General features: G+C 74.1%; 53 protein-coding genes (3 of these 53 cut by a window edge). 27 read left to right on the top strand and 26 right to left on the bottom strand.

Annotated features, from left to right (window positions below; translation table 11 throughout):
• Positions 1-3, top strand: partial view of a hypothetical protein gene (locus OOK31_RS08765; protein WP_267011774.1) — the end only. The gene continues 279 nt to the left of window position 1, outside the view; the window shows 3 of its 282 coding nt (coding positions 280-282); its start codon lies beyond the left edge, outside the window; it ends in the stop codon at positions 1-3.
• Here the strand turns inward: OOK31_RS08765 and OOK31_RS08760 are convergent.
• The 4 genes from OOK31_RS08760 to OOK31_RS08745 form a co-directional block, all read right to left on the bottom strand.
• Positions 1-721, bottom strand: partial view of an SDR family NAD(P)-dependent oxidoreductase gene (locus OOK31_RS08760; RefSeq protein WP_267011773.1) — the 5' portion only. Its footprint begins 50 nt before the window's first position; 721 of the gene's 771 nt are visible here — the first part of the coding sequence; its start codon is at positions 719-721; its stop codon lies off the left edge, out of view. The genes OOK31_RS08765 and OOK31_RS08760 overlap by 53 nt on opposite strands.
• A gap of 32 nt (positions 722-753) precedes the next feature.
• Positions 754-1,551 (bottom strand): Fpg/Nei family DNA glycosylase, encoded by a 798-nt coding sequence (locus OOK31_RS08755; RefSeq protein ID WP_267011772.1) that lies wholly within the window; start codon positions 1,549-1,551, stop codon positions 754-756.
• A 164-nt stretch (positions 1,552-1,715) separates the two neighbouring features.
• Positions 1,716-2,414 carry a hypothetical protein gene (locus tag OOK31_RS08750; protein WP_267011771.1) on the bottom strand — a complete coding sequence of 233 codons (699 nt, stop codon included), beginning with the start codon at positions 2,412-2,414 and terminating at the stop codon, positions 1,716-1,718.
• A 182-nt stretch (positions 2,415-2,596) separates the two neighbouring features.
• Positions 2,597-7,192 carry an ATP-dependent helicase gene (locus tag OOK31_RS08745; protein ID WP_267011770.1) on the bottom strand — a complete coding sequence of 1,532 codons (4,596 nt, stop codon included), beginning with the start codon at positions 7,190-7,192 and terminating at the stop codon, positions 2,597-2,599.
• An 80-nt stretch (positions 7,193-7,272) separates the two neighbouring features.
• On the opposite strand from OOK31_RS08745, the gene OOK31_RS08740 reads away from it, so the two are divergent.
• From OOK31_RS08740 to OOK31_RS08730, 3 genes are all read left to right on the top strand, one after another.
• Positions 7,273-8,109: an AraC family transcriptional regulator gene (locus OOK31_RS08740; protein ID WP_267011769.1), complete on the top strand. Its 837-nt coding sequence runs from the start codon at positions 7,273-7,275 to the stop codon at positions 8,107-8,109.
• Between the two features lie 83 nt (positions 8,110-8,192).
• Positions 8,193-8,894, top strand: coding sequence for an AzlC family ABC transporter permease (locus tag OOK31_RS08735; RefSeq protein ID WP_267011768.1), 702 nt, complete (start codon positions 8,193-8,195; stop codon positions 8,892-8,894).
• Entirely contained in the window at positions 8,891-9,199 is a 309-nt protein-coding gene (locus OOK31_RS08730) for an AzlD domain-containing protein (RefSeq protein WP_267011767.1), read from the top strand. The genes OOK31_RS08735 and OOK31_RS08730 overlap by 4 nt, the downstream gene beginning before the upstream one ends.
• Here OOK31_RS08730 and OOK31_RS08725 read toward each other — a convergent pair.
• Positions 9,168-10,151 (bottom strand): hypothetical protein, encoded by a 984-nt coding sequence (locus OOK31_RS08725; protein WP_267011766.1) that lies wholly within the window; start codon positions 10,149-10,151, stop codon positions 9,168-9,170. The two genes, OOK31_RS08730 and OOK31_RS08725, sit on opposite strands and share 32 nt — an antisense overlap.
• Positions 10,152-10,232: 81 nt before the next feature.
• Between OOK31_RS08725 and OOK31_RS08720 the strand changes: the two genes are divergently transcribed.
• Together OOK31_RS08720 and OOK31_RS08715 are read left to right on the top strand one after the other, a co-directional pair.
• Positions 10,233-10,427 carry a DUF3046 domain-containing protein gene (locus OOK31_RS08720; protein ID WP_267011765.1) on the top strand — a complete coding sequence of 65 codons (195 nt, stop codon included), beginning with the start codon at positions 10,233-10,235 and terminating at the stop codon, positions 10,425-10,427.
• 60 nt (positions 10,428-10,487) lie between these two features.
• Entirely contained in the window at positions 10,488-11,849 is a 1,362-nt protein-coding gene (locus OOK31_RS08715; protein WP_323188192.1) for an AI-2E family transporter, read from the top strand.
• Here OOK31_RS08715 and OOK31_RS08710 read toward each other — a convergent pair.
• Positions 11,797-12,558 (bottom strand): Clp protease N-terminal domain-containing protein, encoded by a 762-nt coding sequence (locus OOK31_RS08710; RefSeq protein ID WP_267011764.1) that lies wholly within the window; start codon positions 12,556-12,558, stop codon positions 11,797-11,799. The genes OOK31_RS08715 and OOK31_RS08710 overlap by 53 nt on opposite strands.
• Before the next feature lie 114 nt (positions 12,559-12,672).
• Here OOK31_RS08710 and OOK31_RS08705 point away from each other — a divergent pair, with 114 nt between their 5' ends.
• Positions 12,673-13,227, top strand: a complete 555-nt coding sequence (locus OOK31_RS08705) for an HPP family protein (protein WP_323188191.1) — start codon at positions 12,673-12,675, stop codon at positions 13,225-13,227.
• A gap of 66 nt (positions 13,228-13,293) precedes the next feature.
• Here OOK31_RS08705 and OOK31_RS08700 read toward each other — a convergent pair whose 3' ends face one another.
• Entirely contained in the window at positions 13,294-13,719 is a 426-nt protein-coding gene (locus OOK31_RS08700) for a hypothetical protein (protein WP_267011763.1), read from the bottom strand.
• A 307-nt stretch (positions 13,720-14,026) separates the two neighbouring features.
• Between OOK31_RS08700 and OOK31_RS08695 the strand changes: the two genes are divergently transcribed.
• Positions 14,027-14,929 (top strand): serine protease, encoded by a 903-nt coding sequence (locus tag OOK31_RS08695; protein ID WP_267011762.1) that lies wholly within the window; start codon positions 14,027-14,029, stop codon positions 14,927-14,929.
• 69 nt (positions 14,930-14,998) lie between these two features.
• On the opposite strand, the gene OOK31_RS08690 is transcribed toward OOK31_RS08695, so the two are convergent.
• The gene (locus OOK31_RS08690; protein ID WP_267011761.1) at positions 14,999-15,343 is read right to left on the bottom strand and encodes a hypothetical protein; all 345 of its coding nucleotides are present in this window, start codon (positions 15,341-15,343) and stop codon (positions 14,999-15,001) included.
• Between the two features lie 170 nt (positions 15,344-15,513).
• On the opposite strand from OOK31_RS08690, the gene OOK31_RS08685 reads away from it, so the two are divergent.
• A complete protein-coding gene (locus OOK31_RS08685) occupies positions 15,514-16,353 on the top strand; it encodes a hypothetical protein (RefSeq protein WP_267011760.1) in 840 nt (279 codons plus the stop codon).
• Positions 16,354-16,368: 15 nt separating this feature from the next.
• Here OOK31_RS08685 and OOK31_RS08680 read toward each other — a convergent pair whose 3' ends face one another.
• Together OOK31_RS08680 and OOK31_RS08675 are read right to left on the bottom strand one after the other, a co-directional pair.
• Positions 16,369-16,785 carry a VOC family protein gene (locus OOK31_RS08680; RefSeq protein WP_267011759.1) on the bottom strand — a complete coding sequence of 139 codons (417 nt, stop codon included), beginning with the start codon at positions 16,783-16,785 and terminating at the stop codon, positions 16,369-16,371.
• Positions 16,786-16,970: 185 nt separating this feature from the next.
• Positions 16,971-17,408 (bottom strand): helix-turn-helix transcriptional regulator, encoded by a 438-nt coding sequence (locus tag OOK31_RS08675; RefSeq protein WP_267011758.1) that lies wholly within the window; start codon positions 17,406-17,408, stop codon positions 16,971-16,973.
• A gap of 231 nt (positions 17,409-17,639) precedes the next feature.
• Here OOK31_RS08675 and recA point away from each other — a divergent pair, with 231 nt between their 5' ends.
• From recA to OOK31_RS08660, 3 genes are all read left to right on the top strand, one after another.
• Positions 17,640-18,752: a recombinase RecA gene (gene recA / locus OOK31_RS08670; protein ID WP_267011757.1), complete on the top strand. Its 1,113-nt coding sequence runs from the start codon at positions 17,640-17,642 to the stop codon at positions 18,750-18,752.
• A gap of 3 nt (positions 18,753-18,755) precedes the next feature.
• A complete protein-coding gene (gene recX / locus OOK31_RS08665; protein WP_267011756.1) occupies positions 18,756-19,313 on the top strand; it encodes a recombination regulator RecX in 558 nt (185 codons plus the stop codon).
• A gap of 100 nt (positions 19,314-19,413) precedes the next feature.
• Entirely contained in the window at positions 19,414-21,963 is a 2,550-nt protein-coding gene (locus OOK31_RS08660) for an ABC transporter permease (RefSeq protein ID WP_267011755.1), read from the top strand.
• 244 nt (positions 21,964-22,207) lie between these two features.
• On the opposite strand, the gene OOK31_RS08655 is transcribed toward OOK31_RS08660, so the two are convergent.
• From OOK31_RS08655 to OOK31_RS08625, 8 genes are all read right to left on the bottom strand, one after another.
• Positions 22,208-22,597, bottom strand: coding sequence for a rhodanese-like domain-containing protein (locus tag OOK31_RS08655; protein WP_267011754.1), 390 nt, complete (start codon positions 22,595-22,597; stop codon positions 22,208-22,210).
• On the bottom strand, positions 22,594-23,127 hold the full coding sequence (locus OOK31_RS08650) for a cysteine dioxygenase (protein WP_267011753.1): 534 nt from the start codon (positions 23,125-23,127) through the stop codon (positions 22,594-22,596). The genes OOK31_RS08655 and OOK31_RS08650 overlap by 4 nt, the downstream gene beginning before the upstream one ends.
• Before the next feature lie 75 nt (positions 23,128-23,202).
• The gene (locus OOK31_RS39355; RefSeq protein WP_311318651.1) at positions 23,203-23,289 is read right to left on the bottom strand and encodes a putative leader peptide; all 87 of its coding nucleotides are present in this window, start codon (positions 23,287-23,289) and stop codon (positions 23,203-23,205) included.
• A 32-nt stretch (positions 23,290-23,321) separates the two neighbouring features.
• Positions 23,322-24,917, bottom strand: a complete 1,596-nt coding sequence (locus tag OOK31_RS08645; RefSeq protein ID WP_267011752.1) for an FAD-dependent monooxygenase — start codon at positions 24,915-24,917, stop codon at positions 23,322-23,324.
• A 167-nt stretch (positions 24,918-25,084) separates the two neighbouring features.
• Positions 25,085-25,978, bottom strand: coding sequence for an amino acid ABC transporter permease (locus tag OOK31_RS08640; protein ID WP_267011751.1), 894 nt, complete (start codon positions 25,976-25,978; stop codon positions 25,085-25,087).
• Positions 25,975-26,649, bottom strand: coding sequence for an amino acid ABC transporter permease (locus OOK31_RS08635; protein ID WP_267011750.1), 675 nt, complete (start codon positions 26,647-26,649; stop codon positions 25,975-25,977). Before OOK31_RS08635 ends, OOK31_RS08640 begins: the two co-directional genes overlap by 4 nt.
• A gap of 83 nt (positions 26,650-26,732) precedes the next feature.
• Complete coding sequence (locus tag OOK31_RS08630; protein WP_267011749.1) at positions 26,733-27,590, bottom strand: glutamate ABC transporter substrate-binding protein; 858 nt, start codon at positions 27,588-27,590, stop codon at positions 26,733-26,735.
• Positions 27,591-27,688: 98 nt separating this feature from the next.
• Positions 27,689-28,474 carry an amino acid ABC transporter ATP-binding protein gene (locus tag OOK31_RS08625; RefSeq protein ID WP_323188190.1) on the bottom strand — a complete coding sequence of 262 codons (786 nt, stop codon included), beginning with the start codon at positions 28,472-28,474 and terminating at the stop codon, positions 27,689-27,691.
• 284 nt (positions 28,475-28,758) lie between these two features.
• Here OOK31_RS08625 and OOK31_RS08620 point away from each other — a divergent pair, with 284 nt between their 5' ends.
• On the top strand, positions 28,759-29,475 hold the full coding sequence (locus tag OOK31_RS08620) for a response regulator transcription factor (protein WP_267011748.1): 717 nt from the start codon (positions 28,759-28,761) through the stop codon (positions 29,473-29,475).
• A gap of 12 nt (positions 29,476-29,487) precedes the next feature.
• Positions 29,488-30,900 carry a HAMP domain-containing sensor histidine kinase gene (locus tag OOK31_RS08615; protein WP_267011747.1) on the top strand — a complete coding sequence of 471 codons (1,413 nt, stop codon included), beginning with the start codon at positions 29,488-29,490 and terminating at the stop codon, positions 30,898-30,900.
• A gap of 16 nt (positions 30,901-30,916) precedes the next feature.
• Here the strand turns inward: OOK31_RS08615 and OOK31_RS08610 are convergent, their stop codons facing one another.
• Positions 30,917-33,031, bottom strand: a complete 2,115-nt coding sequence (locus OOK31_RS08610) for an endo-beta-N-acetylglucosaminidase (RefSeq protein ID WP_267011746.1) — start codon at positions 33,029-33,031, stop codon at positions 30,917-30,919.
• Positions 33,032-33,062: 31 nt separating this feature from the next.
• On the bottom strand, positions 33,063-34,322 hold the full coding sequence (locus OOK31_RS08605; RefSeq protein WP_267011745.1) for a glycosyl hydrolase: 1,260 nt from the start codon (positions 34,320-34,322) through the stop codon (positions 33,063-33,065).
• A 221-nt stretch (positions 34,323-34,543) separates the two neighbouring features.
• Between OOK31_RS08605 and OOK31_RS08600 the strand changes: the two genes are divergently transcribed.
• Positions 34,544-35,578 carry a LacI family DNA-binding transcriptional regulator gene (locus OOK31_RS08600; RefSeq protein ID WP_267011744.1) on the top strand — a complete coding sequence of 345 codons (1,035 nt, stop codon included), beginning with the start codon at positions 34,544-34,546 and terminating at the stop codon, positions 35,576-35,578.
• Positions 35,579-35,674: 96 nt separating this feature from the next.
• Complete coding sequence (locus OOK31_RS08595) at positions 35,675-36,613, top strand: ROK family protein (RefSeq protein WP_267011870.1); 939 nt, start codon at positions 35,675-35,677, stop codon at positions 36,611-36,613.
• On the opposite strand, the gene OOK31_RS08590 is transcribed toward OOK31_RS08595, so the two are convergent.
• Positions 36,603-37,598, bottom strand: a complete 996-nt coding sequence (locus OOK31_RS08590) for a TAXI family TRAP transporter solute-binding subunit (protein WP_267011743.1) — start codon at positions 37,596-37,598, stop codon at positions 36,603-36,605. The two genes, OOK31_RS08595 and OOK31_RS08590, sit on opposite strands and share 11 nt — an antisense overlap.
• Positions 37,599-37,734: 136 nt before the next feature.
• Positions 37,735-38,670: a LysR family transcriptional regulator gene (locus OOK31_RS08585; protein ID WP_267011742.1), complete on the bottom strand. Its 936-nt coding sequence runs from the start codon at positions 38,668-38,670 to the stop codon at positions 37,735-37,737.
• A gap of 71 nt (positions 38,671-38,741) precedes the next feature.
• Between OOK31_RS08585 and OOK31_RS08580 the strand changes: the two genes are divergently transcribed.
• The 3 genes from OOK31_RS08580 to OOK31_RS08570 are packed head-to-tail and all read left to right on the top strand — an operon-like array spanning position 38,742 to position 41,660.
• A complete protein-coding gene (locus OOK31_RS08580; RefSeq protein ID WP_267011741.1) occupies positions 38,742-39,392 on the top strand; it encodes a maleylpyruvate isomerase family mycothiol-dependent enzyme in 651 nt (216 codons plus the stop codon).
• Positions 39,389-40,906, top strand: a complete 1,518-nt coding sequence (miaB, locus tag OOK31_RS08575; RefSeq protein ID WP_267011740.1) for a tRNA (N6-isopentenyl adenosine(37)-C2)-methylthiotransferase MiaB — start codon at positions 39,389-39,391, stop codon at positions 40,904-40,906. The genes OOK31_RS08580 and miaB overlap by 4 nt, the downstream gene beginning before the upstream one ends.
• 34 nt (positions 40,907-40,940) lie before the next feature.
• Positions 40,941-41,660, top strand: a complete 720-nt coding sequence (locus OOK31_RS08570; protein ID WP_267011739.1) for a class III extradiol dioxygenase subunit B-like domain-containing protein — start codon at positions 40,941-40,943, stop codon at positions 41,658-41,660.
• Between the two features lie 82 nt (positions 41,661-41,742).
• Here OOK31_RS08570 and OOK31_RS08565 read toward each other — a convergent pair whose 3' ends face one another.
• The gene (locus OOK31_RS08565) at positions 41,743-41,988 is read right to left on the bottom strand and encodes an antitoxin (RefSeq protein WP_267011738.1); all 246 of its coding nucleotides are present in this window, start codon (positions 41,986-41,988) and stop codon (positions 41,743-41,745) included.
• Positions 41,989-42,011: 23 nt separating this feature from the next.
• Positions 42,012-42,236 carry a hypothetical protein gene (locus OOK31_RS08560; protein WP_267011737.1) on the bottom strand — a complete coding sequence of 75 codons (225 nt, stop codon included), beginning with the start codon at positions 42,234-42,236 and terminating at the stop codon, positions 42,012-42,014.
• Between the two features lie 175 nt (positions 42,237-42,411).
• On the opposite strand from OOK31_RS08560, the gene miaA reads away from it, so the two are divergent.
• From miaA to hflX, 6 genes are all read left to right on the top strand, one after another.
• Positions 42,412-43,350, top strand: coding sequence for a tRNA (adenosine(37)-N6)-dimethylallyltransferase MiaA (miaA, locus tag OOK31_RS08555; RefSeq protein ID WP_267011736.1), 939 nt, complete (start codon positions 42,412-42,414; stop codon positions 43,348-43,350).
• A gap of 111 nt (positions 43,351-43,461) precedes the next feature.
• Positions 43,462-44,070, top strand: coding sequence for a hypothetical protein (locus tag OOK31_RS08550; RefSeq protein ID WP_267011735.1), 609 nt, complete (start codon positions 43,462-43,464; stop codon positions 44,068-44,070).
• Between the two features lie 63 nt (positions 44,071-44,133).
• On the top strand, positions 44,134-45,009 hold the full coding sequence (gene dapF / locus OOK31_RS08545; protein WP_267011734.1) for a diaminopimelate epimerase: 876 nt from the start codon (positions 44,134-44,136) through the stop codon (positions 45,007-45,009).
• Positions 45,010-45,149: 140 nt separating this feature from the next.
• Positions 45,150-47,222, top strand: a complete 2,073-nt coding sequence (locus tag OOK31_RS08540) for a bifunctional (p)ppGpp synthetase/guanosine-3',5'-bis(diphosphate) 3'-pyrophosphohydrolase (protein ID WP_267011733.1) — start codon at positions 45,150-45,152, stop codon at positions 47,220-47,222.
• A gap of 199 nt (positions 47,223-47,421) precedes the next feature.
• On the top strand, positions 47,422-48,912 hold the full coding sequence (locus OOK31_RS08535) for a M1 family metallopeptidase (protein WP_267011732.1): 1,491 nt from the start codon (positions 47,422-47,424) through the stop codon (positions 48,910-48,912).
• A 199-nt stretch (positions 48,913-49,111) separates the two neighbouring features.
• On the top strand, positions 49,112-50,617 hold the full coding sequence (gene hflX, locus OOK31_RS08530) for a GTPase HflX (protein WP_267011731.1): 1,506 nt from the start codon (positions 49,112-49,114) through the stop codon (positions 50,615-50,617).
• A gap of 106 nt (positions 50,618-50,723) precedes the next feature.
• Here the strand turns inward: hflX and OOK31_RS08525 are convergent, their stop codons facing one another.
• Positions 50,724-51,899, bottom strand: a complete 1,176-nt coding sequence (locus OOK31_RS08525; protein WP_267011730.1) for a serine protease — start codon at positions 51,897-51,899, stop codon at positions 50,724-50,726.
• A 322-nt stretch (positions 51,900-52,221) separates the two neighbouring features.
• On the opposite strand from OOK31_RS08525, the gene OOK31_RS08520 reads away from it, so the two are divergent.
• Complete coding sequence (locus OOK31_RS08520) at positions 52,222-53,601, top strand: diaminobutyrate--2-oxoglutarate transaminase family protein (protein ID WP_267011729.1); 1,380 nt, start codon at positions 52,222-52,224, stop codon at positions 53,599-53,601.
• Positions 53,602-53,832: 231 nt separating this feature from the next.
• Here the strand turns inward: OOK31_RS08520 and OOK31_RS08515 are convergent, their stop codons facing one another.
• A complete protein-coding gene (locus tag OOK31_RS08515; protein ID WP_267011728.1) occupies positions 53,833-54,105 on the bottom strand; it encodes a hypothetical protein in 273 nt (90 codons plus the stop codon).
• Between the two features lie 679 nt (positions 54,106-54,784).
• On the opposite strand from OOK31_RS08515, the gene OOK31_RS08510 reads away from it, so the two are divergent.
• A protein-coding gene (locus tag OOK31_RS08510) for an IucA/IucC family protein (protein ID WP_267011727.1) crosses the window boundary here: on the top strand, positions 54,785-55,021 show its beginning. It continues 1,773 nt past the right edge of the window; 237 of the gene's 2,010 nt are visible here — the first part of the coding sequence; it begins with the start codon at positions 54,785-54,787; its stop codon lies off the right edge, out of view.

Below are 55,021 nucleotides of genomic sequence, written 5' to 3'. Positions count from 1 at the left end.
TGAAGGACGAGGCGTCGGAAGCCAGGTAGAGGACGGCCTGGGCGATGTCCTCGGGCTCGCCGACCCGGCGCAGCGGCGACATCCGGACCATGGCGGCCTCGGTCCGCTCCTGGACCTCGCGGCCGTGGCGGCCGGTCATGGGGGTACGGATCCATCCCGGGGCGACGGCGTTGACGCGGATGCCGTGCGGGCCGCTCTCGGTGGCGAGGGTCTTCGTCAGCTGGACCACGGCCGCCTTGGCGGCGCTGTAGCAGAGCAGGCCGGGCTGGGCGGCGTCCACGGCCCCCGAGGCCATGGTGATCACCGAGCCGGGACGGCCGGCGGCGATCATCGCGCGGACGGCTTCCTGGCAGGTGCGCAGGACCCCCTTGAAGTTGATGTCCAGGATCCGGTCGAGGTCCTCGTCGGTGGTCTCCAGGACGCTGCTCGTGTGCATGACCCCGGCGACGGCCGCGGCGATGTCCAGCGGGCCCGCGGCGGCGACGGCGGCCCGCAGGGCGGCGCGGTCGGTGACGTCGAGGGGGTGCGCGGTGGCGGCGCCCCCGGCCTTGCCGATCAGGGCGGCGGTCTGCGCGAGGCCCTGCTCGTCGCGGTCCGCGCAGTGCACGGCCGCGCCGGCTTCGGCGAGGAGCAGGGCGGTGGCGCGGCCTATGCCGCTGGCGGCTCCGGTGACGAGCGCGGTGCGGCCGGAGAGGTCGTACGAGGCGGTGGGTGTGGGCATGCCGGGACCGTACGACCGGATCTGACGGGTCGTCAACTAGTCGGGCCGCTCTGGCAGCGGGGGCACCAGTAGGTGGGGCGGCCGTCCTGCGGGGCCTCGCGGACGGGGGCGCCGCAGCGCAGGCAGGGGCGGTGGGCGCGGCCGTAGACGAAGAGCTCCTGGCCGGGGCGGCGGCTGCCGGTGGTGTTGCGGCGCCGGCCCTCGCCGGTGTTCGCGGCCAGGAGGCGGTGGGCGGCGGCCGCCAGGCGCGGGAGCGTGGACGGCGGGTCGGGGAGGGCGCCGACCGGGGTCCAGGGGGTCACCCGGGCCAGGAAGCAGAGCTCGGCCTTGTAGATGTTGCCGATGCCCGCCAGGTTGCGCTGGTCGAGGAGGGCCTCGCCGAGCGGGCGGCCGGGGTCGGCGAGGAGACGGGCGGCGGCCAGGGCGGGGTCCCAGTCGGGGCCGAGCAGGTCCGGGCCCAGATGGCCCACGGCGACGGCCTCGTCGGCGGTGCGCAGGAGTTCCAGTACGGGCAGGCGGTAGCCGACGGCGGTCGCGTCGGCGGTGGCGAGGACGGCCCGGATCTCGTGGGCGGGGCCGCCGCGCCAGGGCTCGCCGGGGGCGAAGACGCGCCAGGCGCCGTCCATGCGCAGGTGGCTGTGGAGGGTGAGGCCGCCTTCGAGGCGGGCCAGCAGGTGCTTGCCGCGCGGGAGCACTTCGAGGGTGGTGCGGCCGGTGAGGTCGGCGGTGGCGAAGCGGGGGACGCGCAGGTCGGCGGTGGTCAGGGGCCGGCCCGCGAGGGCGGTGTGGAGGCGGGCCGCCGCGCGGTGGACGCTGTCTCCTTCGGGCATGCGGCCATTGTCGCTCCGGGCGGGGCCGGGCGGGGCCGGGCGGGGCGGAGTGCGGAAGGGCGGGCTCGGGGGCGGAGCGCGGAGAACCCCCTGCGGCGGCGGGGTGGCCGTCGCAGGGGGTTCTCCGGTCGGTCAGGAGCGGTGGGGGGCCGGGGGGCCGCCCACTACTTCCAGATGAGCTCCTTGTTCTTGTTCAGCGAGTTGTACGGGTCGCCCCAGTACTCGGCGCCGGAGACCTTCGTCTGCGCGGAGGGGGCCAGGGCGATGGCGCAGCTGGTCTGCGTCTTGCCGTTGGTGAAGCCCTTCGGCAGGGACTCGTTCGGGCACTTCTCGAACTTGCCGATGACCGACACGCCCTGGGCCTCGGAGCCGTCCGCGAGCAGGCCCTTGATGTGGCCGACGGAGGTGAACGACAGGTCCGTCGTACCGGTGTTCTGGACCGAGTAGCGGACGTAGTAGGGGATCATCCCCTTGACCTTGTCGCCGAGCTTGAGCGCGTCGAGGTCGGCCGGGTTGCCCTGCTCGATCGCGGTGACGGTGAGGGCGATCTGGCCGCCCTTGGTGCTGCCGTAGCTGAACGGGACCGTCGCGGCCTCGCCGATCTTGAAGACCTGGCCGGACTTCGCGGTGCCGCCGGTGCCGGGGGCGGGGGCGTCGCCGCCGCCCGTGGAGGCGCTGGGCGCGGCCGAGGCGCTCGGCGGGGTGCTGTAGCCGCCGTCGGCGGCGGGGGCCGAGGAGGAGGGCGAAGCGGCGGGGGCGCTCGGCGCGGCCGGGGTCAGCTCTTCGTTGCCGTCCTTGCAGCCGGTGAGGACGACGGTGCCGGCGACCGCCAGGCCGACCGCGGCCAGGGTGCTTCTACGCATGCTGAAGGTGCTCACTTTTCTTATCCCCCATGTCGGAAAACTGTTCGCACGGCGTCGAACGCGACGTGTGCGATCACCTTGATAAAGCATGAATAAGTACTTCGGTGGCCCCAGGGGCGTCTGGCCGCCGTTTCGTGACATGCCCAAGACATACGTAGCCCGGCTGAGACCGCGCGCCGCCCTCACTCGCGCAGCCGCAGCCCCCTCGGAGTGGCATGGAAACCGGCCGCCTCCAGAGCCGTCCCGAACGGCGAGGTCAGGGCGGCGGCGGCATTGATCCGCTCCACCGTCAGGGCCGGCAGGGTGCCCGCGCGGGAGGCCGAGACCAGGGCCGCCGTGGCCGCCGCGAGGCGCGGGTCGGCGGGCTCCGGCCAGGCCAGCAGGGTCTTGCCGCCCCGCTCCAGGTACAGCGTGAGCTCCCCGTCGACCAGCACCACCAGGGAGCCCGCCTTGCGGCCCGGCTTGTGCGTCGCCCCGGCCGGGGGCTCCGGCCAGGGCAGGGCCGCCCCGTACGCGTTCGCCGGATCGGCCGCCGCCAGCACCACGGCCGCCAGCGGCGGCGGGGTCCGCTCGGCCGCGCGCAGCCGGTCCACCGCCCCGTCCATCGCGAACTGGGCCGCGCCCAGGCCCTCCACCACGTAGCCCCGCCGGGCCTGCCCGCTGTCCTCGAACGCGGACAGGATCCGGTAGACCGCGCTGAAGCCGCCCTCGACCCCCTCCGCCGCCACCGCCCCCCGGGTGACCACGCCGTGGCGGTCCAGCAGGGTCCGGGCCAGGGCGTGCGCCCGGTGCGTCGGATCGGGGGCCCGCCCCGGCAGCAGGGACCAGCGGCCGGAGACCGTGGGCGGGCCCGTACGGGAGACCGTGGCCGAGAGGCTGCCGTACCGGCCGCGCGGGACCGTACGCCGGGCGCGGTGCGCGGTGGCGCCCGCCGTACGGCCCGAGCCCAGCAGGGAACGCAGCGGGGCCAGGGTGTCGTTCGTCAGCCGGCCCGACCAGGCCAGGTCCCACACCGCCGAGGACAGCTCCAGGTCCGTGGCCTCCGGGTGGCGGGCGCGGACCGACTCCGTCAGCTGGCGGAAGAACAGGCCGTACCCGCCGGAGAGGGCATCGAGGACCGCCTGGTGCAGGGGGGACAGCTCCAGCGGGTGCGGCGCCGGGAGCAGCAGGGGCGCCGCCTCCGCCAGGTAGAGGGAGATCCAGCCGTCCTTGCCCGGCAGGGCCCCCGCGCCCGCCCACACCACCTCGCCGGTGGTGGTCAGCTCGTCCAGCAGGGTCGGGGAGTACCCCGCCACCCGGGAGGGCAGGATCAGCCGCTCCAGCGCCGAGGCCGGGACCGGAGCCCCCTGGAGCTGCTCCACCGCCCGGGCCAGGCCGTCAATCCCGCGCAGGCCGCCGCCCAGGTGCTGCCACTGCGGCAGGAAGGTGGCGAGCGAGGCCGGCGGAACCGGCTCCAGCTCCTGGCGCAGGGCCGCCAGGGAGCGGCGCCGCAGCCTGCGCAGCACCCCGGCGTCGCACCACTCCTGGCCGATGCCCGCCGGATGGAACTCGCCCTGGACCACCCGGCCCGCCGCCGCGAGCCGGTGCAGGGCGCCCTCCGTCACCGCCGCGCCCAGGCCGAAGCGGGCGGCCGCGGCGGTGGTGGTGAACGGCCCGTGGGTGCGCGCGTACCGGGCCAGCAGATCCCCGAGGGGATCCTTGACCGGCTCGGTGAAGGCCTCCGGGACCCCGACCGGCAGGGCCGTGCCCAGGGCGTCCCGCAGCCGGCCCGCGTCCTCGACCGCCGCCCAGTGCTCGGCGCCGCCGATCCGGACCCGGACCGCGCGCCGGGCCGCCGCCAGCGCGGGCGCCCAGTCCGGCTCCGCGCCCCGCCCGGCCAGCTCGGCGTCCGTCAGCGGGCCCAGCAGGCGCAGCAGGTCGGCCACCGACTCGGCGTCCTTGGCCCGGCGGTCCTCCGTCAGCCACTGGAGCTCCCGCTCCAGCTCCTCCAGCACCTCGGCGTCGAGCAGTTCGCGCAGCTCCGCCTGGCCCAGCAGCTCCGCCAGCAGCCGCGAGTCCAGCGACAGCGCGGCCGCCCGCCGCTCGGCCAGCGGCGAGTCGCCCTCGTAGAGGAACTGGGCCACGTACCCGAAGAGGAGGGAACGGGCGAAGGGGGAGGGCTCGGGGGTGGTGACCTCGACCATGCGGACCCGGCGGGCCTCGACGTCCCCCATCAACTCGGTCAGGCCGGGCACGTCGAAGACGTCCTGGAGGCACTCCCGTACGGCTTCCAGCACGATCGGGAACGAACCGAACTCCGAGGCCACCTGGAGCAGTTGCGAGGCCCGCTGGCGCTGCTGCCACAGCGGGGTGCGCTTGCCGGGACTGCGGCGCGGCAGCAGCAGCGCGCGGGCCGCGCACTCGCGGAACCGGGACGCGAACAGGGCCGAGCCGCCCACCTGGTCGGTGACGAGCTGCCCGATCTCGCCTTGGTCGAAGGTGACGTCGGCCGCGCCCAGCGGGGCCTGCCCGTCGTCGAACTCGAAGGAGGCGGCGGCGGTGTGCGCCGGGTCGTGGTCGAGGAGGTCCATGCCGAGCAGATCGGCGTCGGGCAGGCGTAGCACGATGCCGTCATCGGCATGCATGACCTGCGCGTCCATCCCGTACCGCTCGGCCAGGCGGGCACCGAGGGCCAGCGCCCAGGGGGCGTGCACCTGGGCGCCGAAGGGGGAGTGGACCACCACCCGCCAGTCGCCCAGCTCGTCACGGAAGCGCTCCACGACGATGGTCCGGTCGTCCGGTACGTGCCCGCAGGCCTCGCGCTGCTCGGCGAGGTACGCCAGTACGTTCTCCGCGGCCCAGGCGTCCAGGCCGGCCGCCAGCAGCCGCAGCCGGGCGTCCTCGGCGGTGAGCCCGCCCAGCTCGCGCAGGAACGCCCCGACGGCACGGCCCAGTTCGAGGGGGCGGCCCAGCTGGTCGCCCTTCCAGAACGGCAGCCGGCCCGGCACCCCCGGCGCCGGGGTGACCAGGACCCGGTCGCGGGTGATGTCCTCGATCCGCCAGGAGCTGGTGCCCAGGGTGAACACGTCGCCCACGCGGGACTCGTAGACCATCTCCTCGTCCAGCTCGCCGACCCGGCCCCCGCCCTTCTTCGGGTCGGAGCCGGCGAGGAAGACACCGAACAGCCCCCGGTCGGGGATGGTGCCGCCGGAGGTGACGGCCAGGCGCTGGGCGCCCGGCCGGCCCGTGACCGTCCCCGCGACCCGGTCCCACACCACCCGGGGTCTCAGCTCGGCGAACGCGTCCGAGGGATAGCGGCCCGCCAGCATGTCCAGCACCGCCGTGAACGCCGACTCGGGCAGCGCCGCGAAGGGCGCCGCCCGCCGCACCAGCGCGAGCAGGTCGTCCAGCTGCCAGGTGTCCATCGCCGTCATCGCGACCAGCTGCTGGGCGAGCACGTCCAGGGGATTGGAGGGGATCCGCAGGGACTCGATCGAACCGGTGCGCATCCGCTCGGTGACCACCGCGGCCTGCACCAGGTCCCCCCGGTACTTGGGGAAGACCACCCCGGTGGAGACCGCGCCCACCTGGTGCCCGGCGCGGCCCACCCGCTGGAGCCCGGAGGCCACCGACGGCGGGGACTCCACCTGCACCACCAGGTCCACGGCGCCCATGTCGATGCCCAGTTCCAGACTGGAGGTGGCGACCACGGCGGGCAACCGGCCCGCCTTCAGGTCCTCCTCGACCTGCGCCCGCTGCTCCTTGGACACCGAGCCGTGGTGCGCGCGGGCCAGCAGCGGCGGCGCGCCGTGCGCGGCGCCCGACTGGGCCATGATCTCGGCCGGGGGAGAGCCCTGCGACAGCGGCTCCCCGACGGCGCGCTCGTAGGCGATCTCGTTCAGCCGGTTGCACAGGCGCTCCGCGAGGCGGCGGGAGTTGGCGAACACGATCGTCGAGCGGTGGGCCTGGACCAGATCCGCGATCCGCTCCTCCACATGCGGCCAGATCGACGGCTTGTCGCCGCCCTCCCGGCCCTCGGTGGCGGGGGAGCCGCCCAACTCGCCCATGTCCTCGACCGGGACGACCACCGACAGGTCGAACTCCTTGGCCGACGGCGGCTGCACGATCTCGACCTTGCCGCGCGGGGCCAGGTAGCGGGCCACCTCCTCCACCGGCCGGACCGTCGCCGACAGACCGATCCGGCGGGCCGGGCGCGGCAGCAGCTCGTCCAGCCGCTCCAGCGACAGGGCCAGATGGGCGCCCCGCTTGGTCCCGGCCACCGCGTGCACCTCGTCCAGGATCACCGTCTCGACCCCCGACAGCGCATCGCGCGCCGCCGAGGTCAGCATCAGGAACAGCGACTCCGGGGTGGTGATCAGGATGTCCGGCGGTCTCTTCGCCAGCGCCCGGCGCTCGGCGGGCGGGGTGTCGCCCGAGCGGATCCCGACCCGGATGTCCGGCTCGGGCAGCCCCAGCCGGGCCGACTCCTGCCGGATCCCCGTCAACGGGCTGCGCAGGTTGCGCTCCACGTCGACCGCGAGGGCCTTCAGCGGCGACACGTACAGCACCCGGCAGCGCTTGCCGGCCTCGGCGGGCGGCGGGGTCGAGGCGAGCCGGTCGAGGGCGGCGAGGAAGGCCGCCAGGGTCTTGCCGGAGCCGGTGGGCGCCACGACCAGGACGTCGGACCCCTCCCCGATCGCCCGCCAGGCCCCCTCCTGGGCGGCCGTGGGCGTGAGGAAGGCCCCCGTGAACCAGGAGCGGGTCGCGGGGGAGAACGAGTCGAGCGCATCGCCTGCCATGCCCCCATCGTGCACCCGGCCACTGACAACGGTCCGGACCTGGGGAAACGCCGCAGTGGGACGGGGCGCAGAATGGGGAGATGGGGACGGACGAGGGGCGCCGGGAGTGGGCACGGCACTGGCAGTACCAGGAGCTACCGGGACTGGACCTGCTGCGCGCCCACTACGTACGCCACACCTTCCCGCGCCACGCGCACGACGGGTACGTCATCGCGGCCGTCACCGGCGGCGTCGAGGAGATCGGCCTGCCCGGCGGGACGGTACGGGCCGGCCCGGGCAGCGTCGTCCTGATCAACCCCGAGGTGGCGCACACCGCGCGCGCAGGGGTCCCCGAGGGCTGGGCCTACGCCACGCTCTACCCCTCCCGCGCCCTGATCACCGAGGTCGCCGCCGAGACGGGCACGCTGCGCGGCACCCCCGGCTTCACCGCCGACATGGTCGCCGACGCGGAGGGCTCCCGGGCCATCACCGAGGTCCACCGGGCCGCCGAGGCCGGGAACGCGCTGGCCGCCGACACCCTGCTGCGGAGCGTGGTGGCCAGGATGCTCGTCCGGCACGCGGGCCCGCTGCCCGCCCGTACGCCGCGCCGCGCGGGCGCCGCCGACGCGGAACGCGCCCGGGCCGTCCTGGAGGAGCGGATGGCCGAGCCGCCCTCGCTGGAGCAGCTCGCGGCGGAGCTCGGCACCAGCCCCTTCGCCCTGCTGCGGGCCTTCCGGGAGCGGTACGGGATGCCGCCGCACACCTGGCTCACCGACGCCCGGGTCCGCCGGGCGCGCCGGCTGCTGGACGCGGGGACCCCGCCGGCCGAGGCGGCCGTCACCGTCGGCTTCACCGACCAGCCGCACCTGAACCGGCACTTCACCCGCATCGTCGGCGTCCCCCCGGGCGCGTACCGGCGGGAGCGGGCGGGGGGCTAGGGCCTGAGCAGGTCCGGCGTGCAAGAACGTACAAGACCCGCCCGGCCCGTCCTGCGTACGTTCGGGGGGTGGGAGAACATCAGATGGTGATACAGGAGACCCCCGAGAGGGTCTCCGAGGGGCGGCCGCGTGCCGCCGTCGTCCGGGACGCGCTCGGGGTGGGGGTGGCCGTCGGGCTGTCCGGGTTCGCCTTCGGGGTGACCGCCGCCGGGGCCGGGATCAGCACGCTGCAGGCGTGTGTGCTGAGCCTGCTCGTCTTCACCGGCGCCTCGCAGTTCGCGCTGGTCGGAGCACTCGCGGCGGGCGGGAACCCGTTCACCGCCGCCGCCGGGGCCTTCTTCCTCGGCACCCGCAACGCCTTCTACGGCCTGCGGCTGTCCCAGCTGCTCGCGCTGCCCCGCGCGGTGCGCCCCCTGGCCGCGCACTGGGTCATCGACGAGACCACCGCCGTGGCGCTGGCCCAGCCCGACCGCAGGTCCGCCCGGCTCGGCTTCACCGTCACCGGACTCACCCTGTACGTGCTGTGGAACCTCACCACCCTGCTGGGCGCGCTCGGCGCCGAAGCCATCGGGGACACCTCCGCCTGGGGGCTGGACGCCGCCGGGCCCGCCGTCTTCCTGGCCCTGCTCGCGCCGATGCTGAAGACCGCCACCGAGCGGGCCGTCGCCGCCCTCGCGCTCGTCCTCGGCCTGGGCTTCCTGCCGGTGCTGCCCGCAGGGGTGCCCGTACTGATCGCCGCGCTCGCCGCGCCCGCCGTGCTGTGGATGAAGGGACGCCGCTCGTGAACGTCTGGATCGCCATCGGGCTCACCGTCGTCGGCTGCTACGCCGTCAAGCTCGCCGGACTGCTCGTGCCCGCCGGGGCCCTGGAGCGGCCCGCCGTCCGCAAGCTCTCCGCCCTGCTCCCGGTCGCGCTGCTCGCCGCGCTCACCGCCCAGCAGACCTTCAGCACCGGCCACGAACTGGTCCTCGACGCCCGGGCCGCCGGACTCGCGGCCGCCGGCGTGGCGCTGCTGCTGCGGGCTCCGTTCCTGCTGGTGGTCGCGGCCGCGGTGGTGGTCACCGCGGGCGTACGGGCCCTGGGGGGCTGACCGGACCGGCAGGACCGGCCAGGTCGGCGGGGCCCGCCGCGCCCAGCGGCCGCCCGTACGCGCGCAGCGTCAGCAGGGCCTCCACGGTGACGATCGGCCGCCGCTCCAGCGAGCTGCCCGGCGCCCAGGCCCGGCGGCGCACCGGCCAGCCGCCGTCCGGCTGCTGCTCGGCCGCGAGGAGGTCGAGCGAACGGCCCATCTCCTCGTCCGTGAACCAGCCCCGGGCCAGCGACTCCGGCCGCCGCGCGTAGTCGTGCGGGAACAGCAGCTCGCCCGGCGCGTAGCCGGGGGAGGCCGGGTACTCCTCGCGCCGCCCCGGGTCGAGCACCGCCAGGCGCCGCTCGCGCACCAGCCGGCCCAGCCGGTCCGCGGCCGCCGCCGCGCGGGGCCGGTCGGGGGCGCCGTCGAGGAAGGCCACCGCGCTCTGGACCTCGTACGGGTGCGAGTGGCGCAGCGTCTCGACCCGCTCCCAGCAGAAGTCCGTGGCCCGGAACAGCCACGCGTGCCAGATCCGGTTGCGGTGCAGCACCCCGACGACCGGGCCCGTGGTCAGCAGCTCGCCCGGCGGATCGTCGAGCACCGGGTGGTAGGGGGCCGACGGGTAGTCGCGCGGGGCCGGGCGGACCAGCGGCAGCGCGCCGTCGGGGGTGGAGATCCCGGTCAGGTGGCGGCACAGCCGCTCGACGCGCTGCCCGCCGCAGCGGCCGAGGCCGTCGAGGATCCGCAGGGCGTGCGCGGTGTGCAGGGGCTGGCTCAGCGGGCCGCGCAGATCCGGGTCGAGGGCGTGGCCGTAGCCGCCGTCGCCGCCCAGGTACGCGCCGAGGGCCGCGTCCACCGGGTCGGCGTCCCCGCCGAGGAAGTGGAACGCGAACCGCCGCTGTTCCAGGACCCGGGCCGTGAGCCAGATGAACTGCTCGGCGCGGGCCAGCGGGGAAGCTTCGTCTCCAGGCATGCGAGAAACCGTAGGGGCCGGGGAGCCGCGGAGGGGGGACGAACGGGGCCGGTGCACTCTCCGGGGCGGGATACTGGAGGCATGCGGTTGACGATTTTCTGGGAGCGGATGGCGGAGCACTTCGGTGCCGGCTACGCGGAGTCCTTCGCCCGGGACCACGTGATGACGGAACTCGGGGGGCGCACCGTCCACCAGGCGCTCGACGCGGGCTGGGAGACCAAGGACGTGTGGCGCGCGGTGTGTTCGGCGATGGACGTGCCGGCCTCCCTGCGCTGACCGCGCCGGGGGCCGCCGTCGCTTCGTGGTTCGGGTGGCGGGTGGGACAGACTGGGGCGCGTGGCAGCGACAGACGAGACGACCCGCCCGCGCGACGAGGCCCCGGGAGGTCACCGGAGCCCGGCGGAGCCGCAGGCCCGGCGGGGTCCCGGCCCCCAGCGAGGTCCCGGCGCCCAGGCGGGCCCGGAGGCCGGGGCGGGCGCCGAGGCCCCGCGGGGCGTGGGTGTGGGGGAAGCGGAGTCCGGGGCGGGGCCCTGGCCCACCGACCCCGCCGGGCCGGGCGGTCCCGCCGGACGGGCACCCGGGCAGGCCGGGCCGGAGGCGCGGATGCCGCGCTGGCTGCCGCGCGCGGTGATCCTCGTACTGGCCCTCGTGGCCTGCTTCCAGCTCGGCAGCTGGGCCTTCCACCAGCTGATCGGGCTGCTCCTCAACATCCTGATCGCCTTCTTCCTCGCGCTCGCCGTCGAACCGGCCGTCACCAGGATGGCGGCCCGCGGAATGCGCCGCGGGCTCGCCACCTTCCTGGTGTTCCTCGGGGTGTTCGTCGCGGTGGCCGGCTTCCTCGCGCTGCTCGGTTCGATGCTGGCCGGGCAGATCGTCGACATCGTGGCGAGCTTCCCGCGCTACCTCGACTCGGTGATCGGCTCGATCAACGCGACCTTCCACACCGAGCTGTCCCGGCTGGAGATCCAGGACAGCCTGCTGCACTCCGACTGGCTCCAGAAGTACGTGCAGAACAGCGCGAGCGGGGTGCTCGACGTGTCCGCCACCGTGCTCGGCGGACTGTTCAAGCTGCTGACGATCGGCCTGTTCTCCTTCTACTTCGCCGCCGACGGGCCCCGGCTGCGCCGCGCGCTGTGCTCCGTACTGCCGCCGGCCAAGCAGGCGGAGGTGCTGCGGGCCTGGGAGATCGCCGTCGCCAAGACGGGCGGCTACCTGTACTCGCGCGGGCTGATGGCGCTGATCTCCGGGATCGCGCACTACATCCTCTTCGTGATCCTCGATGTGCCGTACGCGCCCGCGCTCGCGGTGTGGGTGGGGCTGGTCTCCCAGTTCATCCCCACCATCGGCACCTACCTGGCGGGCGCGCTGCCCATCCTGATCGCCTTCACGGTCAATCCCTGGTACGCGCTGTACGTGCTCGGATTCGTGGTGGTCTACCAGCAGTTCGAGAACTACGTGCTGCAGCCCAAGCTGACCTCGAAGACCGTGGACATCCATCCGGCGGTGGCCTTCGGCTCGGTCGTCGCGGGCACCGCCCTGCTGGGCGCGGTCGGGGCGCTGATCGCGATCCCGGCCGTCGCCACACTGCAGGCCTTCCTCGGCGCCTACGTCAGGCGCTACGAGCTGACGCGGGACGCGGCCGCCTCTACTGCGCCGTCCCGTCCGTGGAGCCGAGTACGGCTGCCAAGGCGTCGCTGACCGTCGACTCGACGGCGGCCTTGTCCACGCCCAGGCCGCTGAGCGGGCCCGTGCCGTTCTCCAGTTCCAGGAGCGCGAGCAGGATGTGTTCGGTGCCGACGTAGCCGTGGCCCAGGCGCAGTGCCTCGCGGAAGGTGAGCTCCAGGGCCTTCTTCGCGGAGGCGTCGAAGGGGATCAGGTCGGGGACCTCCGCCTCGGCCGGGGGCAGGGCGGCGGCCGCGGCGGCGCGTACGGCGTCCAGCGCGGCGCCCTGCGCGGTGAGGGCGAGGCCGGCGAGGCCGTCGGCCTCGGCCGTCAGGCCCAGGACGAGGTGCTCGGTGCGGATCTCGGTGTTGCCGGCGGCGCGGGCCTCGTTCTGCGCGGCCATGACGACGTTGCGGGCGCGGGGGGTGAAGCGGCCGAAGCCCTCGTTCGGGTCGAGGCCGGGGTCGCCCTCCTTGTCGGCCTTGGGGACGAAGCGCTTCTGGGCGGCCTGCCGGGTGACGCCCATGCTGCGGCCGATGTCGGTCCAGGAGGCGCCGGAGCGGCGGGCCTGGTCGACGAAGTGGCCGATGAGGTGGTCGGCGACGTCACCGAGGTGCTCGGCGGCGACGACGGCGTCGCTGAGCTGTTCCAGGGTGTCGCTGTGGACGTTCTTGATGGCCTCGATCAGGTCGTCGAGGCGTACCGGATTGGTCATGCGAACGGGTTCCACGGAAGGGTTCGTCATGAGTGCAACCCTAGGTTGACGGTCGGGAGGGTGTCAACCGTCGGTTGTCAGTCCGGGGGTGCTCCTGGTTCGCGTATAGGTCCGGGATGTGGGGGCTGCGTACACCTGACGGTCATGAGTGTCGATACGACTGCCGGCCGGACGGCCGTGGACCCGGGCCGCGCCGCCCTGCGCGCCTTCGCGGGGCGGGCCCCGGCTCCCGCCTCCCCCGCCCGGGCCACCGCCCTGCACAGCGGCGGCGTCGCGGCGGCCGCGCTGCTGGCGCTCGTGGGCATCGGCGCGCTGCTGCGCGAGCCGGTGCTGATCCCGCCGATCGCGGCGAGCGCGGCGATCGTCTACGGGGTGCCCGCGCTGCCGTTGGCCCAGCCGCGCAGCGTCGTCGCGGGGCACCTGCTGTGCGCGGCGGTCGGCTATCTGGGGCTGGCCCTGCTGGGGGACGCGCCGTGGGTGGCCGCGCTGGCGGCGGGCGTGGCGGTGGGGGTCATGACCCTGGCCCGGACCCCGCACTCGCCGGCGGCGGCGACCACGGTGGTGGTGGTGCTCCAGGCGCCGGATCCGGTGCGGTTCGTGCCGCTGCTGGCCGGGGCGGCGGTGCTGCTGGTGCTGGCCGGGATGGCCGCGTCACGGGCGCGGCGGGGGGCCGTGCGGTACCCCGTGTACTGGTGGTGACCCGCCGGGGGAGCGGGGGGACCGGGGACGTGACCCCCCGCGCCGCCCGGCGGTCCGTCCGCGCCGTCAGGCGGCGGGCTGGCCCTGGCCGGTCAGCAGGCCGAGCAGCTGGTCCATCTCGTTGCGCCAGATGCGGTGCACGTTCATCCGGGTCGGCTTGGCCTGGCCCGGCAGCTGCATGTGGAACGAGCTCCAGATGGCGTTGCGCTTGATCTCGCTGATGGTGCCGACCGCCTCGGCGGGCGATATCGCGAACACGATCTCCTGCGGGCGGTTGCTCATGCGGCTCGCCTTGTGGAGCGCCACGGCCTGCTCGGTGACGGTGACGAAGTAGTAGGTGAGGAACGCCTGGCCGATGAGGCCGAGGGCGCTCATCAGCCACACGCTGGGGCCCGCGACGGCCTGGATCGTGACGAGGGGCCGGTCGCCGGGGTTGGCCTCGGCGAGGGCGGTCGCCACCTGCTGCTGGATCGTGGCCTTCTTGACGGCCATGGGTCCTCCTGAGCGGAATTGAGCGCTCCCCGTGGTCGGGGGCACCGCAGAGTACCGGCCGCCGGAGGGGGGTCCCGAGTCAGCCCGGAGGCGTGGGTCATGCGCCCCGGAATGCTGCATTCCGACCGCCTCGTGGGGTGTTGGGGCGGTTGTGGGCGGATGGATCCGGTGTTCCCGGCGCCCGCCCCTCCCGCTCCCTCCTTCCTCAACTGCCAAGGCCCTCTTGTGAGTTGCTCCCCCTCAACCAACAATGCGCATGACAACCGAAGGATCTTCGGTCGCATCGTCACCAGAGGGGAACCCCCACATGAAGAAGCCTCTCGCCGGTCTCCTGCTCTCCTTGCTCCTGACAGGAGCGGCGGCAGCGCCGGCCGTGGCCGCCACCCCCCAGGACGCGGACACGGCAACCGCCCGGGCCGCGGACCGGGCAACCGCCCAGGCTGCGGACCGGGCAACCGCCCAGGCCGCACCGGCCGTAGCGGTCACCTACGCGGGCACGGTCGCGCTCAGCAACTGTTCCGGCTCCGTCGTCCGCACGCCGAACTCCCAGCCGAACGACCCCGCGCTGGTCCTCTCCAACGGCCACTGCCTGGAGACCGGATTCCCGGCTGCCGGCGAGGTCCTCGTCAACCGGCCGTCCAGCCGCTCGTTCTCCCTGCTCAACGCCGCCGGCTCCAAGGTCGCGACGCTGCGCGCCAGCAAGATCGCGTACGGGACGATGACGGACACGGACGTCTCGCTCTACCAGCTGACCAAGACCTACGCGCAGATCCAGAGCCAGTACGCCATCGCCGCGCTCACCCTCAACGACGCCCGCCCGGTGCAGGGTTCGTCGATCAAGGTGGTGTCCGGGTACTGGAAGCGGACCTACAGCTGCAACGTCGACGGGTTCGCGTACCGCCTCAAGGAGGGGGCCTGGACCTGGAAGGACTCGGTCCGCTACACCTCGTCCTGCAACACCATCGGCGGCACCTCGGGCTCGCCGGTGATCGACACGACGACCGGCAAGGTCGTCGCGGTCAACAACACGGGCAACGAGGACGGGCAGCGCTGCACGGACAACAACCCGTGCGAGGTGGACGAGAGCGGCAACGTGACGGTCCGCCAGGGCATCAACTACGCGCAGGAGACGTACACCCTCGTCCCCTGCATCGGCCCCGGGAACCAGATCGACCTGAACCGCGCCGGCTGCGTCCTGCCGAAGCCGTAGAGCCCCGGGCTCACGTACGACTGCCCGCTGCCGCCCGGCCCCCGACGGGGCCGGGCGGCAGCGGGGGTCTCAGCACTCGCGCAGACCGGGGGCCGGGTCCTGGCCCGTGTTGACGTCCACGGCCGGGACGTTGCCCCAGGCGCCGTTGTCGAGCTGGGTCCAGTACCAGATGTCGTTCTGGCCCTGGTGCGGGTCGCCGTGGCCCCAGCACTGGAACCAGCTGTAGGTGGTGGTGAGGGTGCCGCGGGTCGCCGACCGGTAGGAGCGGTCCGCGTACCCCTTGGCGCCGGCCTTGTTGCCGCAGTGGAGCCGGCCGTCGGAGAGCACCCCGCAGGCGGCGGCCTGGGCGGTGGCGGTGGGTGCGGACAGTGCCAGCAGCGCGGTGGCGGCGAGAGCGCCCAGGGCTGCGGTCATACGTCGAGTATTCATGATCCACTCAACGGCCCGGGCCGCACCGGGGTCACGCCGGACGGGCCGCCGGATTGCCGGACCCCGGCAGCCGGGCAGGGGTGCGACCTTGCCGGAAACCGGTCTGCCGGGGAACCGGCCCTGCGTGGCTCAATGCTCCGGAAGGGGGTGCGGCGATGGACGCGCGGGCGGGGGAGACGGGGCCGGACCGGTCGTCCGGCCGGTCCGCGACGGGGTGGCCGTGGGCGGTGGCCTGGGCGCTGCTCGGACTGGCGCTGCTGACGCTCGCGGCGGCGCCCGCCCTGACCGTCCCCGGGCTGGTCGCCGAAGAGCGGGCCTACCTCGACGCCCGGCCGTGCGACAGCGGGGCGGCGCGGGCCGGGCCGCGCGACACCGCCGACTGCCTGCGCACGACCCGCGCGACCGTCCTCTCCGCCGAGCGCGTCAGGAGCGGCAAGGCGACGGTGCTGCGGGTACGGCTGGCGGCCCCCGCCCCCGCCCCGGCGGCCGCCCGGCGGATCGACCTCGACGCGCAGGGCCCACTGGCGGACCTCGTCGGGGCGGGGGACCGGCTGGAGGTCACCACCTGGCGCGACGTCCAGGTCTCCGTCAGCCGCGACGGGATCCGCGAGACGCTCCCCGGGCAGCCGGACGAGGGCGCCGCCATGTCCGCCGCGCTCGCCCTGGCCGTCGGCTGGCCGGCCGCTCTCGCCTTCGTCGCCGCGTACGGCAGCGCCCGGCGGGGCCGCCGCCGCGCGGCCGGGCTGCCCTGCCCGCCCCGGGTGCCCTTCGGCGCGGCGAAGCTGGTGGGTGTGGTGGTCGTGCCGCTCGCCGCGGGCTTCCTGGCGCAACGCCTCTGGGACGGCTGGACGGCTGTGGTGATGACGGTGGCCGTCTGGGCCCTCGTGGCGGTCCCGGCCACGATCGCCGCCCTGCGCTGGGACCGGGACCCGCCGCGCACGTCCCCGCGGCCGCGGGGAGAGCCGCCGCCCCCGCCGGAGGCCCGGTCGGGCTGACGGCCGCGGGGAGGGTCAGCGCGTACGGGGCTGGTTGAAGCGGAGCATGTTCCCCGACGGGTCGCGGAAGGCGCAGTCGCGGACCCCGTAGGGCTGGTCGACCGGCTCCTGGAGGACCTCGCCGCCCGCGTCCCGGATCCGCTCGAAGGCGGCGTCGACGTCGTCGGTGCTGAAGATGACCCCGCGCAGCATGCCCTTGGCCAGCAGTTCCGCCGCCGCCTGCCGGTCGGCCGCCGAGGCGTTGGGATCGGCGAGCGGCGGTTCGAGGACGATCTCCACGTCCGGCTGGGAGGGCGAGCCGACGGTCACCCAGCGCATCCCCTCGAAGCCGACGTCGTTGCGGACCTCCATGCCCAGGACGTCGCGGTAGAACGCGAGCGCCTTGTCGTGGTCGTCGACGGCGATGAAGCACTGCGAGAGCTTGATGTCCATGCCTTCGAGGCTAGGGCCTGTCGTCAAACTCGCGTCGTCGCCCGGAGGGCGGCCCCGCGGCGTCTGGTGCGTGCTCTCGGCGTGCCGGGCGGAAGTCCGCGTACTGGACGTACTTGGGCTTTCGCCCGGTGCGGCGAGAGCGCGTGCCAGGCGTCGCGGGGCAGACGGGAGTTTGACGACAGGCCCTAGGACGCCCCGGCGTGATCCGCTTCTTCGGTCCTGGCCTGCTTCCCGTTCTTGAGCGGCCGCGTGTGGATCTTGGCCACGCACGCCGGGATCGCGGCGCCCGCCTCGTGGCCGCGGGACCGGTAGGCGCTCGGGGTCTCGCCGACCAGCTCGGTGAAACGCGAGCTGAACGACCCGAGCGAGGTGCACCCGACCGCGAAGCAGACCTCCGTCACGCTCAGGTCGCCCCGCCGCAGCAGCGCCTTCGCCCGCTCGACGCGCCGGGTCATCAGGTACCCGTAGGGCGTCTCGCCGTAGGCGGCGCGGAAGCTGCGGGAGAAGTGCCCGGGGGACATGAGGGCGACCTTGGCCAGCGCCGTGACGTCCAGCGGCTCCGCGTAGTCGCGGTCCATCGCGTCCCGTGCACGGCGCAGCCTGACGAGGTCCTCGAGGGTCATGCCGACAGCATCCCACGGGTCCGCCGCAGACGGAGCGGGCTTGGACACGGCCTCTGCGACGGGCTCGGCGCAGGGTGGTGGAGGGGTGGGCGTGGCGCGCTTGACAGGGAAATCGAACATCCATTCTGATTGGTTATCCACAGCCGAACCGGGCGTGGGAGCGCATTGTCAGTGGCAGGCGTTAGCGTCAATGGCGTGAAGCGATCGACTCAAGCAAACCGGGTGGAACCCATGGCAGGCACCGACCGCGAGAAGGCTCTCGACGCCGCGCTCGCACAGATTGAACGGCAATTCGGCAAGGGTGCGGTCATGCGCCTCGGCGACAAGCCGAACGACCCCATCGAGGTCATCCCCACCGGGTCGACCGCGCTGGACATCGCCCTCGGCGTCGGCGGGCTGCCCCGCGGCCGCGTCATCGAGGTGTACGGCCCGGAGTCCTCCGGTAAGACGACCCTGACCCTGCACGCCGTGGCCAACGCGCAGAAGGCCGGCGGCACCGTCGCCTTCGTGGACGCCGAGCACGCGCTCGACCCCGAGTACGCCAAGGCCCTCGGCGTCGACACCGACAACCTCATCCTGTCCCAGCCGGACACCGGCGAGCAGGCGCTCGAGATCGTCGACATGCTGGTGCGCTCCGGCGCGCTCGACCTGATCGTCATCGACTCCGTCGCGGCGCTCGTGCCGCGCGCGGAGATCGAGGGTGAGATGGGCGACTCGCACGTGGGTCTCCAGGCCCGCCTGATGAGCCAGGCGCTCCGGAAGATCACGGGTGCGCTGAACCAGTCCAAGACCACCGCGATCTTCATCAACCAGCTCCGCGAGAAGATCGGTGTGATGTTCGGCTCGCCGGAGACCACCACCGGTGGCCGCGCGCTGAAGTTCTACGCCTCCGTGCGCCTGGACATCCGCCGCATCGAGACCCTCAAGGACGGCACGGACGCGGTCGGCAACCGCACCCGCGTCAAGGTCGTCAAGAACAAGGTCGCGCCGCCCTTCAAGCAGGCCGAGTTCGACATCCTCTACGGCCAGGGCATCAGCCGCGAGGGCGGTCTGATCGACATGGGCGTGGAGCACGGCTTCGTGCGCAAGGCCGGCGCCTGGTACACGTACGAGGGCGACCAGCTCGGCCAGGGCAAGGAGAACGCCCGCAACTTCCTGAAGGACAACCCCGACCTCGCCAACGAGATCGAGCGGAAGATCAAGGAGAAGCTGGGCGTGGGTGTCCGCAAGGACGCCGCCGCCACGGCCGAGGCCGCGGCCGCCGCTCCGGCCGATGCCGCAGCCGTGCCCGCCCCCGCGTCGAAGGCCAAGACGACGGCCAAGGCCGCCGTGGCCAAGAGCTGACCCGTGCGGGAGCAGGAAAGGGGCGGTGAGCGCGGCGGCCGGGAGGGCCGCCAGGAGCTGCCGCCCCAGAGTCCCGAGGAGCAGGCGCGGGCGATCTGCCTGCGCCTGCTCACCGGGATGCCGCGTACCCGGCGGCAGCTCGCGGACGCCCTCGCCAAGCGGGGCATCCCCGAGGAGGTGTCGCAGGAGGTCCTCTCCCGGTACGAGGAGGTGGGCCTGATCGACGACGCCGCCTTCGCCGGGGCCTGGGTCGAGTCCCGGCACCGTGGGCGGGGGCTGGCCCGCCGGGCCCTCGCGCAGGAGCTGCGGACCAAGGGGGTCCACACCACCCTCGTGCAGGAGGCCCTGGAACAGCTGGACTCCGAGCAGGAGGAGCAGACGGCCCGGGAGCTCGTGGAGCGCAAGCTCCGGGCCACCCGGGGCCTGGAGCGGGACAAGCGGATCCGCCGCCTCGCCGGGATGCTCGCCCGCAAGGGGTACCCGGAGGGCATGGCCCTGCGGGTGGTGCGGCGCGCCCTGGAGGCGGAGGGCGAGGACGCCGAGGACCTCGGCTTCGGATAGTCCGGGGGCCGGTCGGCGGCCGGGGGTGGGGTTAGCCCCCGGGCGGGGACGCCGGGGCGCTCCAATGTCAGGCGCCGGGCCCGGCGGCAGAGTTGTTCCCATGATGCTGCGTTACGCCCTTCAGACCGTCAGGGACCGCAAGGCCGGTTTCCTCGGAGCCTTCGTCGCACTCCTGTGCGCGGCGGCCCTGATCACCGCCTGCGGCACGCTCCTGGAAACCGGACTCCGCGGGAAGATCGCCACCGAGCGCTACGCGGCCACGCCGGTCGTCGTCTCCGCCGACCAGAACGTCCACGCGACGACGGTCAAGGAGAAGAAGGGCAAGACCAAGACGAAGCACAAGGCCAAGCCCGTCGCCGAGCGGGCCTGGCTCCCGGCCACGGCCGTGGACACCGTCAAGGCCGTCCCCGGCGCCGGACGGGTGGTGCCCGAACTCACCTTCCAGGCCGTGCCGATGGCCAAGGGGGCGGCCGGCGGCACACCCTCGTACGGGCACGCCTGGACCTCCGCCGTACTCACCCCCTTCGCGCTCGCCGAGGGCCGCGAGCCCCGCGGCGGCGACGAGGTGGTCATCGACAGCGCGCTGGCCGCCCGCAGCGGACTGGGCGCCGGAGCCCGGCTGGCCGTCCAGGCCACCGGCGAGCCGAAGACGTACACGGTGAGCGGCGTGGCCCACCCCGCGCACGGAGACCTCGCCCACCAGAACTCCCTCTTCTTCAGCGACGCCGAGGCCGCGCGGCTCGCCGCCCGCGCCGGGCAGGTCGCCGCCGTCGGGGTGCTGCCCGCGCCCGGAGCGGACCCCGCGCAGCTGGCCGGGCGGATCGCACAGGCCCTGAAGGACAGCGGGAGCACGGCTCAGGTCAGCACCGGGGACGCGCGCGGGCCGGTCGAGTTCCTCGACGCCGCCGGAGCCCGCATCAAACTGGTCTCCATGGGCGGCGCCATGGGCGGCACCTCGCTGCTCGTCGCGGTCCTCGTCGTCGTCGGCACCTTCGCCCTCTCCGTCCAGCAGCGCCACCGCGAACTGGCCCTGCTGCGCGCCATCGCCTGCACCCCGCGACAGCTGCGGCGGCTGATCGGCCGCGAGGCCCTGCTCGTCGGCCTGGCCGCCGGAGCCACCGGAGCCCTCGCCGGACTGCCGCTCGCCGCCTGGCTGCACGGCCGGTTCGTCGACTCCGGGATCGTCCCCGTCACCCTGGAGCGCACCGCCGGGATCTTCCCGATGTTCGCCGCCGTCGGCGCGAGCCTGCTCGGCGCCTGGGCCGCGGCGCGGATCACCGGGCGGCGCGTCGCCCGGATCCGCCCCGCCGAAGCACTGGCCGAAGCGGCCGTGGACCGCGGACGCCCCGCCTGGATCCGGACCGTCGCCGGACTGCTCCTGCTGGCCGGCGGGGCGGTGCTGGTCGTCGTACTCGGCTCCCTGCGCACCGAACCGGCGTCCACCCCGGTGACCTTCCTCGCCGTGGTGGTCCTGGCCGGCGCGGTCTCCCTGCTCGGCCCGCTGCTGGTGCGGGCGGCCGCCGCACTGCTCGCCGGCCCGCTGAAGCTGACCGGCGCCGGCGGCCACCTGGCCACCGCGAACCTGCGCGGCAACGCCACCCGGATGGCCTCCGCCGTCACCCCGCTCGCCCTGCTCATCGGCATGACCTGCACCGTGCTGTTCGTCACCCCGACCCTCGGCGACGCCGCCCGGACCCAGGCCCGCGAAGGGATCCGGGCCCCGTGGGTGCTCGCCGCCCAGGGCCCCGGGGTGAGCGCGGAGGCCGCCGACCGGATCCGCCGCACCCCCGGGGTCACGGCCGCCACCGAGATCGTGCACACCTCGGTACGGGCCGGCCTGACCAAGTACGCCGCGCAGGGCGTGACCCCGGCCGGACTGACCCGGACCTGGGACCCCCGGGTGACCGGCGGCACCCTGGACGGCTTCGGCGAGGGCAGCGCCGCGGTCAGCGAACTGGCCGCCGACCAGCTGGGACTGAAGCCGGGCAGCCCGCTGAAGCTGACGCTGGGCGACGGGACGCCGGTGACGCTGACCGTGTCCGCCGTGTACGCGCGGGGGCTGGGCTTCGGGGACCTGACGCTGCCCCACGGGCTGCTCGCGGCGCACATGGACAACCCCCTCGCCCGCAGCGTGCTCGTGGCGGCGGAGCCGGGCACCGGGCGCGAGCAGCTGACCGCCGCGGTGCGGGGGTTCCCGGGGGTGGCGGTGCTGTCCGCGGCCGACGCCGACGAGGCGCGGGCCGAACGGCAGGCGGCCGGAGCCGAGATCAACCTCCTCGCCATGGGCCTGGTCCTCGCCTTCACCGCCATCGCGGTGGTCAACACCCTGGCGATGTCCACCGCCGAGCGGATCCGGGAGTTCGCGATGCTGCGCCTCGCCGGGGCGAAGCGGCGGCAGGTGCTGCGGATGATCCGCACGGAGACCCTCGCGGTCCTGCTGATCGGGACGGTGCTGGGCTCGGGGATCTCGCTGGCCGTACTGACCGCGTTCAGCGTGGGCATGACCGGCTCGGCGGCGCCGGCGGTGCTGCCGCTGGTGTACGCGGTGGTGGTCGGCGTGGCCGGACTGCTGGCCCTGGCCGCGACGGGCCTGCCGGGCCGGATCGCCCTGCGGGTCCGCCCGGTGGACGTGGCTACGTCCAAGGCGTAGGCCGTCTCTTTCGGATCTTGCCGGTTGAGCCCGCGTCGTCCGGTGCCGTGCCTCGGCGTGCTGCCGGGGCTCCCGCGTACTGGACGTACTCGGGTGCCGCGGCAGTGCGGCGAGGTGCGGTGCCGGGCGGCGCGGGTCAGGCAAGATCCGAAAGAGACGGCCTGGCCCCCGACGGGGGGTGATCCGGGGCGGCGCCCCGGCCCGCAGGGGCCGGGGCGCCGCCCCGTTCCGCGCGAGCGGTGCGTCAGGAAGGAGCCACCGGGAGGCCCGCCGACTTCCAGGCCTGGAAGCCGCCCGTGAGGTCGGTCGCGCGGTGCAGGCCCAGCGCGTGGAGGGAGGCCGCCGCCAGGCTGGAGGCGTAGCCCTCGTTGCAGATCACCACCACCCGCAGGTCGTGGCCGGTGGCCTCGGGCAGGCGGTGGGAGCCCTGCGGATCGAGGCGCCACTCCAGCTCGTTGCGCTCGACGACCACCGCGCCCGGGATCAGCCCGTCCCGCTCGCGCAGCGCCTGGTAGCGGATGTCCACCAGCAGGGCCCCGGCCAGCGAGGCCTCGTACGCGGCCTGCGGCTCGACGCGGGCGTAGCCCGAACGGATCTTCTCCAGCAGCGCGTCGATGCCGACGGGCGCGCTCACTGCCAGTCCGCCGGGCGCTCGACGTGCTCCAGCCGCAGCACCGGACCGCTGCGGCTGTACCGGCGGATCAGCGGCAGCGGCGGGTAGTAGGCGTGGACGGAGACGGCGTGTTCGGTGGTGGACTCGTTCAGCACCTCGTGCACGTGGTGCTCGCCGAAGGCCCGCCCGGTGCCCGCGCCCAGGGCGCGCGTACGGTCCACGTCGGCGGAGAGTTCCAGCGACTGCCAGCCCTCGGAGGGCAGGCGTACGGCCAGGGAGTGTTCGGTGAGCCGGCCCCGCGCGGTGGCGAACGCGCCCCGCGACTCGGCGTGGTCGTGCCAGCCGGTGCCGGTGCCCGGAGGCCAGCCGATCAGCCAGGCCTCACTGCCGCCGGGACCGTCGAGCCGGATCCAGGTCCGGCCCTCGGGGTCGAGCGGCAGCGAGGCCACGGTCTCGGGGTCGGCGGCGGTGCGCAGGGCGAAGGAGAGCAGCTCGGCAGCGGTCGGGGCCGCGGAGCGGGCAGGGGCGTGCGTCGGTGAGGGCGCAGACATGGGATGACCGTCCTGGGGAGTTCGCGAAGGTGCGCGCGGGCCCGGAAGGGCGCGGGGCGCGCGGAGAAGGGCGAATCAGCAGGAAGGGCGACACACGCAGCCCGCGTAGCGGAGCAGGTCCATATGGACCCTCCGCCACAGGCGTACGTCGTTGCCGGTCATGTCCGCGAGTGAACCACGAGTCCCCTGGAGCGTCAATCGATCACCGGTGCGGGCGCCGGTGGAGTGTCCGCCCGCGCCACGGCCGGGGTGTCGGCCGGCGCGCCCGCGCGGACGGCGTCCGCCGCCTCGTACAGCTCCGCCGGACGCACCCCCGCGAAGGTGGCCGCCAGGTGCCCGTCGGGCCGTACGAGGAGCACCGTGTGGGCCGGGGCCCCCGGGTAGTCGTCGGCGACGAGCAGTTCGGCCCGCACCGGCAGCGCGCTCACCGCCGCCGCGAGCCGGGGCATCAGGCCGGCGCCGAGCCAGTGCCGCCGGTCCCAGACCCCGGTGCCGGGGGCGACCAGCAGCACCAGTAGCCGGCCGCGGCCCAGCAGGTCGCGCAGCGGGACGGTGGTCCCGTCGGGCGCGGTCACGGGGACGTTCGCCACGGGCCCGCCCGGCTCCGTCGCCGTCGGGACCTCCCGTACGGCCACCGGCGGGGCGTACACCGGCTCGGCGCCCAGCGGGCCCCGCCCCAGGTGGCCGTCGGTGAGCAGGGCCTCGGCGGAGCGCGCCGCGCCGGGCAGCAGGGTGCGCAGGCCGCCCCCGCCGCGCAGTGCGGGCATGGCCTGGTCGGCGGCGCGCAGCCGGGCGGCGACGGCGGTGCGCCGCTCGGCCTCGTAGCTGTCGAGGAGGGCTTCGGAGGCGCCCTGCTTCCAGTCCAGGGCGAGCTTCCAGGCGAGGTTCTCGGCGTCGCGCATCCCCTCCTCGACCCCCTGGGTGCCGAGCGCGCCGAGCAGGTGGGCGGCGTCCCCGGCGAGGAAGGCGCGGCCGTCGCGCCAGCGCCGGGCGAGGCGGTGGTGGAGGGTGTGCACCCCGGTGTCGATGAGTTCGTACGGCGGGGTCGCGCCCCCGCACCAGCCGGCGAGGGTGTCGCGGATGAGGGTCACCAGCGCGTCGGGGGTGACGAGTTCCCCGCGCGCGGGGAGCAGCCAGTCCAGGCGCCACACCCCGTCGGGCAGCGGCCGGGCGGTGACCTCCTCGGGCCCCGAGGGCGGGTTGCGGTGCAGCAGGGCTTCGCCGGGCCAGGGGAGTTCGGCGCGCAGCGCGGCCACGGCGTGGCGTTCGACGGCGGTGCGGCCGGGGAAGGGGATGCCGAGGAGCTTGCGCACGGTGGAGCGGGCCCCGTCGCAGCCGACGAGGTGGCTCCCGCGCCACCAGGTGGTCGCCGAGCCCCGGGTGCGGGCGGTGACCCCGGTGCCGTCCTGCTCCAAGGCGTGCAGCTTGCAGTCGGTGACCAGCTGGACGAGGGGGTGCGTGACGGCGGCGTCGCGCAGTCCGCGCGTGAGGGCGTGCTGGGGGAGGTGCAGGGGGGCGGGGCGGTCCTCGAAGGTGATCCTGCCGGACTCCTGGCGGCGCCGCATGGTGCGCCAGGCGGCGAAGTGCGCTCCCTCGTCGCCCAGGGTCGTACAGCCCAGCCGGTGCGCCATGGCGGCGGTGTCGGAGTGCAGGACGACGGAACGGGCGGGCCGGGGTTCCTCCTTGCCGGGCCCTTCGTCGAGGAGGACCGAGGGCACGCCGTGGCCGGCCAGGGCGAGGGACAGGGACAGCCCGACGGGCCCCGCGCCGACGACGATCACCGGGTCCATGGCGCGGCTCCCGATGTCCGGTATGTGATCACAGAACGTATGCAACCCACTGGAGGTGCCTGCGTCAAGTGACACCGGTCGGCGGACGCGGTGCGGCGGGACGCCGTGTGGTGCGGCGGAAGAGTTCCGCCGCACCACAGGTGTCACGCCAGTGTACTGACCAGGTGTCAGGGGGCTTCGCCGACACCGGCGGCGCCGCCCGCGTCGACTTCGGCCACGTCACCGGCGACGACCGCGCCGGTGCCCTTCTTGGACTTCCGCAGCCGGGCCTCCAGCCAGGAGGCGAAGGTGGTGAGGGTGAAGTTCACCGCGATGTAGATCAGCGCGATCACGACGAGGGTCGCGATGGTGTTGCTGTAGTTCGCCGAGATCAGCCGGTTCATCGACAGCAGTTCGGCGAGGCCGAGCAGGGCGCCGCCGAGCGCGGTGTCCTTGAGGATCACCACGAGCTGGCTGACCAGGGCCGGCAGCATCGCCGTGACGGCCTGCGGGATCAGCACGTAGAACATGGTCTGGCCCTTGCGCATGCCGATCGCCTTGGCCGCGTCGGTCTGACCGCGGGGCAGGGACAGTACACCCGCCCGGACGATCTCGGCGATGACGGCCGCGTTGTAGAGGACCAGGCCCGTGACCACGGCGTAGAGCGGCCGGACGTCCGAGGAGACGTCGGTGAACTGCCTGTACAGCTGGTTGCCGAACAGCATCAGCATCAGCACCGGGATGGCGCGGAAGAACTCCACGAACGCGCCGACCGGCCCCCGCACCCAGGCGTGGTCGGACAGTCGGCCGATGCCCAGCAGGGCGCCCAGCGGGAGGGCGATCACCATGGCGATCACGCCGGCCTTGAGGGTCTCCAGCAGGCCTGGGATCAGGAACGTGGTCCAGATCTGGCTGTCGGTGATGAACGGGGTCCACTTGTTGGCGTCGAGCTGGTTCTTCTCGGCCATGAGGGACAGCACCCACCACAGGGCGAGCCCGAACAGCACGACGAAGATCCCGCTGTAGATCCAGTTGCGCGCCTTGGCCTTGGGGCCAGGGGCGTCGTACAGCACGGAGGTCATCGCTTCACCGCCACTCGCTTGGCCACCCAGCCCAGCAGCAGCCCGGTGGGCAGGGTCAGCAGACAGAAACCGAGGGCGAAGATCCCGAAGACGGCGAAGAGCGCGTCCGCTTCGTTCTCGATCATTTCCTTCATCAGCAGGGCCGCCTCGGCCACGCCGATGGCCGCCGCCACCGTGGTGTTCTTGGTGAGCGCGATCAGGACGTTCGTGAGCGGCGCGATGACCGCCCGGAAGGACTGGGGGAGCACGATCAGGGTGAGTACCTGGAAGAAGCTGAGCCCCAGCGCGCGGGCCGCCTCGGCCTGGCCGACGGGCACGGTGTTGATACCGGAGCGCAGAGCCTCGCAGACGAAGGTTCCGGTGTAGGCGATCAGTCCGAGGACCGCGAGTCGGAAGCCGGCCTCCTTGGACGTGTCACCGCCCAGGCTGATGTTGAGGGTCTGGTAGAGGCCCAGCGAGCAGCCGAGGATCAGCACGGTCAGCGGGATGTTGCGTACCAGGTTGACGTACGCGGTACCGAAGCCCCGCAGCAGCGGGACCGGGCTGACCCGCATCCCGGTCAGGACGGTGCCCCAGACCAGGGACCCCACCGCGGAGTAGAGGGTGAGCTGAACCGTCACCCAGAAGGCTCCGAGCAGGTCGTACTGCCCGGCATCAAGAAAATCGAACACGTTGCCCTGCGCTCTCCCCAGGATGGCCGGTGAGGCGCGCCGCCGCCCACGCCGGGCGGTCGGCGACGCTCCTCACCGGGAAATCAGCTGCCTTCGGTGATCTGCGGGGCAGGCTCGTTCTTGTAGTCGGCCGGGCCGAGGTTCTTCTTCACGGCCGCTTCCCACGAACCGTCCGAGACCATCTTCCTGAGCGCGGCGTTGATCTTGGTCTGGAGCTCCTTGTCGCCCTTCTTCAGACCGATGCCGTAGTTCTCGTTGCTCATGTTCAGGCCGACGAGCTTGAACTTGCCCTTGTTCTTCTCCTGCGCCGCGTAGCCCGCCAGGATCGAGTTGTCCGTGGTCAGGGCGTCGACAGCCTTGTTCTCCAGGCCGGTGAGGCAGTCGGAGTAGCCCGGGTACTCCTGGAGGTCGGCCTCGGGGGCCAGGTCCTTCTTGATGTTCTGCGCGGAGGTCGAGCCGGTGACCGAGCAGAGCTTCTTCTTGTTGAGGTCCTCGACCTTGGTGATGCTGGAGTCGTCCGCGCGGACCAGCAGGTCCTGGTGGGCCAGGAAGTACGGGCCGGCGAAGTCGACCTTCGCCTTGCGCTTGTCGTTGATCGAGTACGTCGCGACGATGAACTTCACGTCGCCGTTCGAGATCAGGTTCTCGCGCTCGGCGCTGACCGCCTGCTTGAACTCGATCTGGTCCGGCTGGTAGCCGAGCTCCTTGGCCACGTAGGTGGCGACGTCGACGTCGAAGCCGGTGAACTTGCCGTCGGGGGTCTTCAGGCCCAGACCCGGCTGGTCGAACTTGATGCCGATGACGACCTTGTCCTTGGCGCCGCCGGACGGGCCGCCGTCGCTGGAGCCCGTGCTCGTGTCGCTGCCGCCGCCACAGGCGGTCGCGGTCATGGCGAGGACGACGGCGGCGGCCACGGCCGCACCGGCCTTGAAAAGCTTCATGGTGAACTTCCCTCGGGTGAGACGTTGTTGAACGACGAGCGGGGCACGTCGCGCGCGACGGCGTGCTCTGTCGACCGGATCACTACCAGACGAGAGCCTCAGTGGTGCAGGATCTTCGACAGGAAGTCCTTGGCGCGGTCGCTGCGCGGATTGCTGAAGAACTGCTCCGGCGTGGCCTGTTCGACGATCTTTCCGTCCGCCATGAAGACGACCCGGTTGGCCGCAGAGCGGGCGAAGCCCATCTCGTGCGTGACCACGACCATGGTCATGCCCTCGGCCGCGAGCTGCTGCATGACCTCCAGCACCTCGTTGATCATCTCCGGGTCCAGCGCCGAGGTGGGCTCGTCGAAGAGCATCACCTTCGGGTCCATCGCCAGCGCCCGGGCGATCGCCACGCGCTGCTGCTGGCCGCCGGACAGCTGCGCCGGGTACTTGTCGGCCTGCGAGCCCACACCCACCCGGTCCAGCAGCGACTTCGCCTTCTCCAGAGCGCTCGCCTGGTCCGTCTTGCGGACCTTGAGCTGCCCCAGCATCACGTTCTGCAGCACCGTCTTGTGCGCGAACAGATTGAACGACTGGAAGACCATCCCCACGTCGGCACGCAGCCGGGCGAGTTCCTTGCCCTCGGCCGGCAGCGGCTTCCCGTCGAGGGTGATGGTCCCCGAGTCGATCGTCTCCAGCCGGTTGATCGTCCGGCACAGCGTGGACTTGCCCGATCCCGAAGGACCGATCACCACGACGACCTCACCGCGGGCAATGCTCAGATCGATGTCCTGAAGCACGTGCAGCGCGCCGAAGTGCTTGTTGACGTTGCTCAGTACGACCAGGCCGTCCGCGGCACCGGCCGCGTCCTGCACGTCCTTGGTCACTGATACTCCGCTCATCGGCTTCTTGCTCCGTCCTCCGTCGGTTGGGAGGACAGTAGTGACGAGGCGCGCACACCGTCATCACATCTGAGGGAGAATTGAGCATAACGATCCGGCCTCGCCCGGATACGCTCCGTACCCGCTGTCCGCTGGTGCACGATGTACGCGTACCGGGTGCATAACGGAAGACTCGCCGGGCCGGAACCCCCTTGACGTGGCACTCTCCATGGGCGTGGATGCATGGTGACCCGTGGTGGGTCATGCTTCCGTACCGGACGCCGCGAACAGGAAAGGGGGACGCCGTGAGGCTGCTGCTCGTCGAGGACGATGACCACGTCGCCGCCGCGCTGTCCGCGATCCTCGCCCGGCACGGATTCCGGGTCACCCACGCCCGCAACGGCGAGGAGGCCCTCCAGGCGCTGCTGACGGCCGGCGCACCGGCCAACGCCTCTCCCTACGGGGTGATCCTCCTCGATCTCGGCCTGCCCGACCAGGACGGCTACGAGGTCTGCGGCAAGATCCGCAAGCGCACCGCCACGCCCGTCATCATGGTGACGGCGCGCGCCGACGTCCGCTCGCGCATCCACGGCCTGAACATGGGCGCCGACGACTACGTGGTCAAGCCCTACGACACCGGCGAACTCCTCGCCCGCATCCACGCAGTGGCCCGGCGCACCGGAGCCTCCGAGGAAGCCGCCGCCACCGGCACCGGATCCCCGGCCCTGGTCCGGCTCGGCCCCGTCAGCATCGAACTGCCCACCCGCCGCGTCAGCGTGAACGGCGCCGACGTCCCGCTCACCCGCAAGGAGTTCGACCTGCTGGCCCTGCTCGCGCAGCGCCCCGGCGTCGTCTTCCGCCGCGAGCAGATCATCAGCGAGGTGTGGCGCACCAGCTGGGAAGGCACCGGCCGCACCCTGGAGGTCCACGTGGCCTCGCTGCGGTCCAAGCTGGGCATGCCCGCCCTCATCGAGACCGTCCGCGGGGTGGGCTACCGGCTCGTCACCCCGGCCGCGCCCTAGCGGGCACCCGCCGTGCGCGCCCGCCTGCTCCCCCTCCTCGTCGTCCTGATGGCGGGGGTCCTCCTCGCGCTCGGCTTCCCGCTCGCCGCCAGCCTCGCCGCCGCCCAGCAGCAGCGGGTCGTGGTCGACCGGATCGACGACAGCGCCCGCTTCGCCGCCCTCGCCCAGTTCGTCATCGACGCCGAGGGCTCCGGCTCCACCGGCGCCGACGAACGCCGCTCGACCCTCCAGCTCGAACTCGCCCGCTACCAGGGCCTGTACGGGATCCGCGTCGGCGTCTTCTACCGCGACGACAACGCCATGGCCCGGGCCCCCGGCTGGTGGGAACTCCCGGAGTCGACCGAGGCCCGCAAGGCCTTCGAGGAGGCCCTCGCCGGCCGCCGCAGCCACGACCCCGGCCAGGTGTGGCCCTGGCAGACCAACGGCAAGCTCCTCGTCGTCTCCCCGGTCGTCCTCGACGGCGACGTCGTCGCCGTCGTCGCGACCGAATCGCCCACCGAGCAGATGCGCTCCAGGATCCTGCGCGGCTGGGCGGTCATCGCCGCCGGGCTGGCCGCCGCCATGCTGGCCGCCTTCGGCGCCGCCCTGCGCCTCACGAGCTGGGTGCTCAAGCCCGTACAGACCCTCGACGCCGCCGCCCACGGCATCGCCACCGGACGGATGAACTCCCGCGTCGCGGCCGGCGGCGGGCCCCCGGAACTCCAACGCCTGGCCCGCTCGTTCAACGAGATGGCCGACAACGTCGAAGAGGTACTGGAGCAGCAGCGGGCGTTCGTCGCGGACGCCTCCCACCAGCTGCGCAACCCGCTCGCCGCGCTGCTCCTGCGCATCGAGCTCCTCGCCCTCGAACTCCCCGAGGGCAACGAGGAGATCGCCTCCGTGCGCACCGAGGGCAAACGCCTCGCCCAGGTCCTCGACGACCTGCTGGACCTGGCGCTGGCCGAGCACGCCTCCGCCGAGATCAGCCTCACCGACATCGGAGCGCTGGCCGCCGAGCGGGTGGCCGCCTGGCGGCCGTACGCCGAGGAGAAGGGCGTACGGCTCACCGGGACGGGCCGGGCCGCCGTCACCGGCTGGGCGGACCCCATCGCCCTGTCCAGCGCCCTGGACGCCGTCATCGACAACGCCCTGAAGTTCACCCCTGCGGGTGAGGAGGTCGAGGTCTCGGTGTCGGCGGCCGGGCGCAGCGCGCTCGTCGTCATCGCCGACCGGGGCCCCGGCCTGACCGACGAGGAACTCCTGCGCGTCGGCGACCGTTTCTGGCGCAGCGGACGCCACCAGAACATCAAGGGCTCCGGGCTCGGCCTGTCCATCTCCCGCGCCCTGCTCACCGCGGGCGGCGGCTCCCTGTCCTACGAGGCGAACCCGCCGCACGGGCTGCGCGTGACGGTGGCCGTCCCGCGCACCGACCCGCACACGCCGTAGACCGGGTCCCCGCGCCCTACCAGGGCAGCTCGGTGCGGGCCGGTGCGGAAGCGGCGTACGCCTCGTCCACCGCCCGCAGCTCGAAGACGGCCGCGCGTTCCCCGGCGGCGCGGGTGACGGAGGGCAGGTGGAGCGCCGTGCCGCAGGTGCCGCCCAGGAAGCGGCGGGCGCCGTCGGGGAGGCGGCGGTGCAGCTCGTAGTGCCGGACCGGCCCGGCCGCCCGGTGCCACGACAGGCGCACCTCGGCGCTCCCGCCCCGCCGGGCCGAGGTATCCACCCGCAGGTGGGAGGGCGGGGCCGGGTGCCGGCCGGCGGCGGTGTCGCGTACCGACAGGGCCCCGAGCCGCCAGGACACCGGGGTCTTCCCGCGCGCCGTGATCCGTACGGCGAGGGCGTACGCGGTCCTCCCGGCCAGTGCCGTGAGGGGGATCCGGGAGGTCCGCCAGCCCGGGCCGCCGCCCCGGGTCCCCGCGGGCAGCCAGGTGTAGGGGAGCGGCGCGCCCGGGGCGGCTGCCTCGCGCGTCGCCACCCCGAACTCCACCGAGACCGGGGCGCCGCCCGCGTCCGTCCGGTGGACCAGCTCGGCGACCGTCGTGCGGGTCAGCTCCAGCCGCGTCGCGTGCAGCCCGACGGCGGCGGGCGCGGTCAGGGCTCCGGTCAGCAGCAGGCTGGAGCCGCCGCGCCAGGCGTCCGCGAAGTCCAGGACCACCTCCGGGCGCGGCCCGGCGCTGTCCACGACCCAGCGGCGGCCGGGGAGGCGGTCCTGGAGGCCGAGGTGGTTCCAGGGCGTGTCGGAGGTGACCTCACCGCCCTCGTACCAGCGCAGTCCGTGCCCGGTGTTGAAGGAGCAGGCGAAGGGCGGGCCGGTGACCGTGGAGCGGTCGGCCACGGCGGTGGCGGGGGCCCGCCAGCCGGTGTCGCCGGTGTCGGGTGCGGGTCTGGCCGGGTCGAGGGAATCGCCCGTCCAGAAGCGGTCGTCGGCGCGGTGGAAGGCGCCGGGGGAGCGGTCGGCGAGGTGGTTCCTGGTCCACTCCGGCCGGTAGAGGCCGAGGCTGACGACGTGCTCCCGGTCACGGGGCAGGATCGCGTCCCAGCTGACCGTGGAGTCCCAGCCGCGGGACTCCACGTCCACCGCTGCCCACAGCTCGTGCCGGGAGCGCCCCAGCGCCTCGGCGCGCGCCCCCGAGGCGGCCAGCCGCTCCGGGGTCCAGCGGAAGTCCACGAACATGCTGTCCGCGACCTTCCCGGCCCGGTCCTCGAAGAACTCCTGGTTCAGTGCGTTGAGTTCCCCCTGCCAGCCCACCCGGCCGGTGCTGTTCATGGCGTCGTACCAGGTGACGCGCAGCCCGTGCGCCTCGCCGGCCGTCCGCAGGGCCCGCAGGAACTGCCGCATCCGGGTCGCGAGCGCGCTGTCGCCGCCGTCGGTCTCGGCGTTGACGAACCAGCCGTCGAAGCCGTACGTCCGCGCCACCCGGACCAGCTGCTGCGCGACCGGGAAGCGGCCGAGGGCGTCCCGCTGCACCAGGTCCCGGGTCCAGCGCAGGTCACCCCCGTAGGCGACGGGCGGCAGGAAGACGTTGCCCAGCACGCGCACGCCGTTGCGGTGCGCGGCGTCGACCACGGGCGCGTTCGGGGCGAGGACGAGGCCCTCACCCGCCGAGCCGCCCCAGAACACCAGCTCGTCGAGGTACGCCCAGTGCGTGAGCGCGTAGAAGTCGGCGGTCGCCGAACCCTGCGCGGGATTGCGGGCGGTGGGCCCGAAGGAGACCAGCGAGGAGATCCGGGCCTGGCCCGCGCGGGCGCCCCGGTTCGCCGGCACCGGCGTGAAACGCGGCGCCAGCGGCACGCTCGCGGTGTTGTGGGCCAGGTCCGGATCCGACTCCGGGGACCACTCCTTGAGGGAGCGCCACACGATCCCCGGGCCCGGCTCCCCCTGCGGGAGGGAGTCCGGGAACCAGTAGGAGGCGTACGGGGCCAGGCCCGGCGGGGAATCGGCCGCCGCGGCCGCCCCCGTGGACCCGAGGAGAGCCGCGGCTCCGGCGGCCGCTGCGGCCAGCACCGCGCGCCGGGGCGGCCCGGGTAAGGACGTACGGGGTGATCCGGTGCCTTCGTCGGGCGTCGTCTCGGGCATGCGCGGGCTCCTCGCGAAGGGGGACGGGCGGTCAGATGACGTCGTGCACGCGCAGCACCTCGGTGATGCCCCGCGCGGACAGGTGGGCCCGGTCCCCGGCCAGCTCCTCCAGGACCACCGCCGGGCGCACCCCCCGGGCCGTCAGCGCGGCCCAGGCCTCGAAGAACGCACCGCCGGGGGCGCACGCCGACCGCCCCGGGGCGTGCTCCGCCCCGCCGACGTCCACGGCCAGCGCGGTGGACCGTACGGCCGGCCGGTGCTCCCGGCCCCGCCAGGCGGCCGCGATCCGGGCCAGGGCGGCGCCGGCGGGCTTGACGCGGCGGTCGTTGGTCAGCAGGCCGAGCCCGTACTCCAGCTCGGGGAAGTCCGCGAGCTCGCGGGACACGTCGTGCGAGCACCACCAGGTCACCCCCCACAGGTCCGGGCAGTCCAGGGCGTTCGCCACGGTGGCCCCGGTGAACTCCGCCGCGTGCTCGGGCCCGATCAGCGGCGCCGGCGCCCCGACCTCCTGGAGCCAGACCGGGCGGCGCGGGTCCCGGGCCCAGGCCTTGGACAGCTCGATCAGGTACGCGGCGTGGTGCTCGGTCGCCGTCCCGGTGCGGCCGTGGCGCTGCGCCGTGCCGTTGAACACCCACGAGTGCACGGCGGTGGCCGCGCCCAGCCGGGCCGCCTGCGCGGGCGTGAAGGGGTGGCCGTCCTGGTACCAGGCGGCGTCGTACTCGGCGTGCAGGTGGAACCGCCCCGGCGCGCCCTCCTCGCAGGCGGCGAGCATCCGCTCCAGCCAGCGGGCCGCCGCCCCCGGGGTGATCCGGTCGGGGTCGGGGTGCGGGGGGCCGGAGAACTGGTTGATCTCGTTGCCGACGGTCATGCCCAGGAAGGCGGGCCGGTCGGCGAGCGCGGCGGCGAGGGTGCGCAGGTACTCCGCCTGCGCGGCGACCACGTCCGCGTCGTCGAAGATGCCGCGCCGGTGCCAGGTCGCGGTCCAGGAGGGGAGGAAGTCGAAGCTCGACAGGTGGCCCTGGAGCCCGTCCACGGCCACGTCGAGCCCGCGCTCGGCGGCCGCGTCGGCGAGCGCGACGAGCTGCTCGACGGCGCGCGGCCGGATCAGGGTCCGGTTCGGCTGGAAGACCGGCCACAGCGGGAACACCCGTACGTGGTCCAGGCCCAGCGCGGCGACCGAGTCGAGGTCGGCCCTGACCTCGTCGAGGTCGAAGTCCAGCCAGTGGTGGAACCAGCCCCGCGTCGGGGTGTAGTTCACGCCGAAGCGGAGGGTGCGGGGGGTCTGGCGCATGAAAGGTCCCGGAGTTCGGGGGAATTCACCGGACGCCCATAACCTGCCGTCCGCCGGACCGGTAAGTCAACAGGGCCACTTATGCGCTTCAGTCCGCTGGACGCAGGGCTTCAAGCCACTCCCGCTGCTCGAACTAATGCGGTTTAGTTCTCCTTGTCCCGGAGCTGACCGAACGGAATAGGACAGTGAAATCCCGGGCGTCACCGAGGGATGAGGCAGGCATGGCCCGCAGACCCACCATCAAGGACATCGCCCGCCGGGCGGGGGTGTCGGAGAGCGCCGTCTCCTTCGCGCTCAACGGCCGGCCGGGGGTCTCGGACGACACCCGCGCCCGGATCCGCCGCGTCGCCGAGGAGCTCGGCTGGCAGCCCAACAGCGCGGCCCGCGCCCTGTCCGGGGAACGCTCCGGCGCGGTCGGCCTGGTTCTGGCCCGCCCCGCGCACACCCTCGGCGTCGAATCCTTCTTCCTCCAGCTGGTCTCCGGCATCCAGGAGGTGCTCTCGGCGGACCGGACCGCGCTCCTGTTCCAGGTGGTGGAGGACATCGACGCCGAATGCGCCGTGTACCGCAGGTGGTGGGCCGAACGGCGCGTGGACGGCGTCCTCGTCGTGGACGCCCGTACGAGCGACCCGCGCCCGGAGCTCCTGGCCCGCCTCGGCCTCCCGGCGGTGATGATCGGAGGCCACGCGGCCCCGGCCGGTGCGGTCTCCTCCGTCCGGGCCGACGACGCGCGGGCCATGGCCGAGGTGCTGGCGTACCTCCACGGGCTCGGGCACCGCCGGATCACCCACATCGCCGGGCTGCCCGGCTTCGCCCACACCGCCCGCCGCGTCGCCTCGCTGCGCGCCGAGGCCGGGCGGCTCGGGCTGCCCGCCGGGCAGGTGCGCTCCGTGCCGACCGACTACTCCGACGCCGAAGGGGCCGCCGCCACCCGCCGGGTGCTCGCCGAGCCGGAGCCGCCCACGGCCCTCGTCTACGACAACGACGTGATGGCGGTGGCCGGCAGCGCGGTCGCGGCCGAGCTCGGCATCCCGGTGCCCGGCCGGCTCTCCGTCGTGGCCTGGGACGATTCGGCGCTGTGCCGGGTCACCCACCCCCGGCTCACCGCCCTGGTCCGCGACACCGCCGGATTCGGCCGGCTGGCGGCGGAGGAACTCCTCGCGGTGATCGCCGGAGCCCCGCCCCGCGACCGCGAGAGCGAGCAGCCCCGGCTGGAACCCCGCGAGAGTACGGCCCCGCCCCCGGCCGCATACTGAAATCCGACCCCTTCCAGGAGCCCCACCGTGACCACTCCCACCTCAGCTGCCTTCCCCGCGCCGCGCACGGGCGCCGCCGCGGCCACCGGTCCGACCGTGGCGATCGACATCGGCGGCACGAAGATCGCGGGCGCGCTGGTCCACCCCGACGGCACCATGACGGCCGCCACCCGCCGCCCCACCCCGCGCGGGACGGACGCCGAGGGGGTCATGGCGGCGGTCGCAGAGGTGGTCGCGGACCTGTCGCGGGCCCCGCTGTGGGGCCAGGCCGTCCGCTGCGGCATCGGCAGCGCCGGGCCCGTGGACACCTCGCTCGGCACGGTCAGCCCCGTCAACATCGCCGCCTGGCGCGGGTTCCCCGTTCAGGCCCGGGTCGCCGAGGAGCTGAGCGCCCGCGGGGCCCGGATCCCGACCGTCCTGGCGGGCGACGGCGTGGCCATGACAGCGGCCGAACACTGGCTGGGCGCAGCCCGGGGCCACGCGAACGCCCTGTGCATGGTGGTCTCCACCGGCGTCGGCGGCGGCCTGATCCTGAACAACCAGCTCCACCCCGGCCCCACCGGCAACGCCGGCCACATCGGCCACATCAGCGTCGCCTTCGACGGCGAGCCCTGCGCCTGCGGCGGTCACGGCTGCGTCGAATCCCTCGCCTCGGGCACCGCCATCGCCCGCTGGGCCCTCGCCCAGGGCTGGACCGGCCCCGACCCCACGGCGGCGGGCGTCGCCGCCTCCGCCCGCGCGGGGGACCCCGTCGCGCTGGCCGCCTTCGACCGCGCGGGCCGCGCCCTGGCCGCGGCCATCGCGGCCACCGCCACCCTCGTGGAGACCGACATCGCGGTCGTCGGGGGCGGGGTCGCCGCCTCCGGGGACACCCTCTTCGCACCGATCCGGCGGCACCTGGCCTCGTACGCCACCCTGTCCTTCGTCAAGGATCTCCAGGTGGTCCCGGCCACCCTCGGCACCCATGCCGGGCTGATCGGCGCGGCCGCTGCCGCGATGATGCTGCTGCCCGCCGGACCGGCCGCTACGGCTTGACCGAGCGGTAGTACCGCCGGGCCCCCTCGTGCAGGTCCAGCGGATCCGTGTAGATCGCCGTCCGCAGGTCCACCAGCTGCGCGGCGTGCACCGCGTGCCCGATCCGGTCCCGGCTGAGGATCACCGTCCGGGTGAACTGCTCCGTCAGCTCCGCCCCGCTGTCCTCCCGGGTGACGAGGAGGTTCGGCACGGCGATCGTGGCCACCGCGGAGGTGTTGCGGGCCCGGGCGTACGCGTCCTGCGGCATCACTGCCGCGCGGTAGTAGCGGGCCGGGGCCCCGCTCGCCTGGAGCTGGTCCAGCAGGTCGCCGAGCTGCACGAGCCGGATGTCGAAACGCTCCGACAGCTCGCGCACCGCGCTCGTCGGGAGCCCGCCGGACCAGAAGAAGGCGTCGATGCGGCCCGCCTCCAGCTCCGCGGGCATCGTGTCGATGCCGATCGCGACCGGGGTGATGTCCCGCTTGGGATTCAGCTTCGCCGCCGTCAGCAGCCGCTCCGAGACCAGCCGTACGCCGGAGCCGTCCTGGCCGACGGCGACCCGCTTGCCGCGCAGGTCACGGGCCGACTGCACCGGCGATCCGGCGGGCACCACCAGCTGCACGTAGTCGTCGTAGAGGCGCGCGCAGCCGCGCAGCCGCTCCGCGCCGGGCTTGCCGTCGGCCCGGTACTGGGCGACCGCGTCCGCCGTCGCCACCGTGAAGTCGGCCTCCCCGGCGGCCACCCGCTGGAGGTTCTGCCGGGATCCCTCACTGGTCTCCAGCCGGACCTTGACCCCGGGCATGTCCTGCGCGAGGGCCTCCTCCAGCAGCTGGCCGTAGCGGTGGTAGACGCCGGTACGGACCCCCGTGCTGAAGGTGAGGTCACCCGTGAGCTCTGGCTCCCCGAAGGGCCGCAGCCACCACACCAGCCCCGCGAGCACCGCAAGCACCGCGACCAGACCCTGGAGGGCGCGGCGCCGGGAGATACGGGGAGGTACGCGGAACATGCGGGCGATCCTGCCACCCGCCCGCCGTCCTGTCACGAAACCCCTGCCCCGGGGGCTCCGTACACGACGCGCTGCGTACACGACGCGCTCCGGACACAGCGGGACCCGGCAGACTCCGCTCCGCCCGTAGGGTCGGTCACACGCCGGCCACGGTGTCGAGGAAGCGGGCCAGCAGGCGGCGGGCCGCGGGGCCCGAGGGGCCGTCCGTGCGCCAGGCCAGGGCCACCCGCCCGCGCAGCTCCGGCCCGGTGATCCGCAGCGTCCGCAGCGCCTCCCCGCCCGTAGCCTCCCCCGCGGCCTCCCCCGTCTCCGCGCCCGAGGGGAACACCGCCACGCCCAGGCCCCGGGCCGCCAGCCGGGCCAGTACCGCCGGGGTCGCCGCCTCGAAGTCCACCCGGGGCGTGAAGCCGAGCTCCGCGCAGGCCCGCTCCAGCACCCCGCGCACCCCCGTCCCGTGCGGCAGGGCGATCAGGGGCCGGTCGCGGAGCGCGCCCAGCGGGATCGTCGCGCGCACGGCCTCCCGTACGAGCGGATGGCCGGGCCGCACCGCCGCCACCAGGGGCGCGTCGAGCAGCACCCGGGTGGAGACCCCCGCCGGGGGCTCCTCCCCGCCCAGCCCGACCAGGGCCAGGTCCAGCCGGCCGTCCCGCACCGCCGCCAGCATGCGCTCCGAGGTGTCCTCGGCCAGCGCGATCTCCACCCGGGGGTGCGCGTCGTGGAAGTCCCCGAGCAGCGTCACCACGTCGAAGCCCTCCGACCGGGCCGCCGCCGCACCCGGGATCAGCCCCAGTGCCACCCGGCCCCGCAGCAGCCCGGAGAACTCGTCGGCCGTCCGCCGGATCCCCTCCACCGCCGCCAGCGCGGCCCGCGCGTACGGGAGCACCGCCTCGCCCGCCTCCGTCGGCGTGACCCGCCTCCCGGACCGGTCGAGGAGCCGCTGCCCGAGCTCCCGCTCCAGCTGCGCGACCTGCGCGCTCACCCCCGGCTGGGACACGTGCAGCCGCGCCCCGGCCCGCGTGAAGCCGCCCTCCTCCACCACCGCCACGAAGTACCGCAGCTGCGTCAGTTCCATAACGGTGGATTCTAGATCGTAGAAGGAATCACTCTTGGACTTATGGCAGGCCCGGCCCCGACCCTGGACCCATGAGCCGGACGCCGACCACCGACACCGCCCGGGCCACCGCCGCCGAACGCCGCGAGCTGGCCGACCTACTCGACGCCCTCGCCCCCGCGCAGTGGGACGCCCCCTCGCTCTGCGCGGGCTGGACCGTCCGCGAGGTCGCCGCGCACATGTCCCTGGGCTTCCGCACCTCCCTGCCCGGCTTCGCCGCCGAGCTGCTCAAGGCCCGCGGCAGCCTGCACCGGATGACCGACCGCACCGCCCGCCGCGACGCCGCCGCCTTCACCCCGGCCGAGCTCGCCGCCCTGCTCCGCGACCACGCCCACCACCCCTGGAAGCCCCCGGCCGCCGGCCCCACCGCCGGCCTCGCGCACGACGTCGTCCACGGCCTCGACATCACCGTCGCCCTCGGCCACCCCCGCCGCGTCCCCGAGGACCGGCTGCGCCCCCTCCTGGCGGCCGCCGTCGAACCGTCCGGCCTGCGCTTCTTCCGGGTCGACCTGAGCGGTATCCGCCTCGTCGCGGACGGCCTCGACTGGTCCCACGGCAGCGGCAGCCCCGTCCACGGCCCGGCCCAGGACCTGCTGCTCGTGCTGTGCGGCCGCCGCCTCCCGGCGGGCAGGCTGCACGGGGGGCCGGAGGGCTCCCGGGTACCGCCTACCCTTGTTGCATGACCAGCAGCAGCGACCGGAGCCCGGCAGTGGACCTTAAGGGAACTTACGAGGTGCGCACCTACGGGTGCCAGATGAACGTGCACGACTCCGAGCGACTCTCCGGTCTGCTGGAGGACGCGGGCTACGTCCGCGCCCCCGAAGGTTCCGACGGGGACGCCGACGTCGTCGTCTTCAACACCTGCGCGGTACGCGAGAACGCCGACAACAAGCTGTACGGCAACCTCGGCCGCCTCGCCCCCATGAAGACGAAGCGCCCCGGCATGCAGATCGCCGTCGGCGGCTGCCTCGCCCAGAAGGACCGCGACACCATCACCAAGCGCGCTCCCTGGGTCGACGTCGTCTTCGGCACGCACAACATCGGCAAGCTGCCCGTCCTGCTGGAGCGCGCCCGCGTCCAGGAGGAGGCGCAGGTCGAGATCGCCGAGTCGCTGGAGGCCTTCCCCTCCACCCTCCCGACCCGCCGCGAGTCCGCGTACGCCGCCTGGGTCTCGATCTCCGTCGGCTGCAACAACACCTGCACCTTCTGCATCGTCCCGGCGCTGCGCGGCAAGGAGGAGGACCGCCGTCCCGGCGACATCCTCGCCGAGGTCGAGGCGCTGGTCGCCGAGGGCGTCTCCGAGATCACCCTGCTCGGGCAGAACGTCAACGCCTACGGCTCCGACCTGGGCGACCGCGAGGCCTTCAGCAAGCTGCTGCGCGCCTGCGGGCAGATCGAGGGCCTGGAGCGGGTCCGCTTCACCTCCCCGCACCCGCGCGACTTCACCGACGACGTGATCGCGGCCATGGCCGAGACCCCGAACGTGATGCCGCAGCTGCACATGCCGCTCCAGTCCGGTTCCGACCCGATCCTCAAGGCGATGCGCCGGTCCTACCGGCAGGAGCGTTTCCTCGGGATCATCGAGAAGGTCCGCGCCGCGATCCCGCACGCCGCGATCTCCACCGACATCATCGTGGGCTTCCCCGGTGAGACGGAGGAGGACTTCCAGCAGACGATGCACACCGTCCGCGAGGCCCGCTTCGCGAACGCCTTCACCTTCCAGTACTCCAAGCGCCCCGGCACCCCGGCCGCCGACATGGACGGCCAGATCCCCAAGGAGGTCGTCCAGGACCGCTACATGCGCCTGGTCGCCCTCCAGGAGGAGATCTCCTGGGAGGAGAACAAGAAGCAGGTCGGCCGCACCCTGGAGGTCATGGTCGCCGAGGGCGAGGGCCGCAAGGACGGCGCCACCGACCGCCTCTCGGGCCGCGCCCCCGACAACCGCCTGGTGCACTTCACCAAGCCCGCCGAGGACGTCCGCCCCGGCGACGTGGTCACCGTCGAGATCACCTACGCCGCCCCGCACCACCTCCTCGCCGAGGGCCCGACCCAGGCGGTACGCCGCACCCGCGCCGGCGACGCGTGGGAGAAGCGCAACGCCGCCCCGGCCCAGCCGGCGGGCGTCATGCTCGGCATCCCCACCCTCGGCGTCCCGGCCCCGCTGCCCGTCACCACCTCGGGCTGCGCGATCGGCTGACCACCGGCCACCGGGGGCGGCTAGGCTGCGGATCATGCTCGTAGCCGCCGCCGTCTGTCCCGCGCCGCCGCTCCTCGTGCCGGAGGTCGCCGCGGGCGCCGCCGCCGAACTGGACGACGCCCGTACCGCCTGCTCCGACGCGCTCGCCGTGCTCGCCGCCTCCCGGCCCGACCTGCTGGTCGTGGTCGGGGCCGCCGACGCCGGCCACCTCGGGCCCTACCCCCCGGGCTCCCGCGGCACCTTCCGCGGCTTCGGAGTGGACGGGGGCCCCGGCTCCGGCGTACAGCTCGGGGAAGGCGAGGAGGGGGCCCGGCTGCTGCCGCCCTCCCTCGCCGTGGGCGCCTGGCTGCTGCGCCGCGCCCGCTGGGGCTCCGCCCCCGTCGAGGGGTTCGGGGTCGCCGCTCCGCTGGAGACGGCCGCCTGCCTGGACGCCGGGCGCGGCCTCGCCGCCCGGGAGGCGCGCGTCGCCCTGCTCGTCATGGGTGACGGCAGCGCCTGCCGGACCCTGAAGGCCCCCGGCTACCTCGACGAGCGCGCCGCCGCCTTCGACGCCGCCGCCGGACGGGCCCTGGGCGCCGCCGACACCGCGGCGCTCGCCGGGATCGACCCCGCGCTCGCCGCCGAACTCCAGGCGGCCGGGCGCGCGCCCTGGCAGGTCCTCGCGGGCGCCGCCGAGGACGCCGGCCTGGACGGCCGGCTGCTGTACGAGGACGCCCCGTACGGGGTCGGCTACTTCGTGGCCGCCTGGTCCTGAGCGGACCGCCGGGCGGGGACCGCCGCCGGACACGGCGAAGGGGCGCGGGACCGGTCGGTCCCGCGCCCCTTCCGGTACCGCGTCAGGGGGCCGCCGGCGGCGTCGGCCCGCCGGGAGTGTCCTTGTGCGCGATCTTGCCCAGGGCGTCCTTCGCCTTGCCCGTCCCGCTCGTGATCCGGTCGCTGTACTTGCCGTGGGTCTTGGAGTCCACGGCCTTGGCGACCTTGTCGAGGCTCTCGCCGATCTTGCCCTCGTGCTGCTGAGCGAGGTCACCGACCTTGTCCTTGGCCGGAGCGAGCTTGGCCTTCAGATTGTCCAGCAGGCCCATGGGTCACCTTCCAGTGGCGGTGGCTACGTGCGGGCGCCCTCGCCGGTCTCGCTGTCCGCGGCCGCCTCGGCCGACTGCTGCTTCGGGATCTCCACACCCTCGGCCGCCGCCGCCTCGGACGTCCCCTCGCCGGCCTCCTCGGCCGGTTCGGTCTCCGCCGTCAGCGTCTCCGCCGCCTCGGCCTCGGCGGCGACCGCCTCGGTCGCTACCTCGTCCTTGCGGCGAAAAAACCGGTCAAAAACGCCCATGTCTACTCCCATAACGTTACTCGTGCGGGTGAAGTTCCGCCGTGGCCGGACCGGCCTCCACCAGGTGCGCGCCAGGCGCACGCCGGGCCGGAACCTCTTCAGGGCAACGACCCCCGCCGCACCCCGTCACGTAACCCGATCGGGTACACGCCGTTCGGTTTGCGAGACTGTGTCGGTGAGGAATGCAGCCCCCGCCCCGCGGGTCATCGCCGTCGTCGGTCCCACCGCGGCCGGAAAGTCCGATCTGGGTGTCGCCCTGGCCCGTCACTTCGACGGCGAGGTCGTCAACGCGGACTCCATGCAGCTGTACCGGGGGATGGACATCGGCACCGCCAAACTGACGGTGGAGGAGCGCGGCGGCGTCCCGCACCACCTCCTCGACATCTGGGACGTCACCGAGACCGCCAGCGTCGCCGAGTACCAGCGGCTCGCCCGCGTCGAGATCGACAAGCTGCTCGCCGAGGGCCGCACCCCCGTCCTCGTCGGCGGATCCGGCCTCTACGTCCGTGGCGCCCTCGACGCCATGGAGTTCCCCGGCACCGACCCCGAGGTCCGGGCCCGGCTGGAGGAGGAGGCCACCCTGCGCGGCCCCGGCGCCCTGCACGCCCGCCTCGCCGCCGCCGACCCGGCCGCCGCCGCCGCGATCCTGCCCAGCAACGGCCGCCGCATCGTCCGGGCCCTGGAGGTCATCGAGATCACCGGGCGCCCCTACACCGCCAACCTGCCCGGCCACGAGTCCGTCTACGACACCGTCCAGATCGGCGTCGACGTCGCCCGGCCCGAACTCGACGAGCGGATCGCGCTGCGCGTGGACCGCATGTGGGAGGACGGGCTGGTCGACGAGGTGCGCGCCCTGGAGGCCCAGGGCCTGCGCGACGGAATCACCGCCTCCAGGGCCCTCGGCTACCAGCAGGTGCTGGCCGCCCTCGCGGGGGAGTGCACCGAGGAGGAGGCCCGGACCGAGACCGTCCGCGCCACCAAGCGGTTCGCCCGCCGCCAGGACTCGTGGTTCCGCCGGGACCCCCGCGTGCACTGGCTCAGCGGGGCCGCCGCGGACCGCGGGGAACTCCCCGGACTGGCGCGCTCGTTGGTCGAACGAGCGGTCACAGCCTGATCACGTGATGGCATCGGGACGCCCCGTGCGCCCGTCGCGGGGCCAAGGCCGTGCCATCATCAAACTTCTGAACAGCGGCGTACGAAGTCCGAGTGGGGAGGGCGCGTGGCTATGGAGGCCGGCCCTCGGGACACCGGGCGGGACGACACCAGGCAGGAAGCGGACCCGAAGCTTCACAGCGGGCCCGGTGAGCCGGGCGTGCCCGTCGAAGCCCAGCCGCCCGGCACCGGTGAGGCCCGGGGCACGGGCCCCGGCCCCGGCGCCGGTACGGGCGCGCCCGCGCCCGCCGCCGCCGACGGGCTCGGGCTGCCCGCCGACCCCGCCCGGCTGAGCCCCGACGGCCCCGACGCGTCCGACACCGGCGCGGAGGACGTCTCCGGCCCCGAGTTCGAGGTCGAGCTCCGCCCGCAGCGCCGCCTGCGCATCTGGCAGATCGCCCCCATCGTGATGCTGGCCGCCGCCGGGTCCCTGATGTTCGCGTTCCCCCTCGCCTTCGAGTTCGGCGACGGCGGAGCCGTGGTCGCCATGCTCGGCTTCCTCATCAGCTCCTGCGCGGGCGGCTGGGGCATGATGGCCGCGCGCCGCGTCGGCTACACGTGGCCCGGGCTCCCGCCGCGCGGCAGCGGCCGCCGGCCCGACTGGCGGATGGCCGCGCTGTACGCGCTCGTCGCGCTGGCCGTCGTAGCACTCGCCGTGTACCGGGTGGCCCGGCTCCGCTGACGGAGTCGGCAGCGCGCCGATCCCCGCCGGTCAGGGCCGGTGCCGGCTCGGTACCATGGCACGGTGACGCACACCACCCTCCCCTTCCTCAAGGGTCACGGCACCGAGAACGACTTCGTGATCGTCCCGGATCCGGACAACGCCGTCGAGCTGCCCGCGAGCGCCGTCGCCGCACTGTGCGACCGCCGGGCCGGCATCGGCGCCGACGGTGTGCTGCACGTGGTCCGCTCCGCCGCCCACCCCGAAGCCGCCCACATGGCCGCCGAGGCCGAGTGGTTCATGGACTACCGCAACAGCGACGGCTCCGTCGCCGAGATGTGCGGCAACGGCGTACGCGTCTTCGCCCGCTACCTCCAGCACGCCGGCCACGTCGAGCCAGGCGACCTGGCCGTCGCCACCCGCGGCGGCGTCAAGCGGGTCCACCTCGACAAGACGGGCGACGTCACCGTCTCCATGGGCCGCGCCCTGCTCCCCGAGGGCGAGGTCACCGTCTCCGTCGGCGAGCACACCTGGCCCGCGCGGAACGTGAACATGGGCAACCCGCACGCCGTCGCCTTCGTCGAGAGCCTCGACCAGGCCGGCAACCTGTACAGCCCTCCGCCCTTCAGCCCGGCCTCCGCCTACCCCACCGGGGTCAACGTCGAATTCGTCGTCGACCGGGGCCCCCGGCACGTCGCCATGCGCGTCCACGAGCGCGGCTCCGGCGAGACCCGCTCCTGCGGCACCGGCGCCTGCGCCGTCGCCGTGGCAGCCATCCGGCGCGACGGCGCCGACCCCGCGCTCACCGGCGCACCCGTCTCGTACACCGTCGACCTCCCCGGCGGCACGCTCGTCATCACCGAGCACCCCGACGGCCGGGTCGACATGACCGGACCGGCCGTGATCGTGGCCTCCGGCGAGTTCGAAGCCGCCTGGCTCACCGAAACGGCTTTCGCCTGAAGATTCCCTCTCATGGGTGATCCGTTTCACGCTGAGCGAGAGGTGGACTGCGCCACGTGGTGGGGTCGGTAACATCAGGCACCGGCCCTGAGGGCTCACCCCATGCCCGCCACCGCCGGTCGAAGCCGCCGGAGGTGCCCATGAGTGCAGAGGCCACGAACCCCGAAGCACATGCCGAAGTGCGTCCTGAGCTGCGCAGACGGGGCCGGACCCGGCTCGATCTGCGCCGCCTCGGCCGGGCGGCCCTGCTAGGGCCGACGTCCCGCGACCGACTCCCGGACGCCATCGGACACGTAGCAGAAGCGCATCGCGCCCACCATCCGGACGCCGACCTGTCCATCCTGCGGCGGGCCTACCTGCTCGCGGAGACCTCGCACCGCGGCCAGATGCGCAAGAGCGGCGAGCCGTACATCACCCACCCGCTCGCCGTCACCCTGATCCTCGCCGAACTCGGCGCCGAGACCACCACCCTGACGGCCTCGCTCCTCCACGACACCGTCGAGGACACCGACGTGACCCTCGATCAGGTCGGCGAGGAGTTCGGCGACGAGGTCCGCTTCATCGTCGACGGCGTCACCAAGGTCGAGAAGATCGACTACGGCGCCGCCGCCGAACCGGAAACCTTCCGCAAGATGCTCGTCGCCACCGGCAACGACGTCCGCGTCATGTCCATCAAGCTCGCCGACCGCCTCCACAACATGCGCACCCTCGGCGTGATGCGCCCCGAAAAACAGGCCCGCATCGCCAAGGTCACCCGTGACGTCCTCATCCCGCTCGCCGAACGCCTCGGAGTGCAGGCCCTCAAGACCGAGCTGGAAGACCTCGTCTTCGCGATCCTGCACCCCGAGGAGTACGAGCACACGCGCGCGCTCATCGCCGCCCACTCGGGAGAGGCCGACCCCCTCCCCGCCATCGCCGACTCCGTACGCGCCGTCCTGCGCGAGGCCGGGATCTCCGCCGAGGTACAGGTACGCCCCCGGCACTTCGTCTCCGTCCACCGCATCGCCCGCACCCGCGGCGAACTGCGCGGCTCCGACTTCGGCCGGATCCTCGTCCTCGTCGGCGAGAACGCCGACTGTTACGCCGTCCTCGGCGAGCTGCACACCTGCTTCACCCCGGTCGTCTCGGAGTTCAAGGACTTCATCGCCGCCCCCAAGTTCAACCTCTACCAGTCACTGCACACCGCCGTCGCCGTCCCCGAGGGGTACGTCGCCGAGGTCATCGTCCGCTCCCGCCAGATGCACCGCGTCGCCGAGGCGGGCGTCGTCGCCCTCGGCAACCCGTACACCACCGGCGAACCCGCCGACAGCGACGAGGAACGGGTCGACCCCACCCGCCCCGGCTGGCTCTCCCGGCTCCTCGACTGGCAGCAGTCCGCGCCCGACCCCGACACCTTCTGGACCGTACTGCGCGCCGAACTGGCCCAGGACCGGGAGATCACCGTGTTCCGGGCCGACGGCGGGACGCTCGGCCTGCCCGCCGGGGCCAGCTGTATCGACGCCGCCTACGCCCAGCACGGCGAGGCGGCGCACGGCTGTATCGGCGCCCGCGTCAACGGGCGCCTGACCTCCCTGTCCTCCCCGCTCTCCGACGGCGACACCGTGCAGCTGCTGCTCGCCCACGACGCCTCCTCCGGGCCCGCCGCCGACTGGCTGGAGCACGCACGGACCCCGGCCGCCCGGATCGCGATCAGCAGCTGGCTGGAGTCCCACCCCGACGGGGCCGGGCCCGCCGCCGCCGCGCCCCGGGCGCCGCTGTCCGTGACCGGGCTGCGCGGCGGCGGGGGCAACGCCGTCGCCGACCTGCCCGACGCCCACGTCCGCCTCGCCGGGTGCTGCACGCCCGTCCCGCCGGACGCGGTCGCCGGGTTCGTCGTACGGGGCGGGGCCGTCACCGTGCACCGGGTGCACTGTCCCGCCGTGGCCCAGATGCGGTCGCTGGGGCGGACCTCGGTCGCCGTGCACTGGCGGGCCACCGCCGACTGCCGGGTCACCCTCCTCGCTGAATCGTTCGGCCGCCCGCACCTGCTGGCCGATCTGACCGAGGCCATCGCCCGCGAAGGCGTCGAGGTGATCTCCGCCACCGTGGAGCCGCCCGTGGAGCAGCGGGTCCGGCACAGCTACACCCTGCAACTGCCCGACGCGACCGGGCTCCCGGCCCTGATGCGGGCCATGCGGGACGTACCGGGCGTGTACGACGTCAGCCGCGCGTAGCCGGCCCCAGGGACTTCAGGGGGAAGAGGGGGAACCGGGGGCGGGCGGGGGCTCGTGGGGGTGTGAGCGGGGGCTCCGGGGGCGCGGGGGCGTGCACCGGGGGCGTACGTAGCCCGGGACGGGGCCGCAGCGCCTCGTTCGGGTGGCCGCGTCGCGCGTCGCGCGCGGGCCCGTGCCGGGCGCTGGTAAGCGGTGGTGGATGCAGCTCACCTCCCCCCGCCTGCGCGCCGCCCTGCTCGCGGCGGCCTCCCTGACCCTCGTCGCCGCCGTGCTGCCCCCGCCGAAGCCCCTGGGCATCGGCGACCGGCTGTTCCCGGAGCTCGGCAACCCGGGGTACGACGTCCTCTCGTACGACCTGTCCCTCACGTACAAGGACAACCTCAGCCCCCTCGACGCCGTCACCGTCATCGAAGCCCGCAGCCTGGAGCCGATGGAGCGGATCAACCTCGACTTCACCCACGGGAAGGTCGCCTCCGTCGAGGTCAACGGGCAGCCCGCACGGTTCGAGAGCGCGGGGGAGGACCTCGTGCTCACCCCCGCGCAGCCGGTCGCCGCGAGCACGCCGCTGCACATCACCGTCCGCCACACCAGCGACCCGCGCGGCCGCGGCGACGGCGGCTGGGTCCCCACCGAGGACGGCCTCGCCATGGCCAACCAGGCCGACGCCGCCCACCGCGTCTTCCCCTGCAACGACCACCCCGCCGACAAGGCCTGGTTCACCTTCCGCGTCACCACCCCGCCCGGTCTCACCGCCGTCGCCAACGGAGTGCCCGGCGCCCTCCCCGCCGCGCGCGCGGGCGGCGCGACCGTGTGGACGTACCGCACCCTGCACCCGATGGCCACCGAACTCGCCCAGGTCTCCATCGGCCGCTCCGCCGTCGTCCACCGCACCGGACCGCACGGACTGCCGCTGCGCGACGTGGTCCCCGAGGCCGACCGGGAGAAGCTGGAGCCCTGGCTGAAGAAGACCGCCGGCCACGTCGAGTGGATGGAGCGGCACGTCGGCCGCTACCCCTTCGAGAACTACGGAGTGCTCATCGCGCGGGCCAAGACGGGCTTCGAGCTGGAGACGCAGACCCTCTCCCTCTTCGAGCACGGCCTCTTCACCGGCGAGGGCTACCCCGAGTGGTACGTGGAGTCCGTCATGGTCCACGAACTCGCCCACCAGTGGTTCGGCGACAGCGTGACCCCCCGGACCTGGTCTGACCTGTGGCTCAACGAAGGACACGCGACCTGGTACGAGGCCCTGTACGCCGACGGCCTCGGCAAGTACGCCCTGGAGCGGCGCATGCGCGAGGCCTACCAGCGCTCCGACCAGTGGCGCGCCGCCGGCGGCGCCCCGGCCGCCCCGAAGGCCGCCGCCCCCGGGGAGAAGATCGGACTGTTCCGGCCCGTGGTCTACGACGGGGCCGCGCTGATCCTCTACGCCCTGCGCCAGGAGATCGGAGCGGAGGCCTTCGACCGCGTCGAGCGGCGCTGGGTGGCGGAGCACAAGGACTCGGTCGCGAGCACGGAGGACTTCGTACGCCTGGCCTCGCAGGAGGCCGGACGCGATCTCGGGGCCTTCCTGGAGCCCTGGCTCTACGGCACCACGACCCCGGCCATGCCCGGACACCCGGAGTGGAGCGCCCCCGCTACCGCCCAGGCCCCGCCCGCCGCACCCGCCGCCGCGGCGGCTGCGAAGCCGTAGCGGGCGCCGCCCCCGTACCGCCGCCGGGAAAACGGTATGACGGGCCAGGAACGGGCATGACACCATCGACGAGGTCGACGAGGCCGCCCGGGGAATCCCCGGACGGGGTGACGCGTTGGACGTGACAGTGTGATGTCACGCCCGGCCGGTACCTTTGGCCTCGGCCGGCGCGACCCGATCGAATCGACGTAAGGATCCAATGACCTCCTCTTCTTCCCCTTCCCAGGACCCGCGGGACGCGCAGGACGTGCGCGAGCCGCAGAGCTTCACCGAGAGCCTTCGGGCCGATGCCCTGATGGAAGAGGACGTCGCCTGGAGCCACGAGATCGACGGCGCGCGGGACGGCGACCAGCTCGACCGCTCCGAGCGCGCGGCCCTGCGCCGCGTGGCCGGCCTCTCCACCGAACTCGAGGACGTCACCGAAGTCGAGTACCGCCAGCTCCGCCTGGAGCGCGTGGTCCTCGTCGGTGTCTGGACCTCCGGCACCGTCCAGGACGCGGAGAACTCCCTCGCGGAGCTCGCCGCCCTCGCCGAGACGGCGGGCGCCCTCGTGCTCGACGGCGTGATGCAGCGCCGCGACAAGCCCGACCCGGCCACCTTCATCGGTTCCGGCAAGGCCCGCGAGCTGCGCGACATCGTGCTGGAGAGCGGCGCCGACACCGTCGTCTGCGACGGCGAGCTCAGCCCCGGCCAGCTCATCGCCCTCGAAGACGTGGTCAAGGTCAAGGTCGTCGACCGGACCGCGCTCATCCTCGACATCTTCGCCCAGCACGCCAAGTCCCGGGAGGGCAAGGCCCAGGTCGCCCTCGCGCAGATGCAGTACATGCTTCCGCGCCTGCGCGGCTGGGGTGCTTCGCTGTCCCGGCAGATGGGTGGCGGCGGCGGTGGCGGCATGGCCACCCGAGGCCCCGGCGAGACCAAGATCGAGACCGACCGGCGCCGCATCCGCGAGAAGATGGCGAAGATGCGCCGGGAGATCGCCGAGATGAAGACCGGCCGCGACATCAAGCGGCAGGAACGGCGCCGCAACAAGGTGCCCTCGGTCGCCATCGCCGGCTACACCAACGCCGGCAAGTCCTCCCTGCTCAACCGCCTCACCGGCGCCGGCGTCCTGGTGGAGAACGCACTGTTCGCCACCCTCGACCCGACCGTGCGCCGGGCCGAGACCCCGTCCGGCCGGGTCTACACCCTCGCCGACACGGTCGGCTTCGTCCGGCACCTGCCCCACCACCTCGTCGAGGCGTTCCGCTCCACGATGGAGGAGGTCGGCGACTCCGACCTCATCCTGCACATCGTCGACGGCTCGCACCCGGCGCCCGAGGAGCAGCTGGCGGCCGTACGCGAGGTCATCCGCGAGGTCGGCGCGGTCAACGTGCCCGAGATCGTCGTGATCAACAAGGCGGACGCCGCCGACCCGCTCGTCCTCCAGCGGCTGCTGCGCATCGAACGGCACTCCATCGCCGTCTCCGCGCGCACCGGCCAGGGCATCGAGCAGCTGCTGACGCTCATCGACACCGAGCTGCCGCGGCCCGAGGTCGAGGTCGAGGCCCTGGTGCCGTACACGCGCGGCTCGCTGGTGGCCAAGGCGCACGCCGAGGGCGAGGTGATCTCCGAGGAGCACACCCCGGAGGGCACCCTGCTCAAGGCCCGGGTCCACCCGGAGCTGGCGTCGGACCTGGCGCCGTACGTGCCCGCCAAGCAGTAGCCGGCGCGCACGACCCCGCCGCAGAACGGCCGAGGCCCCCCGCTGATGCGGGGGGCCTCGGCCGTGCGCGCGCCCCGCCCGGAAGCGGGGCACGCGCGTCGCTCTGTTACTTGAACTTGCCGCTCACCGCGGTGTAGATGCCCTTGGCCTCAGGACCGAGTCGCGGTCCTGCCAGCCAGCCCGCCTTCGCCGGGCCGATCGAGGTGTTCGACACCAGCGCCGGCTTGCCGTCGGCACCCGCCGCGACCCAGCCGCCACCCGAGGAACCACCCGTCATCGTGCAGCCGATGCGGTACATCACCGGGTCGGCCTGGCTCAGCGCCAGCCGGCCGGGCTTGTCCGTGCACTGGAAGGACTTCTGGCCGTCGAACGGAGCCGCCGCCGGGTAGCCCGTCGCCGTGATGCTCGCGACCTTCGGCACCGCCGGGGCGTTGAACTCCACGGGGAGCGCCGTACCGACCGTCTCCTCCAGCGACTTCGTGCTGCCCTTCTCCGGCGTCACGTGGAGCACCGCGAAGTCGTACGGGGCACCCGCGCCGCCCGTCGGGCCGCCGGTCGCGATCCACTGGTCCGAGGTCTGCGCCCAGTCGCTCCACCACACGCCGTACGGGGCCACCTGCTCGCGCGGGGCGCCCTTGAGCTCGGCGGCCGCCTTGCCCGAGTTGTTGTAGGACGGGACGAAGGCGATGTTGCGGTACCAGCCGCCGGCCTTCCCCGCGTGCACGCAGTGGCCCGCCGTCCAGACCATGTTCGACTTGCCCGGGTGGGCCGGGTCCTTCACCACGGTCGCCGAGCACACCATCGAGCCCTCGGGGCCGTCGAAGAAGACCTTGCCGGACGCCGGGACGCTGGAGTGGTACGGCGAGACCGCCGGCTTCGCCGCGACCGGCGCCGGGGTCGGGTCCGTCACGCCCTGGTCCTTGCCGGCGTCCGGGTCGACCGCCGGACGCTGCGGCTGCTCGGCGTCACGCATCCGGTCCGGGTCCCACAGGCCCTCGATGATCGGGTTGACGTAGTCGCCCGCCTCGCGGAGCCAGTCCTCCTTCTTCCAGTTCTTCCACGCACCCCCCTTCCACTTCTCCAGGTCGAAGCCGTGCTCCTTGAGCCGGTCCTTCAGCTCCTGCGGGATCTTGATCCCGTCCGAGCTGCCGGACGGCAGCGGAGCGGCCACGGTCGGCTTGGAGTCGCCGCCGGCCTGGTCGTCGCCGGGCCCGCAGGCCGCGGCGGTCAGCGCGAGCGCGGCCGCGGCCAGGATCGCGGTGACCGGTCGGTTCGGTCGCATGTCGTAAGTCCCCCTGGGGCTTCGAGGTGTTGAGACGGTGTCGCTCGGGGCGGTTGCAGCACCCCACTATGCCGCCGTCGGTTAGGACGGCGGCCCCCGGGTCCGCGGTTCCTGCCCGGCCGGAACGCTCCCCTCCTCTCCCGGCTCCTCTCCCGGCTCCTCTCCCGGCTCCTCTCCCCGCACCGGCCCGCGCGGCCAAGGATCTTCGGCCGACCCGTGATCCGCCGCCTCCATCGTCGTTGGTACGTACGGGGGATGGGACAGCAGCGTTCATGTTCGAGACGCAATCCGGAAGAGCATCCGTGCGGGAGGACCGACAGTCGTGGCCTTGACCGAGCCGGCCGCAGCCGCGCCACAGACCCCGCCGGTGGCCCCGGCACTGGTCCCCGCCCAGGGAAACCGGGAACGCACCGCAGCGGAAAGCATTTTGCGCCGCCAGGCACAGCGCGAGTCCGCCGCACGGACCTACGCGCGCTCACTGCCCATCGTGCCCGTACGCGCACGGGGGTTGACCATCGAGGGAGCCGACGGGCGGCGCTACCTCGACTGCCTCTCCGGCGCGGGCACCCTCGCCCTCGGGCACAACCATCCCGTCGTCCTCGAAGCCATCCGCAAGGTCCTCGACTCCGGGGCCCCGCTGCACGTCCTCGACCTGGCGACCCCCGTCAAGGACGCCTTCACCACCGAACTGTTCACGAACCTGCCCGCCGGCCTCGCCGCGGACGCGCGCGTGCAGTTCTGCGGCCCCGCCGGGACGGACGCCGTCGAGGCCGCCCTGAAGCTCGTCCGCACCGCCACCGGACGCAGCGGGCTGCTCGCCTTCACCGGCGCCTACCACGGCATGACCGCCGGGGCCCTGGACGCCTCGGGCGGAGCCGGCGACGTACGGGTGACCCGGCTGCCGTACCCGCAGGACCACCGCTGCCCCTTCGGCGTCGGCGGCCCCGAGGGCGCGCGGCTCGCCGCCCGCTGGACCGAGAACCTGCTGGACGACCCCAAGGGCGGGGTACCGGCCCCCGCCGGCATGATCGTCGAACCCGTCCAGGGCGAAGGCGGAGTCATCCCCGCCCCGGACGACTGGCTCCGCCGGATGCGGGAGATCACCGCCGGGCGGGGGATCCCGCTGATCGCCGACGAGGTACAGACGGGGGTCGGCCGGACCGGCGCCTTCTGGGGAGTGGACCACGCCGGGGTCGTGCCCGACGTGATGGTCCTGTCCAAGGCGATCGGCGGCAGCCTGCCGCTCGCGGTGATCGTCTACCGCTCCGAGCTCGACGTCTGGCCGCCCGGCGCCCACGCGGGAACCTTCCGCGGCAACCAGCTGGCCATGGCCGCGGGCACCGCCACCCTCGCCTACGTCCGCCGCAACGGCCTCGCCGAGCGGGCGGCGCTCCTGGGAGACCGGATGCTGGCGGCGCTGCGCGGCCTGGCCGCCGACCACCCCTGCGTCGCGGAAGTGCGGGGCCGCGGCCTGATGATCGGCCTCGAACTCGTCGACCCCGCCACCGGCGCCGCCGCCCCCGCCCTCGCCGCGGCCGTCCGCCAGGAATGCCTGGACCGCGGCCTGATCGTCGAACTCGGGGGCCGGCACGCCGCCGTCGTCCGCCTGCTGCCCCCGCTGACCCTGACCGACGCGCAGGCCGCAGCCGTCCTGGACCGCCTGGCCGACGCCGTCCCCGCCGCAGCCCGCCGGCTCCCCTGACCGAAGGACCCCCCATGCCCGACCCCACCCCCACCGACACCCCCCACCCGTCCCCAGCGAACGCCCCCACCCCCCAGCCCACCTCCCCGCCCGCCCAGGCCGACACCTCCACCCCCAGCCCAGCCCCTGGACCGACCAGCCCACCTCCCCGCCCGCCCAGGGCACCCCGTGGCCACCCACCACTGCCCGGGCCACCGGTTACCTCCCCTCAACCCCCACGGACGTCCCCCCTCACCCGTCAGCCGGTCCCACCCCGCCTGACGCCTCCACCCTCCAGCCCGCCACCCGGGCCGACCAGACCACCTCAGCGACCGCCCAGGCCACCCCCTGGCCACCCACCCCGCAGACCTCCACCCGGGCTGCCGCGCCAACCCCGACCGACGGCCTCCATTCGTCGGCCCAGCCCACCGCCCGGGCCAGCCAGGTCACCTCCCCGACTGCCCAGGCCACGCCCTGGCCACCCACCCCGCCGACCACGACCCTCGCCAGAGCCGTCGCACCCATCCCCCCACTCCCCACGGACGGTCTCCCTGACCCGTCAGCCGGGTCCACCCCGCCTGACGCCTCCGCTGCCCGGGCTGGCCAGATCGCCTCCCCGACCGCTCAGGGCACGCCGTGGCCGCCCACCCTGCCGACCACTGCTTGGCCTACCGCGCCGACCCCCTCCGACGGCCCCCAGCCGACCGCCCGGGCCGGGCAGGTCACCTCCCCGACCGCCCAGGGCACGCCCTGGCCACCCACCCCACCGACCACCGCCGCCCCTCGGGCCGACGGCGCGTCGGCCGACCGGGGTGACAGCGACCAGCTTTCCCCGCAGACCGGCCAGCAGCCGGACCTGCAGGAACCCGTCCCCGGGCACTGGGCCGAAGCCCGCGAACGGGACTCGCGCCTGCCTTCGCCGGCGACCCACCTGCAGCCCGTCCCGCCCGGGCTCGCACCCGTCGAGCCGGTCCCGCACCCGGCGACCCCGGGCACCCACCAGCCCGTTGCGTCCAGCGCCGCCGACCGGGCCGACGCCCCCGAAGGGGACCCGCACCCGGCGTCCCGGGCCACGTGGCCGCAGCCCGTCCCGCCCGGCCTGGCACCCGCCGACCGGTACCAACAGTCGGCCGCCCCCGCCGACCGGGGCGATGGCCCTCACCTCCCCCTGCCGTCCGCCGCCGGGAGGGGCACGCAGCCGACCGTGCCCGGCGAGCCCCCGTCGGGCCATGCGGCCGACCCCTACACCCCGGAGGCGGGCGCCGACGCCGACGGCCCGGAATCCGAGGCGGCGGACTCCGCCCCCGCCCGACGGACCGAGACGGCCCCGGGGGCGGGCGGGTCCCTGCGACCCCAGGCGTGCCCGCCCGCGCCCCGATCGGCCGAGCCGGTCCCCGCGGGCAGCGTGCCGCGGCAGAAGGACGGCACGCTCCGCCCCCGG

Source organism: Streptomyces sp. NBC_00249 (assembly GCF_026342355.1).
Lineage (GTDB): Bacteria > Actinomycetota > Actinomycetes > Streptomycetales > Streptomycetaceae > Streptomyces.
This window is presented reverse-complemented; position numbering and strand designations above follow the sequence as displayed.

Excerpts from the sequence above, each read along its gene's own strand:
- OOK31_RS08540 (WP_267011733.1), top strand. The coding sequence starts at position 45,150 with ATGAGTGCAGAGGCCACGAACCCCGAAGCACATGCCGAAGTGCGTCCT.
- OOK31_RS08680 (WP_267011759.1), bottom strand. The coding sequence starts at position 16,785 with ATGGACATCAAGCTCTCGCAGTGCTTCATCGCCGTCGACGACCACGAC.
- OOK31_RS08755 (WP_267011772.1), bottom strand. The coding sequence starts at position 1,551 with ATGCCCGAAGGAGACAGCGTCCACCGCGCGGCGGCCCGCCTCCACACC.
- OOK31_RS08710 (WP_267011764.1), bottom strand. The coding sequence starts at position 12,558 with ATGACGAACCCTTCCGTGGAACCCGTTCGCATGACCAATCCGGTACGC.
- OOK31_RS08735 (WP_267011768.1), top strand. The coding sequence starts at position 8,193 with ATGGTGATACAGGAGACCCCCGAGAGGGTCTCCGAGGGGCGGCCGCGT.
- OOK31_RS08535 (WP_267011732.1), top strand. The coding sequence starts at position 47,422 with ATGCAGCTCACCTCCCCCCGCCTGCGCGCCGCCCTGCTCGCGGCGGCC.
- OOK31_RS08605 (WP_267011745.1), bottom strand. The coding sequence starts at position 34,322 with ATGCGCCAGACCCCCCGCACCCTCCGCTTCGGCGTGAACTACACCCCG.
- recA (WP_267011757.1), top strand. The coding sequence starts at position 17,640 with ATGGCAGGCACCGACCGCGAGAAGGCTCTCGACGCCGCGCTCGCACAG.
- OOK31_RS08745 (WP_267011770.1), bottom strand. The coding sequence starts at position 7,192 with ATGGCAGGCGATGCGCTCGACTCGTTCTCCCCCGCGACCCGCTCCTGG.
- OOK31_RS08725 (WP_267011766.1), bottom strand. The coding sequence starts at position 10,151 with ATGCCTGGAGACGAAGCTTCCCCGCTGGCCCGCGCCGAGCAGTTCATC.
- OOK31_RS08720 (WP_267011765.1), top strand. The coding sequence starts at position 10,233 with ATGCGGTTGACGATTTTCTGGGAGCGGATGGCGGAGCACTTCGGTGCC.
- OOK31_RS39355 (WP_311318651.1), bottom strand. The coding sequence starts at position 23,289 with ATGACCGGCAACGACGTACGCCTGTGGCGGAGGGTCCATATGGACCTG.
- OOK31_RS08630 (WP_267011749.1), bottom strand. The coding sequence starts at position 27,590 with ATGAAGCTTTTCAAGGCCGGTGCGGCCGTGGCCGCCGCCGTCGTCCTC.
- OOK31_RS08740 (WP_267011769.1), top strand. The coding sequence starts at position 7,273 with ATGGGGACGGACGAGGGGCGCCGGGAGTGGGCACGGCACTGGCAGTAC.
- hflX (WP_267011731.1), top strand. The coding sequence starts at position 49,112 with ATGACCTCCTCTTCTTCCCCTTCCCAGGACCCGCGGGACGCGCAGGAC.
- OOK31_RS08650 (WP_267011753.1), bottom strand. The coding sequence starts at position 23,127 with ATGTCTGCGCCCTCACCGACGCACGCCCCTGCCCGCTCCGCGGCCCCG.
- OOK31_RS08685 (WP_267011760.1), top strand. The coding sequence starts at position 15,514 with ATGGACGCGCGGGCGGGGGAGACGGGGCCGGACCGGTCGTCCGGCCGG.
- OOK31_RS08660 (WP_267011755.1), top strand. The coding sequence starts at position 19,414 with ATGATGCTGCGTTACGCCCTTCAGACCGTCAGGGACCGCAAGGCCGGT.
- OOK31_RS08515 (WP_267011728.1), bottom strand. The coding sequence starts at position 54,105 with ATGGGTGCGACGGCTCTGGCGAGGGTCGTGGTCGGCGGGGTGGGTGGC.
- miaB (WP_267011740.1), top strand. The coding sequence starts at position 39,389 with ATGACCAGCAGCAGCGACCGGAGCCCGGCAGTGGACCTTAAGGGAACT.
- OOK31_RS08625 (WP_323188190.1), bottom strand. The coding sequence starts at position 28,474 with ATGAGCGGAGTATCAGTGACCAAGGACGTGCAGGACGCGGCCGGTGCC.
- OOK31_RS08585 (WP_267011742.1), bottom strand. The coding sequence starts at position 38,670 with ATGGAACTGACGCAGCTGCGGTACTTCGTGGCGGTGGTGGAGGAGGGC.
- OOK31_RS08580 (WP_267011741.1), top strand. The coding sequence starts at position 38,742 with ATGAGCCGGACGCCGACCACCGACACCGCCCGGGCCACCGCCGCCGAA.
- OOK31_RS08690 (WP_267011761.1), bottom strand. The coding sequence starts at position 15,343 with ATGACCGCAGCCCTGGGCGCTCTCGCCGCCACCGCGCTGCTGGCACTG.
- OOK31_RS08570 (WP_267011739.1), top strand. The coding sequence starts at position 40,941 with ATGCTCGTAGCCGCCGCCGTCTGTCCCGCGCCGCCGCTCCTCGTGCCG.
- OOK31_RS08560 (WP_267011737.1), bottom strand. The coding sequence starts at position 42,236 with ATGGGCGTTTTTGACCGGTTTTTTCGCCGCAAGGACGAGGTAGCGACC.
- OOK31_RS08600 (WP_267011744.1), top strand. The coding sequence starts at position 34,544 with ATGGCCCGCAGACCCACCATCAAGGACATCGCCCGCCGGGCGGGGGTG.
- OOK31_RS08705 (WP_323188191.1), top strand. The coding sequence starts at position 12,673 with ATGAGTGTCGATACGACTGCCGGCCGGACGGCCGTGGACCCGGGCCGC.
- OOK31_RS08590 (WP_267011743.1), bottom strand. The coding sequence starts at position 37,598 with ATGTTCCGCGTACCTCCCCGTATCTCCCGGCGCCGCGCCCTCCAGGGT.
- OOK31_RS08750 (WP_267011771.1), bottom strand. The coding sequence starts at position 2,414 with ATGCGTAGAAGCACCCTGGCCGCGGTCGGCCTGGCGGTCGCCGGCACC.
- OOK31_RS08565 (WP_267011738.1), bottom strand. The coding sequence starts at position 41,988 with ATGGGCCTGCTGGACAATCTGAAGGCCAAGCTCGCTCCGGCCAAGGAC.
- OOK31_RS08675 (WP_267011758.1), bottom strand. The coding sequence starts at position 17,408 with ATGACCCTCGAGGACCTCGTCAGGCTGCGCCGTGCACGGGACGCGATG.
- OOK31_RS08645 (WP_267011752.1), bottom strand. The coding sequence starts at position 24,917 with ATGGACCCGGTGATCGTCGTCGGCGCGGGGCCCGTCGGGCTGTCCCTG.
- OOK31_RS08700 (WP_267011763.1), bottom strand. The coding sequence starts at position 13,719 with ATGGCCGTCAAGAAGGCCACGATCCAGCAGCAGGTGGCGACCGCCCTC.
- OOK31_RS08640 (WP_267011751.1), bottom strand. The coding sequence starts at position 25,978 with ATGACCTCCGTGCTGTACGACGCCCCTGGCCCCAAGGCCAAGGCGCGC.
- OOK31_RS08550 (WP_267011735.1), top strand. The coding sequence starts at position 43,462 with ATGGAGGCCGGCCCTCGGGACACCGGGCGGGACGACACCAGGCAGGAA.
- OOK31_RS08525 (WP_267011730.1), bottom strand. The coding sequence starts at position 51,899 with ATGCGACCGAACCGACCGGTCACCGCGATCCTGGCCGCGGCCGCGCTC.
- OOK31_RS08695 (WP_267011762.1), top strand. The coding sequence starts at position 14,027 with ATGAAGAAGCCTCTCGCCGGTCTCCTGCTCTCCTTGCTCCTGACAGGA.
- OOK31_RS08610 (WP_267011746.1), bottom strand. The coding sequence starts at position 33,031 with ATGCCCGAGACGACGCCCGACGAAGGCACCGGATCACCCCGTACGTCC.